Source organism: Pseudomonas oplopanacis (assembly GCF_057128725.1).
On sequence record NZ_JBSKHV010000015.1, the window covers coordinates 112,050 to 155,794 of the forward strand.

General features: G+C 60.5%; 43 protein-coding genes and 1 riboswitch (1 of these 44 only partly in view). Of the genes, 28 read left to right on the top strand and 15 right to left on the bottom strand.

All coding sequences use genetic code 11. The annotated features are described in order from the left end of the window. The 11 genes from ACWKV5_RS24790 to madM all read left to right on the top strand — a co-directional run. Positions 1 to 738, top strand: the final stretch of a protein-coding gene (locus ACWKV5_RS24790) for an Hpt domain-containing protein (protein WP_483843394.1). Its footprint begins 5,163 nt before the window's first position; the window shows 738 of its 5,901 coding nt (coding positions 5,164-5,901); the start codon falls outside the window, past its left edge; it ends in the stop codon at positions 736 to 738. Beyond that, complete coding sequence (locus ACWKV5_RS24795; protein WP_483843395.1) at positions 731 to 1,186, top strand: chemotaxis protein CheW; 456 nt, start codon at positions 731 to 733, stop codon at positions 1,184 to 1,186. The genes ACWKV5_RS24790 and ACWKV5_RS24795 overlap by 8 nt, the downstream gene beginning before the upstream one ends. Before the next feature lie 362 nt (positions 1,187 to 1,548). Next, positions 1,549 to 3,219, top strand: coding sequence for a malonate decarboxylase subunit alpha (gene mdcA / locus ACWKV5_RS24800; protein WP_483843396.1), 1,671 nt, complete (start codon positions 1,549 to 1,551; stop codon positions 3,217 to 3,219). Then, positions 3,219 to 4,076 carry a triphosphoribosyl-dephospho-CoA synthase gene (locus ACWKV5_RS24805; RefSeq protein ID WP_483843397.1) on the top strand — a complete coding sequence of 286 codons (858 nt, stop codon included), beginning with the start codon at positions 3,219 to 3,221 and terminating at the stop codon, positions 4,074 to 4,076. Before mdcA ends, ACWKV5_RS24805 begins: the two co-directional genes overlap by 1 nt. Continuing rightward, complete coding sequence (locus ACWKV5_RS24810) at positions 4,076 to 4,375, top strand: malonate decarboxylase subunit delta (RefSeq protein ID WP_140671129.1); 300 nt, start codon at positions 4,076 to 4,078, stop codon at positions 4,373 to 4,375. Before ACWKV5_RS24805 ends, ACWKV5_RS24810 begins: the two co-directional genes overlap by 1 nt. Beyond that, positions 4,368 to 5,222: a biotin-independent malonate decarboxylase subunit beta gene (locus ACWKV5_RS24815; RefSeq protein ID WP_483843398.1), complete on the top strand. Its 855-nt coding sequence runs from the start codon at positions 4,368 to 4,370 to the stop codon at positions 5,220 to 5,222. Before ACWKV5_RS24810 ends, ACWKV5_RS24815 begins: the two co-directional genes overlap by 8 nt. After that, positions 5,219 to 6,022: a biotin-independent malonate decarboxylase subunit gamma gene (mdcE, locus tag ACWKV5_RS24820; RefSeq protein WP_483843399.1), complete on the top strand. Its 804-nt coding sequence runs from the start codon at positions 5,219 to 5,221 to the stop codon at positions 6,020 to 6,022. The genes ACWKV5_RS24815 and mdcE overlap by 4 nt, the downstream gene beginning before the upstream one ends. Continuing rightward, on the top strand, positions 6,016 to 6,636 hold the full coding sequence (locus tag ACWKV5_RS24825; RefSeq protein WP_483843400.1) for a malonate decarboxylase holo-ACP synthase: 621 nt from the start codon (positions 6,016 to 6,018) through the stop codon (positions 6,634 to 6,636). The genes mdcE and ACWKV5_RS24825 overlap by 7 nt, the downstream gene beginning before the upstream one ends. Continuing rightward, complete coding sequence (gene mdcH / locus ACWKV5_RS24830; RefSeq protein ID WP_483843401.1) at positions 6,633 to 7,544, top strand: malonate decarboxylase subunit epsilon; 912 nt, start codon at positions 6,633 to 6,635, stop codon at positions 7,542 to 7,544. Before ACWKV5_RS24825 ends, mdcH begins: the two co-directional genes overlap by 4 nt. Positions 7,545 to 7,608: 64 nt before the next feature. Next, positions 7,609 to 8,025 carry a malonate transporter subunit MadL gene (madL, locus tag ACWKV5_RS24835; RefSeq protein ID WP_027926586.1) on the top strand — a complete coding sequence of 139 codons (417 nt, stop codon included), beginning with the start codon at positions 7,609 to 7,611 and terminating at the stop codon, positions 8,023 to 8,025. A 1-nt stretch (position 8,026) separates the two neighbouring features. Then, entirely contained in the window at positions 8,027 to 8,791 is a 765-nt protein-coding gene (madM, locus tag ACWKV5_RS24840) for a malonate transporter subunit MadM (protein WP_027926587.1), read from the top strand. Between the two features lie 111 nt (positions 8,792 to 8,902). On the opposite strand, the gene ACWKV5_RS24845 is transcribed toward madM, so the two are convergent. Further along, positions 8,903 to 9,817 (bottom strand): LysR family transcriptional regulator, encoded by a 915-nt coding sequence (locus tag ACWKV5_RS24845; RefSeq protein ID WP_483843402.1) that lies wholly within the window; start codon positions 9,815 to 9,817, stop codon positions 8,903 to 8,905. A gap of 152 nt (positions 9,818 to 9,969) precedes the next feature. Between ACWKV5_RS24845 and trhA the strand changes: the two genes are divergently transcribed. Continuing rightward, positions 9,970 to 10,587, top strand: coding sequence for a PAQR family membrane homeostasis protein TrhA (gene trhA, locus ACWKV5_RS24850; RefSeq protein WP_483843403.1), 618 nt, complete (start codon positions 9,970 to 9,972; stop codon positions 10,585 to 10,587). A gap of 37 nt (positions 10,588 to 10,624) precedes the next feature. On the opposite strand, the gene ACWKV5_RS24855 is transcribed toward trhA, so the two are convergent. Continuing rightward, the gene (locus ACWKV5_RS24855; RefSeq protein ID WP_483843404.1) at positions 10,625 to 11,542 is read right to left on the bottom strand and encodes a LysR family transcriptional regulator; all 918 of its coding nucleotides are present in this window, start codon (positions 11,540 to 11,542) and stop codon (positions 10,625 to 10,627) included. 109 nt (positions 11,543 to 11,651) lie between these two features. Between ACWKV5_RS24855 and ACWKV5_RS24860 the strand changes: the two genes are divergently transcribed. Together ACWKV5_RS24860 and ACWKV5_RS24865 are read left to right on the top strand one after the other, a co-directional pair. After that, on the top strand, positions 11,652 to 12,899 hold the full coding sequence (locus tag ACWKV5_RS24860; RefSeq protein ID WP_483843405.1) for a D-amino acid dehydrogenase: 1,248 nt from the start codon (positions 11,652 to 11,654) through the stop codon (positions 12,897 to 12,899). 37 nt (positions 12,900 to 12,936) lie between these two features. Beyond that, positions 12,937 to 13,839 carry a transporter substrate-binding domain-containing protein gene (locus ACWKV5_RS24865; RefSeq protein WP_483843406.1) on the top strand — a complete coding sequence of 301 codons (903 nt, stop codon included), beginning with the start codon at positions 12,937 to 12,939 and terminating at the stop codon, positions 13,837 to 13,839. Positions 13,840 to 13,943: 104 nt separating this feature from the next. Here the strand turns inward: ACWKV5_RS24865 and ACWKV5_RS24870 are convergent, their stop codons facing one another. Further along, complete coding sequence (locus ACWKV5_RS24870) at positions 13,944 to 14,663, bottom strand: 16S rRNA (uracil(1498)-N(3))-methyltransferase (protein WP_483843407.1); 720 nt, start codon at positions 14,661 to 14,663, stop codon at positions 13,944 to 13,946. 143 nt (positions 14,664 to 14,806) lie between these two features. Beyond that, positions 14,807 to 16,213, bottom strand: coding sequence for an adenosylmethionine--8-amino-7-oxononanoate transaminase (locus tag ACWKV5_RS24875; protein ID WP_123434700.1), 1,407 nt, complete (start codon positions 16,211 to 16,213; stop codon positions 14,807 to 14,809). A 222-nt stretch (positions 16,214 to 16,435) separates the two neighbouring features. On the opposite strand from ACWKV5_RS24875, the gene ACWKV5_RS24880 reads away from it, so the two are divergent. The 3 genes from ACWKV5_RS24880 to ACWKV5_RS24890 all read left to right on the top strand — a co-directional run bounded on the left by ACWKV5_RS24880 (position 16,436) and on the right by ACWKV5_RS24890 (position 19,607). After that, on the top strand, positions 16,436 to 18,166 hold the full coding sequence (locus ACWKV5_RS24880; RefSeq protein WP_483843408.1) for a flavin monoamine oxidase family protein: 1,731 nt from the start codon (positions 16,436 to 16,438) through the stop codon (positions 18,164 to 18,166). Positions 18,167 to 18,429: 263 nt separating this feature from the next. Then, on the top strand, positions 18,430 to 18,981 hold the full coding sequence (locus ACWKV5_RS24885) for a cytochrome b (RefSeq protein ID WP_123434698.1): 552 nt from the start codon (positions 18,430 to 18,432) through the stop codon (positions 18,979 to 18,981). Between the two features lie 32 nt (positions 18,982 to 19,013). Continuing rightward, positions 19,014 to 19,607, top strand: a complete 594-nt coding sequence (locus ACWKV5_RS24890; protein WP_483843409.1) for a YceI family protein — start codon at positions 19,014 to 19,016, stop codon at positions 19,605 to 19,607. A 114-nt stretch (positions 19,608 to 19,721) separates the two neighbouring features. Here ACWKV5_RS24890 and rhlE2 read toward each other — a convergent pair whose 3' ends face one another. From rhlE2 to ahcY, 4 genes are all read right to left on the bottom strand, one after another. After that, positions 19,722 to 21,599 carry an RNA helicase RhlE2 gene (rhlE2, locus tag ACWKV5_RS24895; protein WP_483843410.1) on the bottom strand — a complete coding sequence of 626 codons (1,878 nt, stop codon included), beginning with the start codon at positions 21,597 to 21,599 and terminating at the stop codon, positions 19,722 to 19,724. A gap of 223 nt (positions 21,600 to 21,822) precedes the next feature. Next, positions 21,823 to 22,638, bottom strand: a complete 816-nt coding sequence (locus tag ACWKV5_RS24900; RefSeq protein WP_483843411.1) for a substrate-binding periplasmic protein — start codon at positions 22,636 to 22,638, stop codon at positions 21,823 to 21,825. Between the two features lie 124 nt (positions 22,639 to 22,762). Next, complete coding sequence (metF, locus tag ACWKV5_RS24905) at positions 22,763 to 23,608, bottom strand: methylenetetrahydrofolate reductase [NAD(P)H] (RefSeq protein WP_483843412.1); 846 nt, start codon at positions 23,606 to 23,608, stop codon at positions 22,763 to 22,765. Between the two features lie 182 nt (positions 23,609 to 23,790). Beyond that, positions 23,791 to 25,200: an adenosylhomocysteinase gene (gene ahcY, locus ACWKV5_RS24910; RefSeq protein ID WP_027926602.1), complete on the bottom strand. Its 1,410-nt coding sequence runs from the start codon at positions 25,198 to 25,200 to the stop codon at positions 23,791 to 23,793. 23 nt (positions 25,201 to 25,223) lie between these two features. Beyond that, positions 25,224 to 25,326, bottom strand: a riboswitch (S-adenosyl-L-homocysteine riboswitch). A gap of 198 nt (positions 25,327 to 25,524) precedes the next feature. Here ahcY and ACWKV5_RS24915 point away from each other — a divergent pair. Together ACWKV5_RS24915 and ACWKV5_RS24920 are read left to right on the top strand one after the other, a co-directional pair. After that, positions 25,525 to 25,929, top strand: a complete 405-nt coding sequence (locus ACWKV5_RS24915) for an acyl-CoA thioesterase (RefSeq protein ID WP_123434694.1) — start codon at positions 25,525 to 25,527, stop codon at positions 25,927 to 25,929. 204 nt (positions 25,930 to 26,133) lie between these two features. Beyond that, positions 26,134 to 27,018 carry a formate/nitrite transporter family protein gene (locus ACWKV5_RS24920; RefSeq protein WP_483843413.1) on the top strand — a complete coding sequence of 295 codons (885 nt, stop codon included), beginning with the start codon at positions 26,134 to 26,136 and terminating at the stop codon, positions 27,016 to 27,018. A 115-nt stretch (positions 27,019 to 27,133) separates the two neighbouring features. On the opposite strand, the gene ACWKV5_RS24925 is transcribed toward ACWKV5_RS24920, so the two are convergent. After that, positions 27,134 to 28,303: an MFS transporter gene (locus ACWKV5_RS24925; RefSeq protein WP_483843414.1), complete on the bottom strand. Its 1,170-nt coding sequence runs from the start codon at positions 28,301 to 28,303 to the stop codon at positions 27,134 to 27,136. A 218-nt stretch (positions 28,304 to 28,521) separates the two neighbouring features. On the opposite strand from ACWKV5_RS24925, the gene ACWKV5_RS24930 reads away from it, so the two are divergent. Next, complete coding sequence (locus ACWKV5_RS24930; protein WP_483843415.1) at positions 28,522 to 29,355, top strand: EamA family transporter; 834 nt, start codon at positions 28,522 to 28,524, stop codon at positions 29,353 to 29,355. Between the two features lie 39 nt (positions 29,356 to 29,394). Beyond that, the gene (locus ACWKV5_RS24935) at positions 29,395 to 29,778 is read left to right on the top strand and encodes an MAPEG family protein (protein WP_483843416.1); all 384 of its coding nucleotides are present in this window, start codon (positions 29,395 to 29,397) and stop codon (positions 29,776 to 29,778) included. Between the two features lie 145 nt (positions 29,779 to 29,923). On the opposite strand, the gene mltA is transcribed toward ACWKV5_RS24935, so the two are convergent. Next, entirely contained in the window at positions 29,924 to 31,108 is a 1,185-nt protein-coding gene (gene mltA, locus ACWKV5_RS24940) for a murein transglycosylase A (protein WP_483843417.1), read from the bottom strand. Positions 31,109 to 31,235: 127 nt separating this feature from the next. On the opposite strand from mltA, the gene ACWKV5_RS24945 reads away from it, so the two are divergent. Continuing rightward, positions 31,236 to 31,685 (top strand): c-type cytochrome, encoded by a 450-nt coding sequence (locus ACWKV5_RS24945; protein WP_483843418.1) that lies wholly within the window; start codon positions 31,236 to 31,238, stop codon positions 31,683 to 31,685. A gap of 15 nt (positions 31,686 to 31,700) precedes the next feature. Here ACWKV5_RS24945 and ACWKV5_RS24950 read toward each other — a convergent pair whose 3' ends face one another. The 4 genes from ACWKV5_RS24950 to ACWKV5_RS24965 all read right to left on the bottom strand — a co-directional run bounded on the left by ACWKV5_RS24950 (position 31,701) and on the right by ACWKV5_RS24965 (position 36,335). After that, the gene (locus ACWKV5_RS24950; protein WP_027926610.1) at positions 31,701 to 32,096 is read right to left on the bottom strand and encodes a DUF1090 domain-containing protein; all 396 of its coding nucleotides are present in this window, start codon (positions 32,094 to 32,096) and stop codon (positions 31,701 to 31,703) included. A 97-nt stretch (positions 32,097 to 32,193) separates the two neighbouring features. Further along, positions 32,194 to 33,867: an NAD-dependent DNA ligase LigB gene (ligB, locus tag ACWKV5_RS24955; RefSeq protein ID WP_483843419.1), complete on the bottom strand. Its 1,674-nt coding sequence runs from the start codon at positions 33,865 to 33,867 to the stop codon at positions 32,194 to 32,196. Between the two features lie 263 nt (positions 33,868 to 34,130). Continuing rightward, entirely contained in the window at positions 34,131 to 35,321 is a 1,191-nt protein-coding gene (gene metK / locus ACWKV5_RS24960; RefSeq protein ID WP_123434685.1) for a methionine adenosyltransferase, read from the bottom strand. Between the two features lie 18 nt (positions 35,322 to 35,339). Beyond that, the gene (locus tag ACWKV5_RS24965) at positions 35,340 to 36,335 is read right to left on the bottom strand and encodes an ArsR/SmtB family transcription factor (protein ID WP_483843420.1); all 996 of its coding nucleotides are present in this window, start codon (positions 36,333 to 36,335) and stop codon (positions 35,340 to 35,342) included. 273 nt (positions 36,336 to 36,608) lie between these two features. On the opposite strand from ACWKV5_RS24965, the gene tkt reads away from it, so the two are divergent. The 6 genes from tkt (at position 36,609) to fba (ending at position 43,006) form a co-directional block, all read left to right on the top strand. Then, the gene (gene tkt / locus ACWKV5_RS24970) at positions 36,609 to 38,606 is read left to right on the top strand and encodes a transketolase (protein WP_483843421.1); all 1,998 of its coding nucleotides are present in this window, start codon (positions 36,609 to 36,611) and stop codon (positions 38,604 to 38,606) included. Between the two features lie 177 nt (positions 38,607 to 38,783). Further along, a complete protein-coding gene (gene epd / locus ACWKV5_RS24975; protein WP_140671175.1) occupies positions 38,784 to 39,845 on the top strand; it encodes an erythrose-4-phosphate dehydrogenase in 1,062 nt (353 codons plus the stop codon). A gap of 17 nt (positions 39,846 to 39,862) precedes the next feature. Next, a complete protein-coding gene (locus tag ACWKV5_RS24980) occupies positions 39,863 to 41,026 on the top strand; it encodes a phosphoglycerate kinase (protein ID WP_483843422.1) in 1,164 nt (387 codons plus the stop codon). Positions 41,027 to 41,060: 34 nt separating this feature from the next. After that, complete coding sequence (locus ACWKV5_RS24985; protein WP_027926617.1) at positions 41,061 to 41,282, top strand: hypothetical protein; 222 nt, start codon at positions 41,061 to 41,063, stop codon at positions 41,280 to 41,282. Between the two features lie 56 nt (positions 41,283 to 41,338). Then, positions 41,339 to 41,671, top strand: a complete 333-nt coding sequence (locus ACWKV5_RS24990; protein ID WP_483843423.1) for an MliC family protein — start codon at positions 41,339 to 41,341, stop codon at positions 41,669 to 41,671. A 270-nt stretch (positions 41,672 to 41,941) separates the two neighbouring features. Further along, positions 41,942 to 43,006 (top strand): class II fructose-bisphosphate aldolase, encoded by a 1,065-nt coding sequence (gene fba / locus ACWKV5_RS24995; RefSeq protein ID WP_007945427.1) that lies wholly within the window; start codon positions 41,942 to 41,944, stop codon positions 43,004 to 43,006. A 136-nt stretch (positions 43,007 to 43,142) separates the two neighbouring features. Here fba and ACWKV5_RS25000 read toward each other — a convergent pair. Then, positions 43,143 to 43,745 (bottom strand): transposase (locus ACWKV5_RS25000; RefSeq protein WP_483843424.1); only part of this gene is annotated, 603 nt, incomplete at its 5' end.

Genomic DNA, 43,745 nt, shown 5'->3' on the forward strand with positions numbered 1-43,745 from the left:
TACCGACTCGATCCTCCGCGGTACAAATACGCCGGGCAGGACTATGAGTTGTGCTACCTCGGCGAGCTGCTGAAAACCAGCACCCGCCCGAAACTGCTGGGCCAAAGCCTGCCGTTGCCGGTGTTGCTGGTGCAGTGCAACGAGCGGCACATTGCGGTGCAGGTCGACTCCATGGCCGGCACCCGCGAGATCGTGGTGAAAAGCCTCGGCCCGCAATTCGCCGCGGTGCAGGGCTTGTCCGGGGCGACGATTCTGGGCGATGGCCGGGTGGTGCTGATTCTTGATTTGCTGGCGCCGATCCGCGCCATGCAGGCGCCGTCGCCGCAACGGGCGCAGACCCAGGACACCGAGGTCGAGCCGCACAAGCCCTTGCTGGTGCTGGTGGTCGATGATTCGGTGACCGTGCGCAAGGTCACCAGTCGCTTGCTCGAACGCCACGGCATGAACGTGCTGACCGCCAAGGACGGGGTCGACGCCATGTTGCTGCTCGAAGAACACATGCCGGACGTGATGCTGCTGGACATCGAAATGCCGCGCATGGACGGCTTCGAAGTCGCGGCCCAGGTGCGCGCCGACGAGCGCTTGCAACACCTGCCGATCATCATGATCACCTCACGCACCGGCCAGAAACACCGCGACCGCGCGATGGCCATCGGCGTCAACGACTACCTTGGCAAGCCGTACCAGGAATCGGTGCTGCTGGAAAGCATCGCCCTGTGGAGCAAATCCCATGCTTGAACATCGCACCAGCAACCTCACCGGCCTGTTGCTGCCCTTGGCCGACCGCAACCTGATCGTGCCCAACGTCGCGGTGGCGGAGCTGATCGACTATCAACCGGGGGCGTTCGACCTCGATACGCCACCGTGGTACCTGGGGCTGGTGAAGTGGCGGGACCGGCAGATTCCGTTGCTGAGTTTTGAATCGGCGTGCGGCCAGAAAATTGTTATTGGCGAGCGGGCGCGGATCGTGATTCTCAACGCGCTCGGCGGACGGCCGACGTTGAAGTTCATTGCGTTGCTGGTGCAGGGGATTCCTCGGTCGTACAAGCTCGACAGCCAATTGAGTTATGTCGACGTGCCGCTGTGTTCGCTGGAGCAGGCAGCGGTGCAGGTGGGCGAGCAAGTGGCGAAGGTGCCGGACTTGCTGGCGCTTGAAGAGTTACTGGTGAGTGCCGGATTGGTTTGACGGGCCCCTTCGCGAGCAGGCTCGCTCCCACAGGGGTTTTGTGTACGCTGCAGATCCAATGTGGGAGCGAGCCTGCTCGCGAAGGCGGCCTTCAATACACCGCAGACATGACTGCACAAATCTGTGGCGAGGGAGCTTGCTCCCGCTGGGTCGCGAAGCGGCCCCAAATCCTGCAATCGAGGTGTATCAGGTGCACCCTGCGTAATGGTTTTACGACTGCTACGCAGCCGAGCGGGAGCAAGCTCCCTCGCCACAGGGGAGTGTTCGTTACGGTGAGCGTAACGATCCGACGCTGCGCTTGATTGATGCCCCCACCCAACACTCCTAAGGTGACTCCACGACAGCGAACCCGTGGAGTGGTCATGACAACAACAATATCCCCCGACTCGCGATGGACGCGGCGGCGCAGCGAAAAGCAGCGGCGTCTGGCGTTGGTCAAGGATCTTGCCGACGGTGTGGTGCTGCCCACCGACAACATCGTCGCGGCGCTGGAAGCCTTGATCCTGCCCGGCGACCGCGTGGTGCTGGAGGGCAACAACCAGAAGCAGGCGGATTTCCTCTCCCGCTCCCTGGTCAAGGCTGATCCCGCCAAGCTCCATGACTTGCATATGATCATGCCCAGCGTCGGCCGTGCCGAGCATCTGGACCTGTTCGAACGCGGCATCGCCCGCAAGCTCGACTTTTCCTTCGCCGGTACGCAAAGCCTGCGCATCAGCCAGTTGCTGGAAGATGGCTTGCTGGAAATCGGCGCGATCCACACTTACATCGAGCTCTATGCGCGGCTGGTGGTCGACCTGATTCCCAACGTCGTGCTCTCGGCCGGTTTCATGGCCGACCGCGCCGGCAACATCTACACCGGCGCCAGCACCGAAGACACTCCGGCACTGATCGAACCCGCCGCATTCAGCGACGGCATCGTCATCGTTCAGGTCAACCAGTTGGTCGACGATGTCAGCGACTTGCCGCGTGTCGACATCCCCGCCTCGTGGGTCGACTTCGTAGTGGTGGCCGACAAACCGTTCTACATCGAACCACTGTTCACCCGCGACCCACGGCACATCAAGCCTGTACACATCTTGATGGCGATGATGGCGATCCGCGGCATCTACGAAAAACACAACGTTCAGTCGCTGAACCACGGCATCGGTTTCAACACCGCCGCCATCGAGTTGATCCTGCCGACCTACGGCGAATCCCTCGGCCTCAAAGGCAAGATCTGCCGCAACTGGACGCTCAATCCGCACCCGACCCTGATCCCGGCGATTGAAAGCGGCTGGGTCGAAAGTGTGCATTGCTTCGGCACCGAACTCGGCATGGAAAACTACATCGCCGCGCGGCCGGATGTGTTCTTCACCGGGCGTGACGGCTCGCTGCGTTCCAATCGGATGTTCAGCCAACTGGCCGGGCAATACGCGGTGGACCTGTTCATCGGCGCCACGCTGCAAGTCGACGGCGACGGTCATTCCTCCACCGTGACCCGCGGACGCCTCGCCGGTTTTGGCGGTGCGCCAAACATGGGCCACGACCCGCGCGGTCGTCGGCACGGCACGCCGGCCTGGCTCGACATGCGTCACACCGACGGGCCAGAACCGCTGCTCGAACGCGGTAAAAAACTAGTGGTGCAAATGGTCGAGACCTTCCAGGAGGGCGGCAAACCGACCTTCGTCGAAACCCTCGACGCCATCGACGTGGCGAAGAAAAGCGGCATGCCGCTGGCGCCGATCATGATTTACGGCGATGACGTCACCCACCTGCTGACCGAAGAAGGCATCGCGTATCTATACAAGGCGCGCTCGCTGGAAGAACGCCAGGCGATGATCGCCGCCGTCGCCGGGGTGACCGCCATCGGCCTGCGCCACAACCCCAAAGACACCGCACGCATGCGCCGCGAAGGCTTGATTGCCTTGCCCGAAGACCTCGGCATCCGCCGCACCGACGCCACCCGCGAACTGCTCGCCGCGAAAAGCGTGGCGGATCTGGTCGAGTGGTCCGGTGGCCTCTACAACCCGCCCGCCAAGTTCAGGAGCTGGTAATGCACGCACTCAACCTGCAACCTAAAACTCTGACCCTGGCGGAACGGCTCGCCGATTTGGCGGTGGATGCGCTGATCGACGAAGCAGACCTGTCGCCGAAACCGGCGCTGGTCGACCGTCGTGGCAACGGCGCGCACACCGATTTGCACCTGGGGTTGATGCACGCCTCGGCGTTGTCACTCTGGTCTGCGTTCAAGGAGATGGCCGAAGCCGCTATCGAATGTGGCGAAATCGGTTTGCCGCTGCGCGAAGCGGTGGGACGGATTGGCCGGGAAGGGGAGCACGCGATGCTCGCCACCACGGGTGGGGTGAATACCCATCGCGGGGCGATCTGGGCCGTGGGCCTGTTGGTCACTGCTGCCGCGCTGGACAGCTCGGACACCCAGCCCGGTGCCGTCACTTTGCGCGCCGCACGCCTGGCTTTACTCGATGATCGCTACGCACCACGTCCTTTAAGCCACGGCGCACAAGTCGCCCAGCGTTACGGCGCCCGCGGTGCCCGTGAAGAAGCGCAGCTCGGTTTTCCTTCGGTGGTGCAACGGGCATTGCCGCAACTCAAGCACAGCCGCACCGCCGGTCACGGTGAACAGAACGCCCGGCTCGATGCCTTGCTGGCGATCATGACCCGACTGGCTGACACCTGCGTGCTCTACCGCGCCGGTGAACAAGGCCTGCACACCATGCAACTCGGCGCCCAGGCTGTGCTCGATGCGGGCGGCAGCGCCAGCCTTGCCGGCCGCCGCCGTTTGCATGAGCTGGATGAACAATTAATCGCGTTGAATGCCTCGCCCGGTGGTGCTGCCGACCTGCTCGCCGCCTGCCTGTTTATCGACCGCCTCGAGTCCGGAGCTTTCTGATGGAAACCTTATCCTTTGAATTCCCTGCGGGCCAACCGCCACGCGGTCGCACGCTGGTGGGCTGTGTCGGCTCGGGCGATCTGGAAGTGCTGATCGAGCCGGGTCAGGCCGGCAAGCTGACCATCAACGTGCAGACTTCGGTCAACGGCGCGCAGCAGCGCTGGCAGCATCTGTTCGCGCGGATGTTCGACGGTCAGACGCCGCCGGCGATGGACATCGCCATCCATGACTTCGGTGCGACACCGGGCGTGGTGCGCTTGCGTCTGGAACAAGGTTTTGAGGAGATCGGTCATGACTGATCTCCTGCAGTCATCCCTGCAAAGACGCAGCTTCATCGAACTCGGTGCCCGGCAACGGGCAAAGGCCTTGCTCGACCCCGGCACCTTCCGCGAGTTGCTCGACCCGTTTCAACGCGTCATGTCGCCGTGGCTGGAGCGCCAGGGCGTGGTGCCGCAAGCCGATGACGGCGTGGTGATCGCCAAGGGCAGCATCGGTGGTTTGCCGGTGGTGATCGCCGCCATCGAAGGCGCCTTCCAGGGCGGCAGTCTTGGTGAAGTCGGCGGGGCGAAGATGGCGGGCGCGCTGGAACTGGCCGCCGAAGACAACCGTAACGGCATTCCGACCCGCGCCGTACTGCTGCTGGAAACCGGCGGCGTGCGCTTGCAGGAAGCCAACCTCGGGTTGGCGGCGATTGCCGATATTCATGCGGCGATTGTCGACCTGCGCCAATACCAACCGGTGATTGGTGTGGTGGCCGGTAGCGTCGGCTGCTTTGGCGGTATGTCGATTGCCGCCGGGTTGTGCAGCTATTTGCTGGTGACCCAGGAAGCGCGTCTGGGTCTGAACGGTCCGCAAGTCATCGAACAGGAAGCCGGGCTTGAGGAATACGACTCCCGCGACCGGCCGTTCATCTGGAGCCTGACCGGGGGTGAACAGCGTTTCGCCAGCGGTCTGGTGGATCGCTATGCCGCCGACGATGTGGCGCAGATTCAGCAACACGTCAGTGAATTGCTGCAGCAGGGGTTGCCGGCGCAACAACGCAGTCGTCAGGCCGATCTGTACCTGCAACGGCTGGCCCGCCTGGACGCCGCGCCGCAAATCGAACCGGCGACGGTTCGCGATCTGTATCAAGGAGCGCGCTCATGAGCACCTATTCGCTGAGAGGTTTGAACTGGTTCAACGCCTTGAGCACCGGGGCGAAAGCGGTCGAAGGTTTACCGGCTTCATTGAAAGTGGCCGATGGCGTGCTGGGTGATCAGCCTGTCCGGTTTATCGCGGTGGTGTCGGATCCGGACAACCGTTTTGTCCGTGCGCGTAACGGTGAAGTCGGTTTGCTGGAAGGGTGGGGCTTGGCGAAAGCGTTGGATGAAGTGATCGCCGCTGATGTGGATAAACCGCACAAGCGCGCCGTGATCGCCATCGTCGATGTGCCGAGCCAGGCCTATGGCCGACGCGAAGAAGCCCTCGGCATTCATCAGGCATTGGCCGGTGCGGCAGACAGTTATGCCCGTGCTCGTTTGGCAGGCCACGCAGTGATTGGTTTGCTGGTGGGCAAGGCGATGTCCGGCGCGTTTCTGGCCCATGGGTATCAGGCTAATCGGCTGATCGCCCTGCGTGATCCTGGGGTGATGGTGCATGCGATGGGCAAGGCTTCGGCGGCGCGAGTGACCTTGCGCAGCGTCGAAGAACTTGAAGCGCTGGCCGCCAGCGTGCCGCCGATGGCCTATGACATCGACAGCTACGCCAGCCTCGGTTTGCTGTGGGAAACCCTGTCGGTGGAACGGATTGAACAGCCGACGGCCGCCGATCTGGCGCGGGTGACGGAATGCCTGAACCAGGCGATTGGCGATGTGGCTGCCAGCGGTCGCGATCTGAGCAGCCGTTTGGGCGCAAGCAACCGTGCCGCTTCGAGCAAGGTTCGCCAACTGCTGAGAGCGCAGTGGTGAACACGCCTCTGGCCCACGATCTGCTCTGGGGCATGACCCCGGAGCAGTTGCCTGCGGATGCGCCTGCGTGGGTGACCGAGTCCCTGAGCGCGGGCCAGCCCGTGGTGGTTCGGCGTGCGCTGAGCGCGGCGGGTCTGGTCGCGGTCGGCGTGCGTGGGCGCTTGCGTGAACAACGTTTTGCGACGCTGATGCCGGTCGATGCCATTCAACGTCGGGTCAAACCGGAAGACCTTTGCCAGGTCTCGATTGATCGGGATTTTCCGGCCGTGCGCGCCCTCAATCATCTGCGGCCGATACTCGATGACTGTGGTTGGGTGTGGGGTGTCAGCGGCAGTGCCGGGTTTGAATTGGCCAGCGGGTTTGCGGCGTTGCACGAGGGCAGCGATCTCGACTTGATCCTGCGCACGCCACAAGCGCTGGGCCGTTCTCAAGCGCAGGATCTGGTGAAGATTCTGGAGGCTGCCGAGTGTTTGGTGGACATGCAATTGCAGACACCATTCGGCGCTGTGGCCCTGCGCGAATGGGCCGGTTCGGCTCGTCGGGTGTTGCTGAAAAATGCCAGCGAAGCCTGTCTGGTGCTTGATCCATGGAACCCACAGGAGCAAGCCGCGTGAGCAGTTTGCTGGTGTTCCCGGGCCAAGGCGCGCAGCAGCCGGGCATGCTCCAGCGTTTGCCTCGCGAAACGCTGAACGAGGCGAGTGACGTGTTGGGTGAAGACGTTTTGCTGCTCGATTTTGCGCAGGCGCTGAAGTCGACACGGGCAGTGCAGCTTTGCCTGTTGATCGCCGGAGTCGCAGCTTCTCGTCAATTGGCCATGGCGCCGGATTATGTGGCCGGATTGTCCATCGGCGCTTACCCGGCAGCAGTGGTGGCCGGTGCCTTGAGCTTTGGCGATGCGCTGCATCTGGTCAGCCTGCGCGGTGAGTTGATGCAGCAGGCTTATCCACAGGGCTACGGCATGACTGCGATCATCGGTCTGGAATTATCCACAGTCGAAAGTTTGCTGGCGCAGGTTCACAGCGTCGACACGCCGGTTTACCTGGCCAACATCAACGCCGATAACCAGGTGGTGATTGCCGGCAGCGACGATGCCATGAAAGCGGTGGCGACGTTGGCGAAAGGTCACGGCGCAGGACTGGCCAAACGACTGGCGGTGAGCGTGCCTTCGCATTGCCCGCTACTGGATGCACCGGCAAAAATTCTGGCCGAAGCTTTCGCCAAGGTGTCACTGAAAACGCCGACCTTGGGTTACCTGAGCGGCAGTCGCGCCCGGCCCATAATCAACGCCGACGCCTTGCGCGATGACCTCGCGTTCAACATGTGCCGTGTCGTTGACTGGCGCGGCACGGTGCAAAGCGCTTATGAGCGCGGCGTAAGACTTCAGATTGAACTGCCGCCCGGTGCGGTGTTGACCGGGCTGGCGCGCCGGGTATTCGAGCAGGGCACCGTGATCGCTTTCGACGGTGCGCGGCTCGACACCTTGCAGGCGCTGTTGCGTGAGGAGGGAAGCCGCCAACTCTAGACCCGAACTCAGGCCTTCGAACAACAAAAACAACATTCGACGATGCACTTTGAGGACTACAACAATGATTATTTACGGTGTGGCGCTGTTGGCGATCTGTACGCTGGCAGGGGTGATCATGGGTGACGCGCTGGGCGTGTTGCTGGGCGTCAAATCCAACGTCGGCGGGGTCGGGATCGCGATGATCCTGCTGATTTGCGCGCGGTTGTGGATGCAGAAGCGCGGGGGCATGACCAAGGATTGCGAGATGGGCGTCGGCTTCTGGGGCGCCATGTACATTCCGGTAGTGGTCGCGATGGCCGCGCAACAGAACGTCGTCACCGCGCTGCACGGCGGCCCGGTGGCAGTGCTCGCGGCGATTGGTTCAGTAGTGATCTGCGGCTGCACGATTGCCTTGATCAGCCGGACCCACAAAGGCGAACCCTTGCCCGATGAACCGGTGGAAGTCACCCCGGTCGGCACACCCGTAGGAGGTCGCTGATATGTGGGAACTCATTGATAAAGGCTTGACCGCTAATGGCCTGGTCACCGCGTTCGCGTTTGTTGGCGTGATCATGTGGGTGTCGGTGGTGTTGTCCAAACGCCTCACCTACGGGCGGATTCACGGCTCGGCGATTGCCATCGTCATCGGCCTGGTACTGGCTTGGGTCGGCGGCACCATGACCGGCGGGCAAAAAGGCCTGGCGGACCTGACGTTGTTCTCGGGCATTGGTCTGATGGGCGGCGCGATGCTGCGCGACTTTGCCATCGTTGCCACGGCATTCGAAGTGCAAGCCACGGAAGCGAAAAAGGCCGGGCTGATTGGTGTGATCGCGTTGTTGCTGGGCACGATCCTGCCGTTCATTGTTGGCGCGAGCATGGCCTGGGCGTTTGGTTATCGCGATGCGATCAGCATGACCACGATTGGTGCGGGCGCGGTGACGTACATCGTCGGACCGGTGACCGGGGCGGCGATTGGTGCGAGTTCCGATGTGGTGGCGCTGTCGATAGCCACCGGGTTGATCAAGGCGATTCTGGTGATGGTCGGCACGCCGATGGCGGCGCGCTGGATGGGCCTGGATAACCCGCGGTCAGCGATGGTGTTTGGCGGGTTGGCCGGGACGGTCAGCGGCGTGACAGCCGGACTGGCGGCGACGGATCGGCGGCTGGTGCCTTATGGCGCGTTGACGGCGACGTTCCACACCGGGCTTGGGTGCTTGCTGGGGCCTTCGCTGCTGTACTTCATTGTTCGCGGGATTGTCGGCTAAATTGAAGCATCGCTTCTGAATGTACCGACGCCTTCGCGAGCAGGCTCGCTCCCACAGGGAAATGCATTCCAATGTGGGAGCGAGCCTGCTCGCGAAGGGCGCGACACGGTTTCAGACTTGGCGATTGGCATACATCCGGCACTCCGCCAACAGCGCCAGCAAGTTCGGATCGCGCTCCTTGGCCTTCAAGAACACCACGCCAATGTGCTGCTGCAACCGATACTTTTCCTGCAACGGAATCAGCTTCACCCGGTTCTCATACACCGCCGCAATCCGCCCCGGCAGCAACGCATAACCCACCCCTGAACTGACCATGCTCAGCAGGGTGAAGATGTCGTTGACCTGCATCGCCACTTTCGGTTCGAACCCCGCCTGCTTGAACACCCGATTACCGTCCTGGTGCGTGGCGAAGCCCTGGGTCAGGGTAATGAACGTCTCGTCGCGCACTTCGGCCAGGTCGACCTCGGCGCGTTGGGCAAACTTCGAATCCGCTGGCGTTGCGAGAAAGATGTCGTCGGAAAACAGCGGGATCTGCTCGCAGTCCGGGTCGTTGACGCTCTCGTCCAGCGACACCAGGATCGCGTCGACTTCCATGTTCTTGAGCTTGTACAACAGGTCGAAATTGGAACCGAGGATCAGGTCGATGTTGAGTTCGCTACGGCGGATCTTCAGGCCCATGATCAGCTGCGGCACGGTCTTCACCGTCAGTGAATAAAGCGAGCCAAGTTTGAAGCGTTCCGCAGAAAAACCGGCGGCTTCGCGGGTCAGGCGCACGGTTTCGACCACGTCCTGAATCAGCTTCTGCGCGCGTTCTTCGAGTACGTAAGCGCTCTCCAGCGGTGTCAGGTTGCGGCCTTCATGTTTGAACAACGGGCAGCGCAGGGCACTTTCCAGCGAGTGGATGGCGCGATGCACGCTGACATTGCTGGTCTGCAACTCGGCGGCGGCACGGGCCAGGTTGCCGGTGCGCATGAAGGCCAGGAACACCTCGAGTTTTTTCAGGGTCAATTCTTCATCGATCAGCATGGCCCGGACTCTTATTCGAATGGCTCGATTGTGCACGCATGCGTCCTTTTGTAGCAGCTGTCGAGTGAAACGAGGCTGCGTTTTTTTCGAGATCAAAAGGTCACTGAGGTAGTCTTGCGCGATGTTGCAACGAATGTTGAGGTGAGCGACGCATGTATCACGGGGAACGATTGAACGCCTGGACGCATTTGGTCGGGGCAGTGGCGGCAACGGTCGGGGTGGTGTGGATGCTGGTGATCGCCAGCATGGACGGCAGCCCGTGGAAGATCGTCAGCGTGGCGATTTACGGTTTCACCTTGTTGGTGTTGTACAGCGCCTCGACCGTTTACCACAGCGTGCGCGGGCGCAAGAAAGCGATCATGCAGAAGGTGGATCACTTTTCGATCTATTTGCTGATTGCCGGCAGTTACACGCCGTTCTGCCTGGTGACCCTGCGCGGACCGTGGGGCTGGACGCTGTTCGGGATTGTCTGGGGGCTGGCGCTGATCGGCATCCTGCAAGAGATCAAGCCGCGCTCGGAAGCACGGATTCTGTCGATCGTGATTTACGCGGTAATGGGCTGGATCGTGCTGGTGGCGGTCAAGCCGTTGCTGGCGGCGTTGGGCGCGGCGGGGTTTGCGTGGCTGGCGGCGGGCGGGATTTTGTACACCGTGGGGATTATCTTTTTTGCCCTCGATCATCGACTGCGCCATGCCCACGGGATCTGGCATTTGTTCGTGATTGCCGGGAGCCTGCTGCACTTTGTGGCGATTTTCTTCTACGTCCTCTAACCCCCCGCAATCCCCCCTGTAGGAGTGAGCTTCCACATTAGTCCTGCGTAGAGATCAAGCGATCCAGTTGTTCCTGGGCGCGGCGGCTGAATACCTGCAACAAGTCATTCAACGTGTGGGGCGGCGGTTCAGTGGCGCGGGTTACCGCGTACAGAGTAATGGGCAGCGGCGGCGTCAACGGGCGAATCGCCGTCGCGGTGGGGGAGGCGCCGAGTGCGGTGAACGGGTCGATCACCGCCAACCCTGCGCCAGACTCCACCATCGCCCGGGCCAGTGAATAGGTCTGCACCGCGATGCGCACCCGGGGCGGCGGCTCCACCGCTTCGAGGTAACTGTCGAGCCGGGCCGCCAACGGGTCGGCGCTGGACAAACCAATCAGCGGGGCATCCGCCAGCGCCATCAACGGCAACGGTGTGCCGGCCTCTGCCGCCGACCAATATCCCGCGGGCGCCAGCGCCACCAGCACGCCGGACGCCAGCGCCTGGGCCTTGAGCCCCGGATGATCCGGTCGTTGCAGGGTCAGAGCGACGTCCACTTCACGCATCAGCAGGTTCTGCATCAGTTCGCGGCTATGGGCGCTGGACAGTTCGCAGGCGATGTCCGGGTAGCGCTCGGTCCACTCGTGGATGGCCGGCGGCAGCAATGACAGGGCCAGCGCCGGAGTGGCGCCAATGCGCAGGCTATGGCCGGGCTCGCGGCGCAAGCTCTGGGCCAGGCGCCGCACGCCTTGCAGGCTTTCGGTGACCTTATCGACTTCACGCTCCAACTCCAGCGCTTCCGGCGTTACCTGCAATTTGCCGCGCACCCGCAGGAACAACGGAAAACCCAGTTGCTGCTCGGCGTGCTGCAACACCTTGGTCACCGCCGGCTGCGAGACGTGCAGCAATTGCGCGGCGGCACTGATCGAACCGGTCTGGCGAATGGCCTGGAATATCTCGATATGACGAAGACGCATGGCAAGTCCATAACCTTTGTTTATGGGTTCGGCATCTTTATTCATTGTTCGCCGCCTGTCACCTGGCTCTAACCTCGGCCTCGCCTTCACAACGGTTTTAGGGACGGACATGGTTCAGCGTGTGTGCATCATCGGCGGTGGCGTGATTGGCCTGGCAACGGCGTATGCGCTGGTGCGCGACGGCTTCGAGGTGACGGTGGTCGAGGCCCGGGATTCGCTGGGCAGCGAAACCAGCTTCGCCAACGGCGGCCAGTTGTCCTATCGCTACGTGGCGCCACTGGCGGACGCCGGCGTGCCGTTGCAGGCGATTGGCTGGATGTTGCGCGGCGACTCGCCGTTGAAACTGCGCCCACGGTTCGATCCGGTGCAATGGCGCTGGATGGCATCGTTCCTCGCCGCGTGCCGCCGCTCGGTCAACCGTGAGAACGCCGCGCATTTGCTGCGCCTGGCGCTGTTCAGCCAGGGCACGCTGAAAACCTGGCGCGAAGACGATGGGCTGAGCGATTTCCAATGGCGGCGCAACGGCAAACTGGTGACCTTCCGCAACCCCGTCAGCTTCGGCAAAGCGCGCCAAGGCCTGGCCGATCCGCAGCAACAGCAGGTGTTATCTGCCGCCGAGTGCGCGCAGCTGGAGCCGGCGCTGGCCGATGCACCTTTTGTCGGCGCGATCTATACGCCGGACGAAGAGGTCGGCGATTGCCATGGCTTTTGCCAGCAACTGGTGGCGCGACTGAAGGCGTCCGGCCGTTGCGAATTTCACCTCGGGCACGCGGTGACCGGGATTCAACACAGCAATGGTGCGGTCAGCGCCATTGAGTTGGGCGCCAAGGTGTTGCCGGTCGAGCAACTGGTGATCGCCGCCGGCCATCGCAGTCCGTTGCTGGCACTGCCCGGCCTGCGACTGCCGCTCTATCCCCTGAAGGGCTACAGCCTGACGCTGCCGATTGGTGCCGAACACCGGGCGCCCGACCTGAGCATCACCGACTACGACCGCAAGATCGTGTATGCGCGCATCGGTGACCAATTGCGCGTGGCAGCGATGGTCGACATTGTCGGCTTCGACTCGGCTGTCGATCCTGAACGCTTGAGCCTGATCAAGCGCCAGGCCCGCGACACGTTGCCGAATGCCGGCGATTACGATGCCGCGGTGGAGTGGGCCGGCATGCGCCCGGCGACCCCCAGCGGCGTGCCACTTTTGGGCGCCACGGCTTACCGCAATCTGTGGCTGAACCTCGGTCATGGCGCGCTGGGATTTACCCTGGCCTGTGGCAGCGGCCAGTTGCTCAGCGAGCTGATCAGTCAGCGCCAGACGTCCATCGACCTGCTGGGTTTCAGCCACCCGGCCGCCCGCATCTGAATCCATCAGCACCCAACACCCACAACGGAGAATAACAATGCAAAAAATCACGTTGCTCGGCTGCACCCTCGGGCTGTTACTGGGCAGTCAGGTTCAAGCCAATGAAGCGCCGCTGACCGGCACGCTGGACAAGGTTGCCACTGCCAAGAGCATCACGCTGGGTTACCGCGATGCGTCGGTGCCGTTCTCCTATGTGGGCGATCACACGGGTCAGCCGATGGGTTATTCAGTGGATCTGGCGAGCAAGATTGTCGAGCGTATCCGCCAGCAATTGAAGCTGCCTGAGCTGAAAGTGAAATACACCCTGGTGACCTCGCAGACGCGGATTCCACTGGTGCAGAACGGCACCGTCGACCTCGAATGCGGCTCCACGGGCGTGACCGCCGAACGACAGAAGCAAGTAGCGTTTTCCTACGGCTTCATCTACGTCAAAGGTCAGTTGCTGACGGCCAGGGACAGCGGGATCAAGAGTTTCGCCGACCTGCGCGGCAAGAATGTGGTGACCACCGCCGGCACCACCAACGAACGCTTTCTGAAGAGCTACAACGTCGACAACAAGATCGATATGTTCGTGATCAGCGCCAAGGACCACGGCGAAGCGTTCCAGATGCTGCAGTCCGGTCGGGCGGCGGCGTTCTACATGGACGACGCACTGCTCTACGGCGAACGCGCGAAGGCGCATGATCCGCATAAATGGGTGGTGGTCGGGGAGGAGCAATCGCGGGAAATCTACAGCTGCATGGTGCGCAAGGATGATCCGCAATTCCTTGCCCTGGTGAATGGTGCGTTGGCTGATTTGTACAGCTCGGGCGAGATCAACGGCATCTACCAGCGCTGGTTTGAACAGCCGATCCCGCCGAAGGGGTTGAACCTTGAGTTCCCGATGACCAGCGAACTCAAGGCAATCATCGCCCACCCGGTGAGCGATCCGGTTCAGTAGCAGCCGGATCGGCCGCTAGATTGGGTCGCGGCCATTCGCGAGCAGGCTCGCTCCCACATTGAAATGCATTCCCCTGTGGGAGCGAGCCTGCTCGCGAAAGGGCCCTAGAAGTCACCCCATAATTGCTGGGCAACCGCCAAAGCCACCACCGGCGCAGTTTCTGTGCGCAACACCCGAGGCCCAAGGCGGGCGGCGTGGAAGCCGCTGGCTTTGGCCTGCTCGACTTCAGCATCGGACAACCCGCCTTCCGGGCCAATCAGAAACGCCAGCGTCGCAGGTTTGGCGTGACTGACCAACGGCTCAGCCACCGGGTGCAGCACCAGCTTCAACTCGGCTTCAGTCTGCTTCAACCAATCCGCCAGCAGCAGCGGCGGATGAATCACCGGCACCCGTGAACGCCCGCACTGCTCGCAGGCGCTGATCGCCACCTGGCGCCAGTGCATCAGGCGTTTGTCGGCGCGTTCGTCCTTGAGGCGGACTTCGCAGCGGTCGCTGAAGATCGGGGTGATTTCGGTAACGCCCAGTTCGGTGGCTTTCTGAATCGCCCAGTCCATGCGCTCGCCACGGGACAGGCCCTGGCCGAGATGGATTGCCAACGGCGACTCGACTTGCCCGGCGAAGGACTCATCGATCTGCACCACAACGCGCTTCTTGCCGACCTCCACCAGCGTGGCGCGAAACTCGTGGCCCGAACCGTCGAACAGCTGCAACGCATCGCCCTCGGCCATGCGCAGCACGCGGCTGATGTAATGGGCCTGGGCCTCGGGCAACTCGTGCTCGCCGGTGCTCAGGGGGGCGTCGATAAAGAAGCGGGACAGTCTCATCTTGGGGTCTCTGTAATTCAGGTGTAGTTCATGGCGACGCCTTCGCGAGCAGGCTCGCTCCCACAGGGAACTCGGTTAACTGTGGGAGCGAGCCTGCTCGCGAAGGCGTCGGCCCTGACACCACAAAAGCTCAAAAAAATAAATCAGCCCGGATCGCGGAAGCCGGGGTGGAAGTCCTTCGGCACCGCCACGCTGACGCTGTTGCGCGTCGCGATGTCGATCCCTTCGCTGGCCACTTCGGCCAGAAAGTCGATCTGCTCCGGCGTGATCACGTACGGCGGCAGGAAATACACCACGCTGCCCAACGGACGAAGTAAAGCACCGCGTTCCAGTGCGTGCTGGAACACCTTCAAGCCGCGACGTTCCTGCCACGGATAGGCTTCTTTTGTAGCCTTGTCCTTGACCATCTCGATGGCCAGCACCATGCCGGTCTGGCGCACTTCCGAAACGTTCGGATGATCAGCCAGGTGCGCAGTAGAGGAAGCCATGCGCTGGGCCAGGGCCTTGTTGTTCTCGATGACGTTGTCTTCTTCGAAGATATCCAGCGTCGCCAGTGCCGCCGCGCAGGCCAGCGGATTGCCGGTGTAGCTGTGCGAATGCAGGAAGGCGCGCAGGGTCGGGTAATCGTCGTAGAAGGCGCTGTAGACGTCTTCGGTCGTCACGCAGGCCGCCAGCGGCAGGTAACCGCCGGTCAGGGCCTTGGACAGGCAGAGGAAGTCCGGGCGGATGCCGGCCTGTTCACAGGCGAACATCGTGCCGGTGCGGCCGAAACCGACGGCGATTTCGTCGTGGATCAGGTGCACGCCATAGCGGTCGCAGGCTTCGCGCAGCAGTTTGAGGTACACCGGGTGGTACATGCGCATGCCGCCAGCGCCCTGGATCAGCGGCTCGACGATCACCGCCGCGACAGTGTCATGATTTTCCGCCAGGGTCTGTTCCATGGCTGCAAACATGTTGCGCGAATGTTCTTCCCAGCTCATGCCATCCGGGCGCAGGTAGCAATCCGGGCTCGGCACCTTGATGGTGTCCAGTAGCAGGGCCTTGTAGGTTTCGGTGAACAGCGGCACGTCGCCGACCGACATCGCCGCCATGGTTTCGCCGTGGTAGCTGTTGGTCAGGGTGACAAAGCGCTTCTTGTTCGGCTGGCCGCGGTTGAGCCAGTAGTGAAAGCTCATTTTCAACGCGACTTCGATGCAGGACGAACCGTTATCGGCGTAGAAGCACCGGGTCAGGCCTTCCGGGGTCATCTTCACCAGGCGCTCGGACAACTCGATCACCGGCTGGTGGCTGAAACCGGCGAGGATCACGTGCTCCAGCTGATCGACCTGATCCTTGATGCGCTGGTTGATGCGCGGGTTGGCGTGGCCAAACACGTTGACCCACCAGGAGCTGACAGCGTCGAGGTAGCGCTTGCCTTCGAAGTCTTCCAGCCAAACGCCTTCACCGCGCTTGATCGGGATCAGCGGCAGTTGTTCGTGATCTTTCATCTGGGTGCAGGGATGCCACAACACCTTGAGATCGCGTTCCATCCACTGTTTATTCAGGCCCATTTTCTGTCTCCTCGAGGCTACCCGTGACGTAGGCGGGTAAACAATCGCGCAAGCCTATGCAATGCGTCGCGCCGGGACAACCCATTGTGACGATTGAGCTACTTTGTATGGGGCGATAGACGTTGCTGGCGGGCGTCTGAAGCCTGACGTATCCTTCGCGGTTCCTGGAGTCGCCTGACTCATAAAACTGCTATTTCCTCATGTATTTCCGGAGTTCGCTGAATGTCTGTCGGTTGGCTGCGCGCCTGTGCGCTGGTGATGTTGGGGCTGTTCAGCGTGTCTGCGCTGGCCAAGGATAAAACCGCGATCGTGATCGGCGGCGGGCTGTCTGGCCTGACCGCGGCTTACGAGCTGCAGAACAAAGGCTGGCAGGTCACCCTGCTGGAAGCCAAACCGAGCCTGGGCGGTCGCTCCGGCATGGCCACCAGCGAGTGGATCGGCAACGACAAGACTCAACCGGTGCTGAACAAATACGTGTCGACCTTCAAGCTGAGCACCACGCCAGCCCCGGAATTCGTGCGTACCCCAAGTTATCTGATCGACGGCGAATATTTCTCCGCGGCTGATCTGGCGACCAAGCAACCGGCCACCGCCGACGCGCTCAAGCGCTACGAAAAAACCCTGGATGATCTGGCGCGCTCGATTGACGATCCGCAGAACCCGCTCGCCACCAGCACCTTGCAAACGCTGGATCAGATCAACGTCTCCAACTGGCTCGACAAGCAGAACCTGCCAGCCACTGCGCGTCAGCTGATCAATCAGCAGATTCGTTCCCGCTACGACGAGCCTTCGCGCCTGTCGCTGCTGTACTACGCGCAGCAAAGCCGTGTTTACCGTGGCACGTCCGATCGTGACCTGCGTGCTTCGCGACTGGTGGGCGGCAGCACGGTGCTGGCCCAGGCGTTCGTCAAACAGCTGAAAACCATCAAGACCAGCTCCCCGGTCTCCTCGATTACCCAGGACAAGGACGGCGTGACCGTCAAAGTCGGTTCGGTCGGTTATCAGGCTGACTACGTAGTGTTGGCAGTGCCGTTGCGAGCACTGAACAAGATCCAGATGACTCCGTCGCTGGATGCCCAGCACATGGGCGCCATCAAAGGTACCAACTACGGTTGGCGCGACCAGATCATGCTGAAGTTCAAGACGCCGGTATGGGAACCGAAGGCGCGCATGTCCGGCGAGATTTTCAGCAACACCGGCCTCGGCATGTTGTGGGTCGAGCCGGCGTTGAAGGGTGGCGCCAACGTGGTGATCAACCTGTCCGGCGACAACGCTCGGGTGATGCAGGCGTTCGGCGACAAGCAGATGGTCGATCAGGTGCTGATTCGCCTGCACGCCTTTTATCCACAAGCGCGCGGTTCGTTCACCGGTTATGAAATCCGCCGCTACAGCACCGACCCGTCGATGGGCGGCGCTTACCTGGCCTTCGGCCCGGGCCAGATCAGCAAGTACTGGCGCCTGTGGGAGCGTCCGATCCAGCGTGTAGCCTTTGCCGGCGAACACACTGACACCTTGTACCCTGGCACCCTGGAAGGCGCATTGCGCACCGGCCAGCGTGCGGCCAGTCAGGTAGAAGACCTGGCGGCGGGCAAATCGTTTGAACCGGCGAAAGTGGTGCCGGCAGCAGCGGCCGGCGCAGTGGCGGCGAAGAAAGGTAACTTCTTCAGCAACCTGTTCGGTGGTTCGGATGACGACAAGAAGGCAGAGCCGGTCAAGGCACCTGCGCCTTACACACCACCTGCGCCGGACCCAGCACCTGCTCCGGTAGTGGCACCGGTGGAAGCACCGAAGCCTGCAACGCCAGTGAAAGCCGAGCCTGCGAAAAAGGCACCGGCCAAAACCCCGGCGAAAAAACCGGCAGCCAAAAAGGCCCCGGTGAAGAAAACCGAACCGGCAAAAAAACCAGCCGCTAAACCGGCTGCAACCCCGGCAACGGAAACCAAGGCGCAGTAAGCTTCTGGACTAAAAAAACGCGGCAGAGATGCCGCGTTTTTTTATGCCTGAAGAAAATCCGGTTCTAAGCATTGAATAAACCCTGGGGCGCAGGTGTTCTTTAGTTGGGCTTCATCTTTTTTCATACAGTGGTCTTTAATCTTTCCTTAACACGCCTATTTCAAGCTCTTGATCGTATTTCTCGATATTTCAAAGCGAAATTTTCCGCTTTAATTCGATAGATAACTCGATAGTCTTGGGCCAGCACTTACAGGGACTCGGCAATGCAACTACGAAACTCTACCTCTCGCTACGGCTGGGTCAGCATCTTCATGCACTGGGGCGTAGCGCTGGCAGTGTTCGGTTTGTTCGGTCTGGGTCTGTGGATGGTCGGTCTCGGCTACTACGACCCTTGGCGCAAGGCAGGACCTGACCTGCACAAGAGCATCGGTCTGATCCTGCTGGCTGTCATGGTGTTGCGCGTGTTGTGGCGCTTTATCAGCCCACCGCCGCCAACGCTGACCAGCTACAGCCGGATGACGCGCCTTGGCGCCAAGTTCGGGCATGCGTTTTTGTATCTCTGTTTGTTCGCTGTGATGATTGCCGGTTACCTGATTTCCACCGCAGAGGGTGTCGGGATTCCGGTGTTTGACTGGTTTGAAGTGCCTGCACTGGTTTCCGGGCTACCGGACCAGGCAGATAACGCAGGTGCGATTCATCTCTACCTGGCATGGGCATTGGTAATTTTTTCCGGTCTCCATGCGTTGGCAGCATTGAAACACCACTTTATCGACCGTGATGTGACCCTGAAACGAATGCTGGGTCGCAAAGCCTGACGTTCAACTTAGCCCCTCAAGGAATACAAGACATGTTGAAAAAGACTCTCGCCGCTCTGGCAATCGGCTCCGCCCTGTTGTCCGCCAACGTAATGGCTGCTGACTACACCGTCGACAAAACTGGCCAACACGCCTTCGTCGACTTCAAGATCAGCCACCTGGGTTACAGCTACATCACCGGTACTTTCAAGGACATCGACGGCACGTTCAGCTTTGATGCTGCCAAGCCAGAAGACAGCAAGATCGAGTTCAACGTGAACACGGCGAGCGTTTTCACCAACAACGCTGAGCGTGACAAGCACATCTCCAGCAAAGACTTCCTGAAAGTGGCTGATTTCCCTAAGGCCACGTTCAAGTCCACCAGCGTTAAAACCACCGGCAAAAACGCCGACGGTAAAGTCACTGCCGACGTGACTGGCGACCTGACCATTGCGGGTGTCACCAAGCCAATCGTGGTCAAGGCCACTTTCCTGGGTGAAGGCAAGGATCCATGGGGCGGCTACCGTGCCGGCTTTGAAGGCAATTTCAGCATCAAGCGTTCTGATTTCGGCAAGATGATGGACCTGGGTCCACAGTCCGATGCAGTTGATCTGTACGTCACCTTTGAAGGTGTAAAAGCGAAGTAATTTTCGCCGCAGACACAAGAACGCCCCCGACCTTGCGGTCGGGGGCGTTTTTTGTCAGGCCAAAAAAATGCCCCGGATCGTGAGATCAGGGGCATTTTTCATGGTGGGAAAAACTTAGCGATTGCGGGTCAGCAACGCTGGTTTTTCGCCGCGTGGACGGCCTGGCAGTTGATCAAGTTGCTCGGGAGTCGGGAAACGATCGGTTTTCGACTCCTTGTGAATGATCTTCGGCGCTGGACCGCGCGGGTTCTGCACGGCTGGTTCCGAACGTGGCTGATCGTCACGGGCCGGACGACGGTTGCGGCCTTCTTCGCGACGGGCCTGACCGTCACGTGGCGCACCGCTGCGTGGACCGCTGCGCTTGGCCGGCGGGGTGCCGGTGGTGGCGCCGTCGCTGCTGCGTGGACCGCTTTGGCGACCCTGAGGCTTGCCGCCGGTGCGCGGAGCTCCTGCGCCAGCCGTCGTGCCTTGTGCCGGAGCACCCGGACGGCGACCACGGCCCTGAGCCGGTTTGGCTTGAGGGACGTAATCAACGCGGTTACCGAAGTTATCGATATCGTCGTCCAGGAACTCGTCTGGAGCACGGTCAGCCGCGGCAGCGCGTGGCGCCGGACGCGGTTGCTCGCGCGCCGGGGTGCCTTCGCGTGGCTTGTGTTCACGGGCCGGACGATCGCCACGACCAGTAGCAGCAGGTTTTTCTTTGCCGCCCTTGTCTTTGCCTTTGTCCTTGCGACCGCCGCCACCACCGGTGCCGTTCGGACCGTCGCCGCGTGGGCCACGTGGGTTGCGCGGGTTACGCACATCCGGACGCTCGCGAACTTCAGGCTTCTCGGCTTCTACAGCGCTGGAGTCGAAGCCCATCAGGTTGCCGTCGGCAATCTTCTGCTTGGTCATGCGCTCAATGCTTTTCAGCAGCTTCTCTTCGTCCGGCGCGACCAGCGAGATCGCCTCGCCCGAACGACCGGCACGGCCAGTACGGCCGATACGGTGCACATAGTCTTCGTCGACGTTTGGCAGTTCGAAGTTGACCACGTGTGGCAACTGGTCGATGTCCAGGCCGCGAGCGGCGATGTCGGTAGCAACCAGAATGCGCACTTCACCGGCCTTGAAGTCGGCTAGGGCTTTGGTGCGGGCGTTCTGGCTCTTGTTGCCGTGGATCGCGACGGCGCTGAGGCCGTGTTTGTCCAGGTACTCGGCCAGGCGGTTGGCGCCGTGCTTGGTGCGGGTGAACACCAGCACCTGTTCCCAGGCGCCTGCGGTGATCAAGTGCGCCAGCAGCGAACGCTTGTGGTTGGCTGGCAGGCGGAATACGCGCTGTTCGATACGCTCGACCGTGGTGTTCGGCGGCGTGACTTCGATGCGTTCCGGGTTGTGCAGCAACTTGCCGGCGAGGTCGGTGATGTCCTTGGAGAACGTCGCCGAGAACAGCAGGTTCTGCCGTTTGGCCGGCAGGCGGGCCAGGACCTTCTTCACGTCATGGACGAACCCCATGTCGAGCATGCGGTCGGCTTCGTCCAGCACGAGGATTTCCACGTGGGACAAATCGACGCTGCCTTGGCCGGCGAGGTCGAGCAGGCGGCCAGGGCAGGCCACCAGCACGTCAACACCGCGGGACATGGCCTGAACCTGCGGGTTCATGCCGACGCCGCCGAAGATGCAGGCGCTGACGAACTTCAGGTCACGGGCATAGACCTTGAAGCTCTCGTGGACCTGGGCTGCGAGTTCGCGAGTAGGGGTCAGGACCAGGACGCGCGGTTGGCGCGGGCCGTGACGCTGGGATTTGTCCGGGTGACCGTTAGGGAACAACCGCTCCAGGATCGGAAGGGCGAAGCCACCGGTTTTACCAGTACCTGTCTGAGCCGCGACCATCAGGTCGCGACCTTGCAACACGGCGGGAATGGCCCGCTGTTGCACCGGAGTAGGCTCGGTATAGCCCGCTGCCTCGATGGCGCGGACTAAAGCCTCGGAGAGACCGAGGGAAGCAAAGGACATGAGTAATCCTGTTTTAGTTAGGGCTTGGCCCAATGGGAGTCTTGCCTGGCGCGAATGGCGTTTATGAGGAACGCAATCCCGTCCGGTCCTGCTGGGCCTTGAAAGCTCGTCTGGAGCGCTCGCGCGGGCTGAAGAGCTGCGCTGTAGCGGGGTCGAGATGCCTTGAACAAGTCCGAGCGTCCGGGCGTGAGCCTGGCGGGAAGGCCGGAGTATAACAGAGCAATCACTGCGCGCCGCTTTCCTGCTGCTCAACGGTTTTTACGGTGGCCGAGGTAGCGGTAGCGGCTTTCACATCGGCGCCCGGATCGGCGCCGTAACGGGCGCTCAACTCCGCGTAGGCGGGCTCGCGCTTGAAACGCTTGAGTTCGGCACCGAAACGCTGCACCAGCAGGTCCATGCCGGCATTTTTGCGTACCGCCAGAAACTGGCTCTGGTGGCTGATAACGGTCGGGTTTTCAGTGATGCTGCCGCGGATACCCAATTCATCGAGCAAGTGCTGGCCGACCCGGCGATCCGTGATCAGCAGGTCGATCCGTCCGCGTACCAGCTTGCCGAAGTTGGCTTCATGGGTCGGCGCCGGTTCACGGGTGAACAGGGTGGAGTCGCTGAAATCCTTGCTGTAGAGGTAGCCCGGCGAGGTGCCGATGGTCAGGCCTTTCAGGTCGTCGAGGGTGCGAAACGGATGAGGTTTGTCATTGGCGTAGAACATCACGAATTCGACTTCCGAGAGCGGCTCCACGGGGTAGAGCAGGGTCGCGTCACGCTCATCGCTGTGGAAAATGTCCAGCGCGCCGTCCGCCTGCCCGGTTTCGAGCATCGACAGACAGCGTTTCCACGGCAGGAACTGCCAGTCCACTTCGATCCCCAGGCGTTTGAAGACAATGGCCGTGGTTTCGTAATCCAGTCCCAAGGCCTTACCGTTTTCCTCATAGACGTAAGGCGCCCACGGTTCGGTGACAATGCGTAGCTTCTCGCCCCGGGCGGCGAAGCTCAGGCAAGTAAAAAGCAGCACGGTCAGACATTGCGAAATCAGGGTCATGGCTTGAGATTACGACGAGAAATCATAAAGAGCCAGAAACTGGATCCAGAAGCTCTGGCACAAGGCATATTCCATAAAAAAGGCCCTGGATTTCGCCAGAGCCTTTTCAGGGTTTTGCACTGTTTCAGCGCGGCAACTTCAGGTTGTTCCACACCGCCAGGCTCGCTTCAGCCTGATTCAGTGTGTAGAAGTGCAGGCCGGGTGCGCCACCTTGCAGCAGGCGTTCGCACATTTCGGTGATGACTTGCTCACCAAAGCCTTGAATGCTTTGGGTGTCGTCGCCGTAGGCTTCCAGCTGTTTACGGATCCAGCGCGGGATTTCTGCGCCGCAGGCGTCAGAGAAACGCGCCAGTTTGCTGTAGTTGGTGATCGGCATGATCCCCGGCACGATCGGGATGTTCACACCCGCGGCCCGTACACGCTCGACGAAGTAGAAGTAGCTGTCGGCGTTGAAGAAGTACTGGGTGATCGCGCTGTCGGCGCCAGCGTTGGCCTTGCGCACAAAGTTGGCGATATCGTCTTCGAAGTTGCGAGCTTGCGGGTGCATTTCCGGGTAAGCGGCGACTTCGATGTGGAAATGATCGCCGGTCTCTTCACGAATGAATTCGACCAGGTCATTGGCGTGGCGCATTTCGCCGCTGGCCATGCCCATGCCCGAAGGCAGGTCACCGCGCAAGGCAACGATACGCTTGATGCCGGCAGCCTTGTACTGGGCCAACAGGCCGCGCAAGTCGTCCTTGCTGTCGCCTACGCAAGACAAGTGCGGGGCGGCAGGGACTTTGACTTCGCTTTCGAGCTGCAACACGGTGTTGAGGGTGCGATCACGGGTCGAACCGCCAGCGCCATAGGTGCAGGAGAAGAAATCGGGGTTATACGTGGCCAGCTGACGGGCAGTGGCGAGCAGCTTTTCATGCCCAGCGTCGGTCTTCGTAGGGAAGAACTCGAAGCTGTAGCGACGGTCTTGGGACATGGTCATATCCTTTAAAACGCGTAAGCCTGTGGGGCTGGTTTGTCCGCAATCGCCAGCAAGCCGGCTCCTACAGGGTTTGTTTCGTACACGTTACCCGCGTACGACCGCTCCCCTGTAGGAGCCGGCTTGCTGGCGATGCAGGCAACGCGGTGTATCAGAACACCGCTATTGCCGTCAGCGAATCAGTAGCGGTAAGCGTGCGGCTTGAACGGACCTTCAACGGTCACGCCGATGTAGTCGGCCTGGGTCTTGGTCAGTTGAGTCACAACGCCGCCGAAACCGCGGACCATTTCCAGGGCCACTTCTTCGTCGAGTTTCTTCGGCAGTACTTCAACCGTCAGGCGCTCGGCTTTCTGGGCTGGCGACAGGTCGGCGTACTTCTGGCCGAACAGGAAGATCTGCGCCAGAACCTGGTTGGCGAACGAACCGTCCATGATGCGGCTTGGGTGACCGGTAGCGTTACCCAGGTTAACCAGACGGCCTTCGGCCAGCAGGATCAGGTAGTCATCGTTCTGAGCGTCGAAAGCGCCCGGGCCGGTGCGGTGGATTTTGTGAACCTGTGGCTTCACTTCTTCCCACGCCCAGTTTTTGCGCATGAAAGCGGTGTCGATTTCGTTGTCGAAGTGACCGATGTTGCAGACAACAGCGCGCTTCTTCAGGGCTTTGAGCATGTTCGAGTCGCAAACATTGACGTTACCGGTGGTGGTCACGATCAGGTCGATCTTGCCCAGCAGCGCTTTGTCGATGCTTGCTTCGGTGCCGTCGTTGATGCCGTCGATGAACGGCGAAACCAGCTCGTAGCCGTCCATGCAGGCTTGCATGGCGCAGATCGGGTCAACTTCGGAGACTTTAACGATCATGCCTTCCTGACGCAGGGACTGAGCGGAGCCCTTGCCCACGTCACCGTAACCGATGACCAGCGCTTGCTTGCCGGACAGCAGGTGGTCGGTACCGCGCTTGATCGCGTCGTTCAGGCTGTGACGGCAGCCGTACTTGTTGTCGTTCTTGGACTTGGTTACCGAGTCGTTGACGTTGATGGCCGGGATTTTCAGCTCGCCCTTGGCCAGCATGTCCAGCAGGCGGTGAACGCCGGTGGTGGTTTCTTCGGTCACGCCGTGGACGCGGTCCAGAACCTGTGGGTACTTGTCGTGCAGCAGCTGAGTCAGGTCGCCGCCGTCGTCGAGGATCATGTTGGCATCCCAAGGCGCGCCATCTTTGAGGATGGTTTGCTCCAGGCACCACTCGTACTCTTCTTCAGTCTCGCCTTTCCAGGCGAAAACCGGGATGCCGGCAGCAGCGATAGCGGCAGCGGCCTGGTCTTGAGTCGAGAAAATGTTGCAGGACGACCAACGTACTTCGGCACCCAGGGCAACCAGGGTTTCGATCAGCACGGCAGTCTGAATGGTCATGTGGATGCAGCCGAGGATTTTCGCGCCTTTGAGCGGCTGCTCACCAACGTATTTACGGCGCAGACCCATCAGGGCAGGCATTTCGGATTCGGCGATGATGGTTTCGCGACGGCCCCAGGCAGCCAGGGACATGTCGGCCACTTTGTAATCGTTAAAATCTGCAGGCGTGATAACAGCGCTCATGATGAGCCTCCATTCGTAATGTATGCGAATGGGCGCCGTTGTGCGTTTAGTGTCTGGTCGATAACGACCAAGCAACGCCCCATCCGAGCCTGACAGGTCGAACCTGCTGCAGCGCCCCTCGGACAGGTGGCGGGAAAACGGTATCAATGGAACGTTACCGTTTTGAAACGGTGGCGATTATAGCCGTGTGAGCGATACTTCCAAAGCGTTTATGTGGGGCAATGTCTGAACGGTAATCGAGACCATAGTCTATGCGTAATAGAGCTCTCGGCCGGGCTCTGCCATGATGCCCCCCATCATTTCGCAAGACGCTCAGGAGTGAATATGAATTTCCACACCCGCAAATGGGTAAAACCTGAAGACCTCAACCCCAACGGCACGCTGTTCGGCGGCAGCCTGTTGCGCTGGATCGACGAAGAAGCGGCAATCTATGCCATCGTTCAGCTGGGCAACCAGCGCGTTGTCACCAAGTACATTTCCGAAATCAACTTCGTCAGCGCCTCGCGCCAGGGCGACATCATCGAGCTGGGCATTACCGCCACCGAGTTTGGTCGCACGTCAATCAGCCTGACCTGCGAAGTGCGCAACAAGATCACCCGCAAAAGCATCCTGACGGTCGAGAAAATGGTGTTCGTCAACCTGGGCGAAGACGGCTTGCCGGCGCCGCACGGGCGTACCGAGATCAAGTACGTCAAAGACCAGTTTCAGGATGATGTCGCCAGCGAGTGACATCGGTGGTGCGGCCTTCGCGAGCAGGCTCGCTCCCACATAGATATTCAGTGAACACAGCATTTGTGATCGACAGGGATCCAGTGTGGGAGCGAGCCTGCTCGCGAAGGCGGCACCGCCGTCAATGATGATTTGACTGACTACTGAACAGCGCCGAACCACGCGTGTCGTACCTACATGACACACCACCGGTTCAGGAACGCTATGGACACCCCAAAAGACGGCAAGACCCCGAACCTCTCGGCTGAAGAACAGCACGACGTCGACAAAAACCAGCCGCCTCGTGCGGCGGTACTGCACGAAATCATCCGCACCCAGGGCGACCAGGAGCTCGAGCGCAGCATCGCTGCGTTGTGGTGGTCGGCTCTGGCCGCAGGCCTGACCATGGGCTTGTCGCTGATGGCCATGGGGTTGCTCAACTCACGGCTGCCGGACGGTGAGCACTTCAAGGTGATCGCCAGTTTTGGCTACTGCGCCGGTTTTCTTGCAGTGATCCTCGCCCGCCAGCAGTTGTTCACCGAAAACACCCTGACCGCCGTGTTGCCGGTCATGACCAAACCCACACTGAACAACTTCGGTCGATTACTGCGGCTGTGGACCGTGGTGCTGGGGGGCAACCTGTGCGGCACGTTGCTCGTGGCCTACGTGATGCTGAACCTGCCGATTTTCGATACGAAGACCGACGTGGCCTTCCTCGAAATCGGCCGCAAAGTCATGGAAAACCACGCCAGCCAGATGTTCGCCAAGGGCATCGTCTCGGGCTGGATGATTGCCACCATGGTCTGGATGATTCCGTCCATGGAGAGCGCGAAGATGTGGATCATCATCCTCATCACCTACCTCATGGCGCTGGGTGATTTCACCCACATCGTGGTCGGCTCGGCCGAAGTGTCGTACCTGGTGTTTGCCGGCGAGTTGCCGTGGAAGGATTTCTGGCTGGTGTTCGCCGGCCCGACGTTGGCGGGGAATATCATCGGCGGCAGCTGCATCTTTGCCTTGATCAGTCATGCGCAGATTCGCAGCGAGAGCGGGCCGCCGAAGAAGAGTGCGGATCAGGTAGCGGATTCACGCGAGCGCGAAGAGAAGTAACGGCAGGTACACCGCGTCAGCTTCTTCGCGAGCAGGCTCGCTCCCACAGGGAAGGACTCGGTTCATGTGGGAGTGAGCCTGCTCGCGAAAGCTATTTCAGCAGCAAAGCACTCAATCAGCCGGACACATTCACCGCAGCCGCACCACGACGCTGCAGATAAATAAAGAACAACGCCGTCAGCACCGTCAAACCACTGACCAGCGCACCCGTCCACGGCAAGTCCGCCAGGTCGGCGCCACTGGCAACCACCAGCCCACCAATCCACGCGCCCGCGGCGTTGCCCAGGTTGAACGCGCTCTGATTCAGCGTCGAGCCGAGGTTGGGCGCTTCGTGTGCCTGATCGATGATCAGCAGTTGCAGGATCGGGCACAGGGCGAACGCGAAGATCCCCCACAGCACCAGCGTGATCGCCGCCGGAATCACCGAATGGCTGGTCTGCGAGAACGCCGCCAGCACCACCACTACAGCCAGCGCCATGCCCACCAGCGAAGGCAGTAAACGACTGTCTGCCAGTCGACCGCCGAGCATGCTTCCTGCAGTCAAACCCACGCCAAACAACAACAGCATAATCGTCACGCCATGCGGACTGACGCCGGTGATGTCCTGCAGGATTGGCGCAATGTAAGTGAACACGCTGAACAGACTGGTCGACGCCAGCACGCTCATGCCCAGCGCCAGCAACACATTGACCTTGCCCAGCACCTTGAACTCGCTGGCCAGATTGGCCTTGTCCATGGCGATGTGGTTCGGCAGCCAGAGCCATTGCGCGATGGCGGCAATCACGCCAATCACCGAGACCGCCCAGAAGGTCGAGCGCCAGCCGGCGTACTGTCCGAGCGCGGTGCCCAATGGCACGCCCAGCACATTGGCCAGCGTCAGGCCGGTGAACATCATCGCAATGGCTTGCGCCCGTTTGTTCGGCGCGACCAGCCCGGCCGCGACCACCGAACCGATGCCGAAAAACGCACCGTGGCACAACGCAGTGACCACGCGAGCCGCCATCAGGGTGGCGTAGTTCGGCGCCAAGGCACACAGGACATTGCCGAGGATGAACATCAGCGTCATCCCCAGTAACGTCGCCTTGCGCGGCATGTTGGCGGTGCCAATCGCAAGAATCGGCGCGCCGAACACCACGCCCAGGGCGTAGCCGGTGATCAGCAGGCCAGCGTGTGGAATGCTGACGGCGAGGTCGCGAGCGACGTCGGGCAGCAGGCCCATGATGACGAATTCAGTGGTGCCGATGCCGAACGCGGCAACAGCGAGGGCAAGCAAGGCGAGTGGCATGCGCAAGGTCTCTGTCGGTAGTCTTGACGCTGTGATCAGGCATACGCATGCCGACGACCGTTCTCGGGGAGAGCGGGCATGGACAGAAATTATTGGAATTAGTCTGTGCGCAACTGAGTGCGGCGTGGTCGCTTGCAGTATAAACAGCTGCCGACATATCACGAATCAAATATCTGGGCGCTTTTTGCGCCGGGAACAAAAAAATAAAGGAGTGTGCCGTGCTTGCAACAGCACTGGTGTTAGTCGCGGCGCTGTTGCATGCGGCGTGGAATACCCTGATCAAATTCAGTGCGGAGCGCTTGTTGGTGGTGGCCTGCATGGACAGCGTGGCGATGTTGTTTGTCGCCGTGATGTTGCCGTTTGTGAACGTGCCGCCCATTGAAATCTGGCCGTGGATCCTGGCCTCGGCGGTGTTCGAATTGCTGTATCGCTATCTGCTGATTCAGGCCTATCGGGTCGGTGACCTGGGGCTGGTCTATCCGTTGATGCGCGGGTTGTCGCCGTTGGTGGTGCTGGCCCTGACCCTGATCTTTGCCGGGGAAGTGCTGACGAATCAGCAGATCTTCGGAATCCTGCTGATCCCGTTCGGCATGCTGTGCCTGCTGTGGCAGGGCGGTGGCGGCGCACGTTTGCCGTGGTCGATGCTGCCGGTGGTGGCGCTGATCGGTCTGTGCATTGGCTGCTACACCTTCATCGACGGCCAGGCGTTGCGGCGCTGGTCACACCCGCTCGATTATCTGGTCTGGGTCACGTTGCTCAGTGCCTGGCCATTTCCGTTGCTGGCGCTGGTGCGCAAGCGGCCGGCATTCAAGCTGTTTTGGCGGGAGCAATGGCGGCTGGGGTTGGCGGTCGGGTTTTGCGTGTTGTTCAGCTACGCTTTGGTGCTGTGGGCCATGCAGCTGGGCTCGATCGCCGAAGCGGCGGCGTTGCGTGAGATCAGCGTGATCTTGGTGGTGTTGTTCGGCATGCGCTACCTGAAAGAACCTTTCGGGCGGCCACGGCTCTTAGCCTGTGGGCTGGTGCTGATCGGCATCCTGGTGATGAAGTTTTAACCGAAACCCGAATTTCCAAACTGAAGAAAGGACTGCTTTATGACAGTTGCGCTGTGGTGCATTTTGATCGCGATTTTCCTGCCCTATGTCTGCACGGCGATTGCCAAGGCCAGTGGCGGGTATGGGCTGAAGGACAACCATGATCCCCGGGATTTTCTCGAGTCACTTAATGGTTTGGGTCGACGCGCGCATGCTGCGCAACTGAACAGTTTTGAAGTGACCCCGGCGTTCGCGGCAGCGGTGATCGTGGCGCACCTGGCCGGCAATGCCGAGTTGGTAACGATCAATGTGCTGTCGGTGTTGTTCATCACCAGCCGGTTGCTGTACATCATTTGCTACCTGGCGGATTGGGCGGTATTGCGGTCGTTGGTGTGGTTTGTGGGGATGGGGTTGATTGTGAGTTTCTTTGTGGTTTCGGTCTGATAGAGCTTTGGTAGTTTTGCCGACCCCTTCGCGAGCAGGCTCGCTCCCACACTGGACTGTGTTCGGTCACACATTTTGTATTCACCGAAGATCCGCTGTGGGAGCGAGCCTGCTCGCGAAAGCTATCTATTAGCCACTGTAGAAGTCAGGGGGCAGTGTTCGCCGCATCAGCCACCTGAGGCACCTGCGGCAACGCCGCACCTTTAGGCCACAACATCCAGATCTGCCCCTGCTGCTTCATATCCCCGGCCAATTGCCCGGCCGCCTCGCCTGTGCCCCAGAACAGATCCGCACGCACTTCGCCAGCAATCGCGCCGCCGGTATCTTGAGCGGCCACTGGACGAACCAGTGCAGTGCCATCCGGTTTGGTGGTCGATAACCACAACAGACTGCCGAGCGGAATCACTTTGCGGTCAACCGCTGCGCTATAGCCGGCAGTGAGCGGCACGTTCAACGAGCCGCGCGGCCCTTCGTTGCTATCCGGGTTACGGGTGAAAAACACATAGCTGGGGTTGCTGCCGAGCAGCTCGGGAATCCGCGTCGGGTTGGCCTTGGCCCAATTGCTGATCGCGCCCATGGTCACGTCTTCTTTCTTCAGCTCGCCTTGCTCCACCAGCCAGCGGCCGATAGGCCGGTACGGGTGGCCGTTCTGGTCGGCGTAAGCGATGCGCAGCTGCTGACCGCTATCGAGCTGAATCCGCCCTGAGCCCTGGATTTGCAGGAATTGCAGGTTCATCGGGTCAGTCAGCCAGGCCACCACCGGGGCCTTGACCCCTTTGGTCTCAATGGTTGCCGCATCGTCATAGGGCTTGAGCACTCGCCCTTCCAGTCGACCGCGCAGGCGTTTGCCCTTGAGTTCCGGGTAGAGGCTGTCCAGCGAGACGATGATCATGTCTTCGGGCACGCCGTACACCGGGATGTTCGCCGCTGTGGTTTGCGTCAGGCTGCCGGGGTAGACCGGTTCGTAATAGCCGGTGATCAAGCCGTTGGGGTTGTCATTGGCGGCACGGAGGCCGTAGACGTCCAGGTTCTGTTTCAGGAAGGCGCGAATATCCGTGGCGGTTTGCGGCACGTTGGCGGAGGCGGTGCAGGTCGCGCCCCAGACCGGGTCGGCCTTGAGTCGATTGCACGCGCTGCGCCACGAACCGAAGCCGGCGACCAGATCGCTGTCGGACACCGCCGGCAGTGCTTCCCAAGTGGCGCTGGAATAGGTGGCCAGTGCGTGGGTTTTTGGTTTGTTGTTATCGCCGCCGGTGCAGCCGGCGAGAACGGCCACCATTGGAAGAGTCCACGCGAGGTGGTGACGCCATGCCTTGAAACGGCTGTTCATGGAGTAATTCCTTTGCCGGTCGCCTGAGTGCTCCATGCGCTCAAACAACCCGTATTGATAATAGGGCTATTGGTCTTTGTCGATGACGCGAGGATACTGGCCGCCGTTCCCGTGACCTGAAGCCACCATGACTCTTAAAAGACTTTCTGTTGTATTGCTGGCCTGCCTGACGTTGTCCGCTTGCGGCGGCGTCGACCCGAATTCGCCGCTGGGTCAACGCAAGGCGATCTTCAAACAGATGCTCAAGACCGGCGAAGACCTGGGCGGCATGCTGCGTGGCCGCATTCCGTTCGATGGTCAGAAATTCGCCGACGGCGCCGTAAAACTCGATGCGCTGTCCCATGAGCCGTGGAAACATTTTCCGCAGGTGCGCGAAGAAGATCACACCAGCGCCAAGGACACTGTCTGGCAACAGCAGGCACGTTTTCAGGAACTGTCCCGCAACCTTGAAGCCGCCACCGGTGAATTGGTGATCGCCAGCCAGGTTCAACCTTACAAGGCCAGCAACCTGGGGCCGGCGGTGCAGAAAGTCGAAGATGCCTGCAGTGCTTGCCATAAACAGTTTCGGGATCATTGAGTCCTGAACTGACTTTTACTTATCCAGCTCGTCGAGCGCGTCCTGCAATTCCTTGCGGGACTCGGCGAGTTTGTCTTTGCGTTTGTTGATCTTGTCGGGGTCGCCTTTTTTCATGGCGCTGTCGAGGTCGGCCTGGCGTTTGCTGACTTCATGCTTGGCGTCGAGGACTTTGTTTTCCCGTTCTTTCTTCAGCGAGGCGTCGGTGCAATGCGCCGTGACTTCGCTCAAGGCGGTTTCCAGGCCAGCTTGCTGATCGGCGTTGCCGTGTGACTTGGCCAGTTCGATCTGGTTGATGATGCCCTGCTTCTTGGCAGCGCAGCCGGTCAGTTCCGGGGCTTCTTCAGCCGCCATCAGTGGAGCGGCCAGCACGCTGCAAAGGGTCAACAGGGCGAGCGGTGAAAGAAATTTCATAAAAGCTCCATGTACAAAGGCAAGCAGGTCAGTGTGGCGATGGGCGTTTGAGCGCATCTGCCTCTGGGGGTTCCCGGCTGCAGTGGATTGCCGGTCTCTAGAAACCGTCAATCCCGGCAACCCGTAATGTTTCACTCAAGGCCAGGACCTGCGGGTCGCGAAAAAACGCGCTCAATTGCGCCGCGCGTCCCGGGCCGATACCGGCTTCAGCCTGCCATTGTTCGGTGTTTCGGTTCGCCAGTGCCTGCCATGAGTCGGCAAGCTGCGCCTGCCCCGTCGGTGGTAAACCCAAGGCTTTCAGCCAACGACTGAAGGGGCGCTGTCGAGCACTGTTGAAACTGTTTAAAAGACGAGCACTGCTGCGTTCGCCGAAGCCGTTAATGGTAGCAAGCTCTTGAGCGTCGAAGGTCAACCAATCCAGAAGGCTGTTCAGACGGCCTGTTTCTAAAAGTTTCTCCCAGGTGCCGGGGCCAACATGAGGCAAGGCCAGCCCCTGCTTGCCGCTGAGCCACGCCAGTCGTGCGAGGAATTGGCTTTCACATCCCGGCGTCGGCTGCCAGCAACTCAAATGATGGTAATCGGCCGTCAGCGGAATCTTCAGCTCGGGGCGTTCGGTGCTGCGATGCACAACGCTGTCGAGTCTGGGAATGGTCAGTCCGGCCAGGCTGATGGACACCTGATCGCCGGGGCGGATGTCCAGTTTCTCCCAGCGCTGCAGGGAGCTGACGCTCACGCGTTTGATCTGCCGGTCATCGAGTGTCACCGGTTTCAGGTTCAGTACCGGTGTAATTCGTCCGGTGCGCCCGACCTTGAAGTCGACTGTTCGCACCTCGGCCAGTACCTGTGCGAAAGGGTATTTCCAGGCGATGGCCCAGTGGGGTGATTTCGCTCGCCAACGTTGCGCCGAAGGTCGCTGGCTTTGGCGCAGGACAACACCGTCAGTGGCAAATGGGAGCGGCGAGCGATACCAGTGATCACGCCAGCGTTGCGCATCGGCCATTGTCCTGACCGGTTGGCTGTAGGGCAAAGTGCTAGGGAACCCCAACTTATCCAGAGCCGCTATTCGCTCGGGCAAATTCGTCGGGCCTTGGGGCCAGTCCCAGACAAACAATCCGATACCGGCGGCTTGTTCAGGAGCGAGCACCTTGCGCGTCATCAGACCGGCCACGGTGGAACGGGCATTTTGGCTTCCGGCCATGGCTTGTACGTGGTCGATCAGCTGCCGATAGAGTTCGCCTTGCACCAGCATGTCCACAGGTTGCGCGAGTTGTCGGGGGATGCCAGGAATCAGGCGCGCCGAGGCCGTCCAGTCCTGGCCATTAATGCCATCGCCACGGCTGATTGCCTGATGCAGGAGGCCGTTGCGATAGGCCAGTGTCACGGCCACCCCATCGACCTTGGGTTGTATCCAGATGTCCTTGCGATCACTCAGCCAGCTTTCCACCGCCTGGCCATCGGGGAGTTTGTCGAGGCCGGTGTGGGCAATGGGGTGGGTGATCTTGCCAGCGGCCGTGCGCAAGGGTTCGGGCGTGAGAGCCAAGCCAAAGCATTCGCGCCATTCGATTAATTGTGCGCGGGACTGATCGTAGATTTCGTCGGCGACCAATGAGCGTCCACCCCGGTGGTAGTCGTCGTCCCACACGTCGATTTGATGTTGCAGGGCGGTGATTTCGTCGAGGGCGCGGGAGGGTGACCAGTCGGGGCACTCGGCTGCTTTTGAGTTCAGGCAAAACCAGGTCAGGAAGACAGCGGAAAACAGGCGCAGAAGCATCGTGAGCGTCCTTGCTCAGGTGGGGTGCTTGAAGGCTAGTCAAAATTTTCGGGCGGGAAGGGTGGGTGTTTTGCCTGGTGTTTCAGGTGTGACTGGACGGGCCTCTTCGCGAGCAGGCTCGCTCCCACATTAGATCTGTGGCGTGCACAAAACCCTGTGGGAGCGAGCCTGCTCGCGAAGGGCGCGCCACGGTCCAAAGTGAAACCCAATAAAAAACCCCGCACGGCGAACCGTGCAGGGCTTTTGGTACCGCCGGGGAAGTCTTACAAACCGGCAGCCAGACGCAGGTCGTCGGCGCGGTCGGTTTTTTCCCAGGTGAACGTGGTGAAGGTGTCTTCGCCCACGGTCTTGGTCGCCGGGGTGCGACCGAAGTGGCCGTACGCTGCGGTTTCCTGGTACATCGGGTGCAGCAGGTCGAGCATGGTGGTGATTGCGTATGGACGCAGGTCGAACACTTCGCGAACCAGTTTGACGATTTTGTCGTCGCTGATTTTGCCGGTGCCGAAGGTGTTCAACGAGATCGACGTAGGCTGGGCAACACCAATCGCGTAGGAAACCTGAATCTCGCAGCGCTCGGCCAGGCCGGCCGCCACGATGTTCTTGGCCACGTAACGACCGGCGTAGGCAGCCGAACGGTCAACCTTCGATGGATCTTTACCGGAGAACGCGCCGCCACCATGGCGAGCCATGCCGCCGTAGCTGTCGACGATGATCTTGCGACCGGTCAGGCCGCAGTCGCCAACCGGGCCACCGATGATGAACTGGCCAGTCGGGTTGATGTGGAACTGGGTGTCTTTGGTCAGCAGTTCGGCAGGCAGTACGTGCTTGACGATCAGCTCCATCACGCCTTCGCGCAGGTCTTTGTACGACACTTCAGGGTTGTGCTGGGTCGACAGAACAACGGCGTCGATACCAACAACCTTGCCGCCTTCGTAACGGCAAGTCACTTGCGACTTGGCGTCCGGGCGCAGCCAAGGCAGCAGGCCGGATTTACGGGCTTCGGCTTGGCGCTGAACCAGCTGGTGCGAGAAGGTGATCGGTGCTGGCATCAGCACGTCGGTTTCGTTGCTCGCGTAGCCGAACATCAGGCCTTGGTCGCCGGCACCCTGATCTTCAGGCTTGGCACGGTCAACACCCTGGTTGATGTCTGGGGACTGCTTGCCGATGATGTTCATCACACCGCAAGTGGCGCCGTCGAAGCCGACATCGGAGCTGTTGTAGCCGATGTCCAGAATCACGTTACGCACGATTTCTTCCAGATCGACCCAGGCCGACGTGGTCACTTCACCGGCGATGATTGCAACGCCGGTCTTTACCAGAGTCTCGCACGCCACACGGGCGAACTTGTCTTCAGCAATGATGGCGTCCAGCACCGCATCGGAAATCTGGTCGGCGATTTTGTCCGGATGTCCTTCAGACACGGACTCGGAGGTGAAGAGGGAGTATTCGCTCATCTCGATGTTTTCCTGAATTTACCGATGGTGAGTGTCGCCAGCCGGTCGCTGAAAATGGCGGACCTGGATCTGGAAACCATTACGTAAGCCTACATAGAGGCTTTCCCCGGGAACGAGTCCCGCAGCGGTGGCCCAACGGGCCAAATCGTCCTGTTCAAACCCCAACCAGAGATCACCGCAGGCCTCCCTGGCCCAACTCTGGTTGTGGCTACATAACTCTGTCACGAGCAGGCTACCGCCCGGTTGCAGCAAGTCGGCCATGTGCTTGAGCGCTTCGGCCGGCGCGGCGAAATGGTGCAATACCATGTTCAGTACAACGCAGTCGGCCTGAAGACTGACACCGTTCAATGCATCGGCCAATTGCAGGCTGACGTTAGCCAGCTTTTCACGTTCGCAGACCTGGCGTGCCAGTTCGAGCATCGCCGGGCTGTTGTCCAGCGCGGTGACTTCAGTAAAGCGGCGCGCCAGTTCCGGCAGAAACTCGCCGTCACCGGGCCCGACTTCAATGGCCGTGGCACCTTTGCCGAAACCCAGCTTGTCGAGCAAGGCCACCACGCTTTCGCGGTACTGCGGCAGGCCGGCGATCAAGTCTTGCTGGGCGCGAAATTTCTCCGCAACCCGTGAGAAAAAGTCCTGGCTGGCCGCCGCTCGTTGCCCGTGCACCTGACCTATCCGCGACTGCACATCGGCAGGCAGGGTCAGGTTGTCCACTTCTTCCAGCAACGCAGCGTGCAGCTTGCCGCCCAGCAGGTCGGTGTGGGGCAGGGCGCGACGGTAGAAAATTGCGTTGCCTTCACGGCGGGTCGCCACCAGGTCGGCCTGGGCCAATACCTTGAGGTGGTGACTCATGCCGGACTGGCCGATGCCAAAGATCTGCGCCAGTTCCAGCACACCGAACGAATCGTTGGCCAGTGCGCGCAATACATTCAGACGCAGAGGGTCGCCGCCGGCCTTGCAGAGGGCCGCCAGCTCGTCGCAATCGTCATGTTGAATGGAAGGCACGCGTAAATTCATAAGGCCAGCAGTCTAGTGACGGGTCGAAATCACTGCAAGAGCAATATCAAAAAGTTTTGATATTGCTCGATAGATGGCACTTCTCGACGTTAGGTTCTGTCAACAAACGGACAGCGGAAAGGTTTCACCCGTCGAAACCGCCGTTATCACATGGAAAAACGCCTCCAGATGACTATCTGTCATTGCCCCGAGGCGGCCCGGTGAGGGAAAATGCTCGCCTTTTTTCCGATTCGTTTTATTCACTCTCGATTCAATATCCGCAGGAGAACAGCGATGCCCAGCCGTCGTGAGCGTGCCAACGCCATTCGTGCCCTCAGCATGGATGCCGTGCAAAAAGCCAACAGCGGCCATCCCGGTGCCCCTATGGGTATGGCGGATATCGCCGAAGTACTTTGGCGTGACTACCTGAAGCACAACCCGAGCAATCCATCGTTCGCTGACCGTGACCGCTTCGTGCTGTCCAACGGCCACGGCTCGATGTTGATCTACTCGCTGCTGCACCTGACCGGCTACGACCTGTCGATCGATGACCTGAAAAACTTCCGCCAGCTGCACAGCCGCACCCCGGGTCACCCGGAATTCGGCTACACCCCGGGCGTTGAAACCACCACCGGTCCACTGGGCCAAGGCCTGGCGAACGCCGTAGGTTTTGCCTTGGCTGAAAAAGTCCTGGCGGCGCAGTTCAACCGTCCTGGCCACAATGTTGTCGACCATCACACCTACGTGTTCCTGGGTGATGGCTGCATGATGGAAGGCATTTCCCACGAAGTCGGCTCCCTGGCCGGTACTTTGGGCCTGGGCAAGCTGATCGCGTTCTATGATGACAACGGCATCTCCATCGACGGCGAAGTCGAAGGCTGGTTCACCGACGACACCCCTAAGCGTTTCGAAGCCTACAACTGGCAGGTGATCCGCAACGTCGACGGTCATGACCCGGAAGAGATCAAGACCGCAATCGAAACCGCGCGCAAAAGCGATCAGCCAACCCTGATTTGCTGCAAGACCACCATCGGTTTCGGTTCGCCGAACAAGCAAGGCAAAGAAGACTGCCACGGCGCCCCGTTGGGTGACGCGGAAATCGCCCTGACCCGCGCGGCTCTGAAATGGAACCACGGTCCGTTCGAAATCCCGGCTGACATCTACGCCGAGTGGGACGCCAAGGAAGCCGGTAAAGCGGCAGAAGCCGAGTGGGATCAGCGTTTCGCTGCTTACTCCGCTGCATTCCCTGAGCTGGCCAACGAACTGGTGCGTCGCCTGAGCGGCGAGCTGCCGGCTGACTTCGCGGAAAAAGCTTCTGCTTATATCGCTGAAGTCGCGGCCAAGGGCGAAACCATCGCCAGCCGTAAAGCCAGCCAGAACGCACTGAACGCCTACGGCCCGCTGTTGCCTGAACTGCTGGGCGGCTCCGCTGACCTCGCCGGTTCCAACCTGACCCTGTGGAAAGGCTGCAAAGGTGTTACGGCTGAAGACGCCAGCGGCAACTACATGTACTACGGCGTTCGCGAATTCGGCATGAGCGCGATCATGAACGGCGTGGCTCTGCACGGCGGTCTGGTGCCTTACGGCGCGACCTTCCTGATGTTCATGGAATACGCACGCAACGCGGTACGCATGGCTTCGCTGATGAAGAAGCGCGTGGTGTTCGTCTACACCCATGACTCCATCGGTCTGGGCGAAGACGGCCCGACTCACCAGCCAATCGAGCAACTGACCAGCCTGCGCAGCACGCCGAACCTCGACACCTGGCGCCCGGCCGATGCCGTTGAATCGGCCGTGTGCTGGAAGCTGGCTCTGGAACGCAAGGACGGCCCTTCGGCGCTGATCTTCTCGCGTCAGAACCTGCAGCACCAGGATCGCAACGCCCTGCAAATCGCCGACATCGCCCGTGGCGGTTACGTGTTGAAGGACTGCGACGGCGAGCCTGAGCTGATCCTGATCTCCACCGGTTCTGAAGTCGGCCTGACCGTTCAGGCATACGACAAGCTGACCGAACAGGGTCGCAAAGTGCGCGTCGTCTCGATGCCTTGCACCAGCGTGTTCGATGCTCAGGACGCCGACTACAAGCAAGCGGTTCTGCCGTTGCAGGTCAGCGCCCGTATCGCCATCGAAGCCGCTCACGCGGACTACTGGTACAAGTACGTGGGCCTGGAAGGTCGCGTAATCGGCATGACCACCTACGGCGAGTCGGCGCCTGCGCCTGCCTTGTTCGAAGAGTTCGGCTTCACCCTGGAAAACATCCTGGGTCAGGCTGAAGAGCTGCTGGAAGACTAAGCCCAACGCGGTGGTTTCATGACCACCGCAATCCCTTGTAGGAGCTGGCTTGCCAGCGAAAGCGTCTTTTCAGTCGACAGCAATGTTGCATCTGATGGCTCAATCGCTGGCAAGCCAGCTCCTACAGGGGGTGTGTTGTTAACGAGATTTCGTCTGACTGCGTCTATCGAGAACCCCATGCCTCAACCGCGTCCTTACAAAGTTGCACTCAACGGCTACGGCCGGATTGGTCGTTGCGTCTTGCGTGCGTTGTTTGAGCGAGGCGAAAAGGCCGGGTTTGAAATTGTCGCGATCAACGATCTGGCTGACATGGCCAGCATCGAATACCTGACACGTTTCGACTCCACTCACGGGCGTTTTCCCGGCGAAGTGCGGGTTGAGGGCGATTGTCTGCATATTAATGGCGACTGCGTGAAGGTCCTGCGCAGTGCCACCCCCGAAGGCATCGACTGGGCGTCGTTGGGCGTCGATCTGGTGCTGGAGTGCTCCGGCGCTTACCACACCCGTGCCGATGGCCAGCGTTTCCTCGATGCCGGCGCGCCGCGTGTGCTGTTTTCCCAGCCGATGGCCAGCGAGGCGGATGTCGACGCCACCATCGTCTACGGCGTGAACCAGGATTGCTTGACCGGCGACGAGCTGTTGGTATCCAACGCGTCCTGCACCACCAACTGCGGCGTGCCGCTGTTGCGTCTGCTGGATCAGGCCATCGGTCTGGAATACGTGTCGATCACCACCATTCACTCGGCGATGAACGATCAGCCGGTGATTGACGCCTATCACCACGAAGACCTGCGCCGTACCCGCTCGGCGTTCCAGTCGGTGATCCCGGTGTCCACCGGTCTGGCACGCGGCATCGAACGCCTGCTGCCGGAACTTGCCGGGCGAATTCAGGCCAAAGCCGTACGGGTGCCGACGGTTAACGTGTCTTGCCTCGACATTACGATGCAGACCGTCAGCGACACCGACGCCACCGAGGTCAACCGGATTCTGCGCGAGGCCGCCACCAGTGGCCCGCTCAAAGGCCTTCTGGCTTACACCGAGTTGCCTCACGCCAGTTGTGATTTTAACCATGACCCACATTCGGCCATCGTCGATGCCAGTCAGACCCGAGTTTCCGGCCCGCGGCTGGTGAACATCCTGGCCTGGTTCGACAACGAATGGGGGTTTGCCAACCGAATGCTGGACGTTGCAGAACACTATCTGCAAACAGCTACTCCAACAGCTTCTCCAAAACAGTAACTCAGGAATTGCGACCCATGACCGTGTTGAAGATGTCCGACCTCGATCTGCAAGGTAAGCGCGTACTGATTCGCGAAGACCTCAACGTCCCAGTCAAGGACGGTGTTGTCACCAGCGATGCGCGAATCCTGGCCTCGCTGCCGACCATCAAGCTGGCCCTGGAGAAAGGCGCGGCCGTGATGGTCTGCTCGCACCTTGGCCGTCCGACCGAAGGCGAATTCTCGGCCGAGAACAGCCTCAAGCCAGTGGCTGACTACCTGAGCAAGGCTCTGGGCCGCGAAGTGCCGCTGGTTGCTGATTATCTGGGCGGCGTCGACGTCAAAGCCGGCGACATCGTGCTGTTCGAAAACGTACGCTTCAACAAAGGCGAGAAAAAGAACGCTGACGAACTGGCCCAGCAATACGCCGCCCTGTGCGACGTGTTCGTGATGGACGCCTTCGGCACCGCTCACCGTGCCGAGGGTTCGACCCACGGCGTGGCCAAGTTCGCCAAAGTCGCCGCCGCAGGCCCATTGCTGGCTGCCGAGCTGGACGCACTGGGCAAAGCCCTCGGCGCCCCGGCCCAGCCAATGGCTGCCATCGTTGCCGGCTCCAAGGTCTCGACCAAGCTCGACGTGTTGAACAGCCTGAGCCAGATCTGCAACCAGCTGATCGTCGGCGGCGGCATTGCCAACACCTTCCTGGCGGCTGCCGGTCACCCGGTCGGCAAGTCCCTGTACGAACCGGACCTGCTGGACACGGCTCGCGAAATCGCTGCCAAAGTCAGCGTGCCGCTGCCGGTGGACGTTGTGGTTGCCAAGGAATTCGCTGAAAGCGCCACTGCGACCGTCAAGCTGATCGCTGACGTGGCTGCCGACGACATGATCCTGGACATCGGCCCGCAGACCGCGGCGAATTTCGCCGAGCTGCTGAAGTCGTCCAAGACCATTCTGTGGAACGGCCCGGTCGGTGTGTTTGAATTCGACCAGTTTGGCAACGGCACCAAAGTGTTGGCCCAGGCCATTGCGCAAAGCTCGGCGTTCTCCATCGCTGGCGGCGGCGACACCCTGGCGGCCATCGATAAATATGGCGTTGCCGATCAGATCTCCTACATTTCTACCGGCGGTGGCGCGTTCCTCGAATTCGTCGAAGGCAAAGTGTTGCCAGCCGTTGAAGTCCTGGAAAGCCGGGCCAAGGCCTGAGGCCGCCCATTTGACCAGGCAAAGGAGTGTTTACATGGTCAAGACGTTAACGCTGTTGATCGCGGCGGGCATGCTGGCGGCTTGCGGGAGTAACCCGAAAGCCACGCCGGAGCCCGCGCCGCAATCGCAGGAAAAAGGCTGCTACCAGGCCGACTGGCAAGCGGAAACCAATCCTGTGCTCAACAAGCGTTCCGGTCCCGATGGCCTGGATAAATACGAGACACAGACACCCGCCAAGGAACATGGTTGTCCTTGACGGGTCTGACTCATTACTCAGGGCTGGCGGCGTGCGCCGTCAGTCGAGGAACATGGATGAAAGGTTTTATCGCCGTTACGGCGTTGGCGTTGCTGGCCGGTTGCGCTCAGTTGAACCTGTTCCAGTCGTCCGCCCCTGTGGATAACTGGACCACCTGGACCTGTGACAGCCAGGCCAAAGTGCTGTGGCGCTACACCGACGACAGCCGCAAGGAAGTCGACGTGCGCCTCGGCGGGGCCGATCAGGTGTACCGCTTGAAACAGGAGCCGGGCGCCGAAGGTTCGCTGTACAGCAATGACATGCTGGCGTTTCACATAAAAGGTGAGGAAGGCCTGGTTTACTGGGTCGCCACCAATGATTTGATTGGCCGCGGTTGTAAAACGCAGTAATTGACACGCCACATGCCTAATGTGGAAACAGATCCAAATGTGGGAGCGAGCCTGCTCGCGAAAGCGGTGGATCAGCTTGCATCAGCATTGAATGTGAAACCGCATTCGCGAGCAGGCTCGCTCCCACAGTGGATCTGTGCAGGTTCTTGAGATTTGAGCAGCACCGAATTCGCAGCCCGGACCAACCCCCGATCTGCAATAACTTGAATAGCCGCCGCCGCTACGGCAGGCTGGCACGATTAACGACCCAAACCGGGAGAGACACACACAATGGCACTTATCAGCATGCGCCAGATGCTGGACCACGCAGCCGAGTTCGGCTACGGCGTTCCAGCCTTCAACGTCAACAACCTTGAGCAGATGCGCGCCATCATGGAAGCCGCTGACAAGACTGACTCTCCGGTGATCGTCCAGGCTTCGGCCGGTGCTCGCAAATACGCCGGCGCCCCGTTCCTGCGCCACCTGATCCTGGCGGCAATCGAAGAATTCCCGCACATCCCGGTGTGCATGCACCAGGACCACGGCACCAGCCCTGACGTCTGCCAGCGCTCCATCCAGCTGGGCTTCAGCTCGGTAATGATGGACGGTTCCCTGGGCGAAGACGGCAAGACCCCGACCGACTACGACTACAACGTCCGTGTTACCCAACAAACCGTAGCCATGGCTCACGCCTGCGGCGTTTCGGTAGAAGGCGAGTTGGGCTGCCTGGGTTCGCTGGAAACCGGCATGGCCGGTGAAGAAGACGGCATCGGCGCCGAAGGCGTTCTGGATCACAGCCAAATGCTGACCGATCCGGAAGAAGCCGCTGACTTCGTCAAACGCACCCAAGTCGACGCCCTGGCCATCGCCATCGGTACCAGCCACGGCGCGTACAAGTTCACCAAGCCGCCTACCGGCGACGTACTGGCCATCGACCGCATTAAAGAAATCCACAAACGCATCCCGAACACCCACCTGGTGATGCACGGTTCGTCTTCGGTTCCGCAAGAGTGGCTGGCGATCATCAACCAGTACGGCGGCGACATCAAAGAAACCTACGGCGTGCCGGTTGAAGAAATCGTTGAAGGCATCAAGCACGGCGTGCGCAAGGTCAACATCGACACCGACCTGCGCCTGGCATCCACCGGTGCGATGCGTCGCCTGATGGCCACCAACCCGAGCGAGTTCGACCCGCGTAAGTTCTTCGGCGCGACAGTGACTGCGATGCGTGATGTGTGTATCGACCGTTACAACCAGTTTGGTACTGCCGGTAATGCTTCGAAGATCAAGCCGATCTCGTTGGAAGGGATGTATCAGCGTTATTTGAAGGGTGAGTTGAACGCTAAGGTTAACTAAGACGTTTCAGCGTTTGAGTTACATAAAAAACCGCCGAAACAGGCTGTGTGAAAACACACTGATGGTGGTTCCAGCAAACGCCCCGACTTGTTCGGGGCGTTTGCTTTTGTGCTCACAGCAGACGAAAAAAGGCTTTTCAGCCCATCAACGCCATCAACTGACGTGCGCCAAGCACGTTAATCGCTCTTTTCAGGTTATAGGCGTTCACCGCCATGGCCATTTCAGCCCTCGTGCCCTCAAGCTGTCGCAGCAAGAAGCGAGCGTTGCCAAATAACCACTGTTTAAGGTTGCCGAAGGGATGTTCGACGATGGATCTTCGGCTGACCATCATTTCGGGATGCGCCTGCATTCGCTGTCCCATTCGCTCGAAAGCCTTTTCGTGCAGGTGGCGTGAGATGTATCGGCGTTGGGCGTCGGTGCATTGCGCTTTTAACGGGCAGCTTGCGCAGTCGCTGACTGCCGCTTGGTAGATGCGGCCTTTCTTGCTGATCTGTTTAAAGATCAGCCATTTTCCGGCTGGGCATTGATATCGATCTTGCGACGCATCGTAGGCAAATGCTGTTCGGTCGAAAAACACCTGTTCCTTGCCGCTGGAGTTGATTGATCGCGCCACAGGTACATAAGCCGTGATGTTCTCATCCTCACAGGCCTGGAACTGCTTGCCATTGGAGTAGCCCGCATCCGCGGTGACCGTCAGTTCATCTTGCGAAAGTTGTTCCTTGGCCGCTTTGGCCATCGG

What these genes read in the sequence shown, in the direction of transcription:
- ACWKV5_RS24795 (WP_483843395.1), top strand. Translation starts at nt 731, where the DNA reads ATGCTTGAACATCGCACCAGCAACCTCACCGGCCTGTTGCTGCCCTTG.
- mdcA (WP_483843396.1), top strand. Translation starts at nt 1,549, where the DNA reads ATGACAACAACAATATCCCCCGACTCGCGATGGACGCGGCGGCGCAGC.
- ACWKV5_RS24805 (WP_483843397.1), top strand. Translation starts at nt 3,219, where the DNA reads ATGCACGCACTCAACCTGCAACCTAAAACTCTGACCCTGGCGGAACGG.
- ACWKV5_RS24810 (WP_140671129.1), top strand. Translation starts at nt 4,076, where the DNA reads ATGGAAACCTTATCCTTTGAATTCCCTGCGGGCCAACCGCCACGCGGT.
- ACWKV5_RS24815 (WP_483843398.1), top strand. Translation starts at nt 4,368, where the DNA reads ATGACTGATCTCCTGCAGTCATCCCTGCAAAGACGCAGCTTCATCGAA.
- mdcE (WP_483843399.1), top strand. Translation starts at nt 5,219, where the DNA reads ATGAGCACCTATTCGCTGAGAGGTTTGAACTGGTTCAACGCCTTGAGC.
- madL (WP_027926586.1), top strand. Translation starts at nt 7,609, where the DNA reads ATGATTATTTACGGTGTGGCGCTGTTGGCGATCTGTACGCTGGCAGGG.
- madM (WP_027926587.1), top strand. Translation starts at nt 8,027, where the DNA reads ATGTGGGAACTCATTGATAAAGGCTTGACCGCTAATGGCCTGGTCACC.
- ACWKV5_RS24845 (WP_483843402.1), bottom strand. Translation starts at nt 9,817, where the DNA reads ATGCTGATCGATGAAGAATTGACCCTGAAAAAACTCGAGGTGTTCCTG.
- trhA (WP_483843403.1), top strand. Translation starts at nt 9,970, where the DNA reads ATGTATCACGGGGAACGATTGAACGCCTGGACGCATTTGGTCGGGGCA.
- ACWKV5_RS24855 (WP_483843404.1), bottom strand. Translation starts at nt 11,542, where the DNA reads ATGCGTCTTCGTCATATCGAGATATTCCAGGCCATTCGCCAGACCGGT.
- ACWKV5_RS24860 (WP_483843405.1), top strand. Translation starts at nt 11,652, where the DNA reads ATGGTTCAGCGTGTGTGCATCATCGGCGGTGGCGTGATTGGCCTGGCA.
- ACWKV5_RS24865 (WP_483843406.1), top strand. Translation starts at nt 12,937, where the DNA reads ATGCAAAAAATCACGTTGCTCGGCTGCACCCTCGGGCTGTTACTGGGC.
- ACWKV5_RS24870 (WP_483843407.1), bottom strand. Translation starts at nt 14,663, where the DNA reads ATGAGACTGTCCCGCTTCTTTATCGACGCCCCCCTGAGCACCGGCGAG.
- ACWKV5_RS24875 (WP_123434700.1), bottom strand. Translation starts at nt 16,213, where the DNA reads ATGGGCCTGAATAAACAGTGGATGGAACGCGATCTCAAGGTGTTGTGG.
- ACWKV5_RS24880 (WP_483843408.1), top strand. Translation starts at nt 16,436, where the DNA reads ATGTCTGTCGGTTGGCTGCGCGCCTGTGCGCTGGTGATGTTGGGGCTG.
- ACWKV5_RS24885 (WP_123434698.1), top strand. Translation starts at nt 18,430, where the DNA reads ATGCAACTACGAAACTCTACCTCTCGCTACGGCTGGGTCAGCATCTTC.
- ACWKV5_RS24890 (WP_483843409.1), top strand. Translation starts at nt 19,014, where the DNA reads ATGTTGAAAAAGACTCTCGCCGCTCTGGCAATCGGCTCCGCCCTGTTG.
- rhlE2 (WP_483843410.1), bottom strand. Translation starts at nt 21,599, where the DNA reads ATGTCCTTTGCTTCCCTCGGTCTCTCCGAGGCTTTAGTCCGCGCCATC.
- ACWKV5_RS24900 (WP_483843411.1), bottom strand. Translation starts at nt 22,638, where the DNA reads ATGACCCTGATTTCGCAATGTCTGACCGTGCTGCTTTTTACTTGCCTG.
- metF (WP_483843412.1), bottom strand. Translation starts at nt 23,608, where the DNA reads ATGTCCCAAGACCGTCGCTACAGCTTCGAGTTCTTCCCTACGAAGACC.
- ahcY (WP_027926602.1), bottom strand. Translation starts at nt 25,200, where the DNA reads ATGAGCGCTGTTATCACGCCTGCAGATTTTAACGATTACAAAGTGGCC.
- ACWKV5_RS24915 (WP_123434694.1), top strand. Translation starts at nt 25,525, where the DNA reads ATGAATTTCCACACCCGCAAATGGGTAAAACCTGAAGACCTCAACCCC.
- ACWKV5_RS24920 (WP_483843413.1), top strand. Translation starts at nt 26,134, where the DNA reads ATGGACACCCCAAAAGACGGCAAGACCCCGAACCTCTCGGCTGAAGAA.
- ACWKV5_RS24925 (WP_483843414.1), bottom strand. Translation starts at nt 28,303, where the DNA reads ATGCCACTCGCCTTGCTTGCCCTCGCTGTTGCCGCGTTCGGCATCGGC.
- ACWKV5_RS24935 (WP_483843416.1), top strand. Translation starts at nt 29,395, where the DNA reads ATGACAGTTGCGCTGTGGTGCATTTTGATCGCGATTTTCCTGCCCTAT.
- mltA (WP_483843417.1), bottom strand. Translation starts at nt 31,108, where the DNA reads ATGAACAGCCGTTTCAAGGCATGGCGTCACCACCTCGCGTGGACTCTT.
- ACWKV5_RS24945 (WP_483843418.1), top strand. Translation starts at nt 31,236, where the DNA reads ATGACTCTTAAAAGACTTTCTGTTGTATTGCTGGCCTGCCTGACGTTG.
- ACWKV5_RS24950 (WP_027926610.1), bottom strand. Translation starts at nt 32,096, where the DNA reads ATGAAATTTCTTTCACCGCTCGCCCTGTTGACCCTTTGCAGCGTGCTG.
- ligB (WP_483843419.1), bottom strand. Translation starts at nt 33,867, where the DNA reads ATGCTTCTGCGCCTGTTTTCCGCTGTCTTCCTGACCTGGTTTTGCCTG.
- metK (WP_123434685.1), bottom strand. Translation starts at nt 35,321, where the DNA reads ATGAGCGAATACTCCCTCTTCACCTCCGAGTCCGTGTCTGAAGGACAT.
- ACWKV5_RS24965 (WP_483843420.1), bottom strand. Translation starts at nt 36,335, where the DNA reads ATGAATTTACGCGTGCCTTCCATTCAACATGACGATTGCGACGAGCTG.
- tkt (WP_483843421.1), top strand. Translation starts at nt 36,609, where the DNA reads ATGCCCAGCCGTCGTGAGCGTGCCAACGCCATTCGTGCCCTCAGCATG.
- epd (WP_140671175.1), top strand. Translation starts at nt 38,784, where the DNA reads ATGCCTCAACCGCGTCCTTACAAAGTTGCACTCAACGGCTACGGCCGG.
- ACWKV5_RS24980 (WP_483843422.1), top strand. Translation starts at nt 39,863, where the DNA reads ATGACCGTGTTGAAGATGTCCGACCTCGATCTGCAAGGTAAGCGCGTA.
- ACWKV5_RS24985 (WP_027926617.1), top strand. Translation starts at nt 41,061, where the DNA reads ATGGTCAAGACGTTAACGCTGTTGATCGCGGCGGGCATGCTGGCGGCT.
- ACWKV5_RS24990 (WP_483843423.1), top strand. Translation starts at nt 41,339, where the DNA reads ATGAAAGGTTTTATCGCCGTTACGGCGTTGGCGTTGCTGGCCGGTTGC.
- fba (WP_007945427.1), top strand. Translation starts at nt 41,942, where the DNA reads ATGGCACTTATCAGCATGCGCCAGATGCTGGACCACGCAGCCGAGTTC.